We start from the raw sequence: 55,233 nt of genomic DNA, 5'->3' as shown, positions 1-55,233 counted from the left end.
GGCCGCGCCGCCGTGCCCTCGGGGGCCTCGACCGGCGCCCACGAGGCGGTGGAGCTGCGCGACGGCGACAAGGACCTGTGGGGCGGCAAGGGCGTGGCCAGGGCGGTGGACGCCGTCAACGGCGAGATTTTCGACGCCCTCAGCGGCATGGACGCCGAGGACCAGCGCCGCATCGACGAGGCCCTGATCGGGCTCGACGGCACGGCCAACAAGAGCCGGCTGGGCGCCAACGCCATCCTCGGCGTCAGCCTGGCCTGCGCCAAGGCCAGCGCCATCTCCTCGGGCCTGCCGCTGTACCGCTACCTCGGCGGGGTCTCGGCCCGCATCCTGCCGACGCCGATGATGAACATCATCAACGGCGGGGCCCATGCCGACAATCCGATCGACATCCAGGAGTTCATGATCCTGCCGACCGGGGCGGACAGCTTCTCGGAGGCCCTGCGCATGGGTGCCGAAATCTTCCACGCCCTGAGGAAGCAGCTCAAGGACGCCGGCCACAACACCAATGTCGGCGACGAGGGCGGCTTCGCCCCCAACCTGGCCTCGGCCGAGGAGGCGCTGAGCTTCATCACCCGCGCGGGGCAGGCGGCCGGCTATCTGGCCGGCGAGGACTTCCACCTCGGACTCGACGTCGCCGCGACCGAATTCTTCAAGGACGGCAAATATGTCATGGCCGGGGAGGGCAGGACGCTCGAGGCCGGGGCCATGGTCGGCTACCTCGCCGACCTGTGCGAACGCTTCCCGATCGTCTCGATCGAGGACGGCTGCGCCGAGGACGATTTCGACGGCTGGAAACTGCTGACCGACCGGCTGGGCGACCGGGTCCAGATCGTCGGCGACGACCTGTTCGTCACCAACCCGGCCCGACTGGCCGCCGGCATCGGCGAGGGGCTGGCCAACTCGATCCTGATCAAGGTCAATCAGATCGGGACCTTGTCGGAGACTCTTGACGCCGTGGATATGGCTCACCGGGCCGGGTACACCGCGGTGATGAGTCACCGTTCGGGCGAGACCGAGGACTCGACCATCGCCGACCTCGCCGTGGCCACCAACTGCGGACAGATCAAGACCGGCTCCCTGGCCCGCTCGGACCGCACCGCCAAATACAACCAGCTGCTCCGCATCGAGGAGATGCTGGGCGACCAGGGGGCCTATTACGGCGACGGCATGCTGCTGAAATAGACCCGGCCCGGCCTCGCCCCGCCGGTTGCGCGCGGGTCGCGGGTCCTACGGTCAAGCTACGGTTCATTAGGCATTTTCGGTCAGGACTCCTTGATCACGAGTTCACGCTCAGAAGGAGCGTCCGTCAGTGCCCGAGCGGATGAAGCCGTATTTCCCGTCAGCCATGCTGCTGCTGCTGGTCGTCTATCTGGGCGTTCAGGCCCTGACCGGAGAGCGCGGCCTGCTGAGCGGCGGCGAACGCGACGCCATGCTGCTGCGCCGCGAGGCCCAGCTGGCCCGTATTCTCGAACAGCGCCGGGACCTCGAGATCCGCGTCCGCTACCTGCGCGCCGACAGTCTGTCGCGCGATCTGCTGGAGGAAAGGGCGCGGGCCGTGCTCGGCTTCGCCGACCCCCGCGACTACGTCATCCGGGTCTCCGTGCCGGTCCGGGAAGCCGCCGCCGCGCCGCCCGCGTGAACTTTCGTTACAGCGTCGCCGGCGCGCTTTGCGTTTCGGGAACGAAGGCTGCTAAAGCCCCTTTCCGTAACGACAAGAGGTCTCGGAACCGGGGCCCAGCCGGGAGATGACGGATGGCGAAAGCCCCCGCCGCCAAAGCTGATTCCAGCAAGGCGACCAAACCGCCCAACACGCCTCCCAGGAACGGGAATGGGGCCTCGAAGCAGGACCTGCTGCGCTTCTATCGCGAGATGGTGCTGATCCGCCGTTTCGAGGAGCGCGCCGGCCAGCTGTACGGCATGGGCCTGATCGGCGGCTTCTGCCATCTCTACATCGGCCAGGAGGCCGTGGCCGTGGGCGTGCAGGAGAGCGTGCGCCAGGGCCATGACAAGATCATCACCGGCTACCGCGACCATGGCCATATGCTGGCCGCCGGCATGGACCCGAAGGCGGTCATGGCCGAGCTGACCGGCCGCATCGGCGGCTCGTCCAAGGGCAAGGGCGGCTCGATGCACATGTTCGACACCGCCACCGGCTTCTACGGCGGCCACGGCATCGTCGGGGCCCAGGTCGCCCTGGGCACCGGACTGGCCTTCGCCGGCTGGTACCGCGGCGACGACTCGGTCAGCTTCATCTATTTCGGCGACGGGGCGGCCAACCAGGGCCAGGTCTATGAGAGTTTCAACATGGCCCAGCTGTGGAAGCTGCCGGCCATCTACATCATCGAGAACAACCAGTACGCCATGGGCACGAGCATCGAACGCTCGTCGTCGACGACCGACCTGAGTCAGCGCGGGGCCAGTTTCGGCATCCCCGGCGAGCAGGTCGACGGCATGGACGTGCTGGCCGTGCGCGACGCCGTGGCGCGGGCGGTCAGGCGGGCGAGGGAAGGGGGCGGCCCCTTCATCCTTGAGGTGAAGACCTACCGCTACCGCGGTCATTCCATGAGCGATCCGGCCAAATACCGCACCAAGGAGGAGGTCGACGAGGTCAAGAAGACCCGCGATCCGATCGACCACATCAAGATGCTGCTGGATCAGGCCGGCGCGACCGAGGACGAGCTCAAGGCCATCGACAACGAGGTCAAGGCCATCGTCGCCGAGGCCGTGCAGTTCGCCCAGGAAAGCCCGGAGCCGGATCCGTCCGAACTCTACACTGACGTCTACGTGGAGGCCTGAACCGTGACCGACATCCTGATGCCGGCGCTGTCGCCCACGATGGAAGAGGGGACGCTGACCAGATGGCACATCAAGGCGGGAGACGCGGTGGCGGCCGGCCAGGTGATCGCCGAGATCGAGACCGACAAGGCCACGATGGAGGTCGAGGCCGTCGACGAGGGCGAGGTGCTGGAGATTCTCGTGGCGGAGGGGTCGGAGGGCGTGAAGGTCAATACGCCGATCGCGCGGTTGGCGGGTGAGGACGGCGCGGCGAATTCGACGACCCGATCCGGGGACACCGGAGACAGCGCGAAGACGACTTCGGGGACTTCGGGGACGAAGGCCGCGGCCGAGGGCAAGACCGGCGATCCGGAGAAGGCGTCGACCCAGACGGCCGGGCCGAAGGTCGAGCTGAAGGACCCGGAGATCCCCGCCGGGGCCAAACTGGTCAAGACCACCATCCGCGACGCCCTGCGCGACGCCATGGCCGAGGAGATGCGCCGCGACGACAAGGTCTTCCTGATCGGCGAGGAGGTCGCCCAGTACCAGGGGGCCTACAAGGTCAGCCGCGAACTGCTGCAGGAGTTCGGCGACAGGCGCGTCGTCGACACCCCGATCACCGAGCACGGCTTCGCCGGCCTCGGCGTCGGGGCGGCCATGGCCGGGCTCAAGCCGATCGTCGAATTCATGACGTTCAACTTCGCCATGCAGGCCATCGACCACATCATCAATTCGGCGGCCAAGACGCTGTACATGTCGGGCGGCCAGATCACCGCCAGTGTGGTGTTCCGCGGCCCCAACGGCGCGGCCAGCCGGGTCGGCGCCCAGCACAGCCAGGACTATTCCGCCTGGTACGCCAACGTCCCCGGCCTCAAGGTCATCGCCCCCTATGACGCCGCCGACGCCAAGGGCCTGCTGAAGGCGGCGATCCGCGATCCCAACCCGGTCGTCTTCCTCGAACACGAGATGATGTACGGGCTGGAGTTCGACGTGCCCGAGGTCGAGGACTACGTCCTGCCGATCGGCAAGGCCAGGGTCCGCCGTGAGGGCACCGACGTGACCATCACCGCCCACAGCCGCATGGTCGGCTTCGCCCTGCAGGCTGCGGAGAGGCTGGCGGAGGAGGGGATCAGCTGCGAGGTCGTCGACCTGCGCACCCTGCGCCCGCTCGACCACGAAACCGTCGTCGAGAGCGTCAGGAAGACCAGCCGTCTGGTCTCCGCGGAAGAGGGCTGGGGCCCGATGGGCGTCGGCGCCGAGGTCGTGGCCCGGGTCATCGAACACGCCTTCGACTGGCTCGACGCGCCGCCGTTGCGGGTCCACCAGGAAGACGTGCCGCTGCCCTACGCCGCCAACCTCGAGGCCCTGTCGCTGCCCGGCGCCGACAAGATCATCAAGGCCGTCAAACAGGTGATGGCATGACCGACATCCTGATGCCGGCCCTGTCGCCCACCATGGAGGAGGGCGTGCTGGCCAAATGGCACGTCAAGGTCGGCGACACGGTCAAGGCCGGCGACGTCATCGCCGAGATCGAGACCGACAAGGCGACCATGGAGGTCGAGGCCGTCGACGAGGGCGAGATCACCGACATCCTCGTGGCCGAAGGCTCCGAGGGGGTGAAGGTCAACACCCCGATCGCGCGGCTCAAGGACGAGGGCGGCGCGACCGCTCCGGCTCCGAAGGCCGAGGCGCCCGAGCCCGAGACCGCCAAGGCTGGGCCGGCGAAAGCCGAACCCGCCAGGGCCGAAACGCCGAAGCCCGAGCCCGCCGGGGCCGGGGCTCCGAAAGCCGGGCCGGCGAAGGGCGACGGTGAACGAATCTTCGCCTCGCCCCTGGCCCGTCGCCTTGCCGCGCAGGCGGGTCTCGACCTGAAGTCCATCAAGGGCACTGGTCCGCACGGCCGCATCGTCAAACGCGACGTCGAGGGCGCCGGCAAGGGCGGCGCCCGGCCGTCGGCCGCGGCGTCGCTTGCCGGGGAACCGCGCAAGGTCCTGTCGCTGGCCCAGATGGGCATCCCCGACGGCAGCTACGACCTCGTCCCGCTGGACGGCATGCGCAAGGCCATCGCCCGGCGCCTGACCGACAGTTTCCGCGACGTGCCGCATTTCCCCCTGACCATCGACTGCGAGATCGACGGCCTGCTGGCCGCCCGCGCCAAGGTCAACGCCCTGCTCGAGAAGGACGGGATCAAGGTCTCGGTCAATGACTTCGTCATCAAGGCCGGCGCCATGGCTCTGAAGGCGGTGCCGGAGGCCAATGCCAGCTATTCGCCCGAGGGCCTGGCGATGCACCACAACGCCGACGTGGCCATGGCCGTGGCCATCGACGGCGGCCTGATCACCCCGATCATCCGCAAGGCCGAGACCAAGACCCTGTCGCAGATCGCCACGGAGTCGAAGGACCTCGCCAAACGGGCCCGCGACCGCAAGCTGAAGCCCGAGGAATTCCAGGGCGGCACCTTCAGCGTGTCCAACCTCGGCATGTTCGGCATCCAGTCCTTCGCCTCGATCATCAACGAGCCCCAGGGGGCGATCATGAGCGTCGGGGCCGGGGAGCCGCGCCCCGTGGTCAAGGACGGCCAGCTGGCCGTGGCCACGGTGATGACCGTCACCCTGACCTGCGATCATCGCGTCGTCGACGGCGTGATCGGCGCGAGATTCCTGCAGGTCTTCAAGGCGATGATCGAGGATCCCGTGACGATGCTGGCGTAAGGAAGAGACCGTGGCTGAATTCGACCTCATCGTCATCGGCTCGGGACCGGGCGGCTATGTGGCGGCGATCCGCGCCAGCCAGCTGGGCCTGAAGACGGCCATCGTCGAGCGCGAGGCGCTGGGCGGCATCTGCCTGAACTGGGGCTGTATCCCGACCAAGGCCCTGCTGAAGTCGGGCGAGAAATACGAGAGCCTGTCGCACCTGAAGGACTACGGCCTGTCGGCCGAAAAGGTCGGCTTCGACTTCGACGCCATCATCCAGCGCTCGCGCGGGGTGGCCGCCCAGATGAACAAGGGCGTCGCCTTCCTGATGAAGAAGCACAAGGTCGAGGTGATCGAGGGCTCGGCCAAGCTGGAGAGGGGCAGGGACGCGCCGAAGGTGGTCGTCGCCCTGAAGGCCGGCGGTTCGCGCACCATCGAGGCGAAGACGGTCATGCTGGCCGTCGGCGCCCGCGCCAAGGCTCTCCCGCAGATCGGCCTCGAGGCCGACGGCGACCGCATCTGGGCCTATCGCGAGGCCATGGCGCCGAAGAAGCTGCCGGCCTCGATCGTGGTCATCGGCTCGGGCGCCATCGGCATTGAATTCGGCAGCTTCTACAGAGCCCTGGGCGTGGAAGTTACGATCGTGGAAGCGGTCGACCGGATCATGCCGGTCGAGGATGAAGAGGTCTCCAAGGCCGCGCAAAAAGCGTTCGAGAAGCGCGGCATGAAATTCCGCACCGGCTGCAAGGTCACCCAGGTCTCGAAAGGCGGGAAGGGCGTCCAGGTCGCCCTCGAGGCCGGCGGCAAGGCCGAGACGCTGGAGGCCGAGGTGTGCATCTCGGCGGTCGGCATCACCGCCAACACCGACGGCATCGGCCTGGAGGGGCTGGGCGTGGCCATGGACCGCGGCCACATCACCATCGACGGCCACTGCCGGACCAATCTGCCTGGTCTTTATGCCATCGGCGACTGCGCCGGCGCGCCCTGGCTGGCGCACAAGGCCTCGCACGAGGGCATCCACGCCGCCGAACACATCGCCGGCTACAAGACCCCCAACATCCATTCGCCGATCGCCGGCTGCACCTACGCCCAGCCGCAGGTGGCCTCGGTCGGGATCACCGAGCAGGGGGCCCGCGAGGCCAAACGCGAGGTCAGGGTCGGCCGCTTCCCGTTCCGGGTCAACGGCAAGGCCGTGGCCGCCGGCGAGATCGAGGGCTTCGTCAAGACCATCTTCGACGCCAGGACCGGGGCGCTGATCGGCGCCCATATGATCGGGGCCGAGGTCACCGAGATGATCCAGGGCTATGTCACCGCCATCGCCATGGAGGCGACGGAGGAGGAGATGCACGGCATCGTCTATCCGCACCCCACCATGTCCGAGGCCATGCACGAGGCCTCGCTGGACGCCTATCAGCGGGTGCTTCACCTCTGAGGGCGGGCCGCGGCCGACCTCAGCGCTTCTTGCCGAGTTCGGCGGCGATGTCCCTGACCATGCGGCCGGCCTTGCGGTGGGCGGCGACGATCTGGTCGCGGGTCACGCCCCAGCGCTTCATCCAGTATTCGACCGCCTGACGCTCTGACAGGTCGAGCCGGTCCTTGTCGATGAAGCCGCGCTTGTCCTTCAGGCCCGCCATGGTCGCTCCTATGCCCCGGAAGGGTAGCTGAACAGGCCGCCGTCGGCGAGAGGCTCCATGTCAGTATCGCGCCTAAGAGATATTATGCGCAATTAAAACCAGGGCAAGGCTCCGAAAGGTCTTTAGCGTATGGTCGATCTTCTTGTGACAAGACCCTAATATTACATACCTTGTCCCCGTAGGCGCCGACGCAGACGCCGCCGACCGCGTCCGGCTTCACAGTCCCGTCGCCTTCGGGCATTAACCGGTTAACGGCGTTACGGGAGGATGTCATGGGTTGGCTGTTCGGGCGTGGAAAGGCCAGGTCGGGTCCCCGGGAGATCGCGCCGACGCCGGAGCCGGAGCCGCCGGAGCCGCCAACGCCGGACCCGGCGCCGGAGCCGGACCTGACGGCGGAGCCCGCGGCCGAGGACGGCGGCCTCGTGGCGCCCCGGCCTTCGCCCGACGAGGCCCTGGCCATGTTGCGCGAGGGCAACGCCGCCTTCCTGCGCGGCGAGAGCAACCTGGGTCACGTGAAGGCCGACGATCTCGACCGCCTGCAAGGCGGCCAGCACCCGATCGCCACCATTGTCGGATGCGCCGACAGCCGGACCCCGCCGACCATCCTGTTCAACCAGGGTTTCGGCCGCCTGTTCAGCATCCGGGTGGCGGGCAATACGGTGGACCGGCGCGGCCTCGCCTCGATCGTCTATGCGGTCAAACACCTGCAGTGCCCGCTGGTGGTGGTGATGGGCCACACCGGCTGCGGCGCCGTGGCCGCCGCCGAGGCCATCGTCGACGGCAAGGCGACGCTCGATCCGTCGCTGGAGGAGATGATCGTGCCGATCATCCCCGCCGTGCTGGACGCCCGCCGCTCGGACGCCGCCGACATGGCCGTGCGCGCCGTCGAGGAGAACGCCCGCCGCGTCGCCGAAAAGCTGGCGGTGGCCGACGCCTCGCTGGCCGACGCGATCGCCGCCGGTGACCTGAAGGTGCTGGCCGCCGTCAAGCTCATGCACTCCGGAGAGGTGAGATTCCTCGGCGACGCCCGGCCCGCGGCGCCGGCGGCCGCGGCGGAACCCGCGCTGGAGCCGGCCTGAGCCGCTCAGGCGGTCCGGGCCGGTTTCCGCAGCCGGGCCGCGAGGCTGGAGGTGTCCCATCGGGATCCGCCCATCGCCTGGACCTCGGAATAGAACTGGTCGACCAGGGCGGTCAGCGCCAGATGGGCGCCGTTGGCGCGGGCCTCGTCCAGCACCAGCCCGAGGTCCTTGCGCATCCAGTCGACCGCGAAGCCGAAGTCGAACTGACCGGCCGCGGCGGTCTTCCAGCGATTGTCCATCTGCCAGGACTGGGCGGCGCCCTTGGAGATCGCCTCATAGACGGCCCCGGTGTCCAGCCCCGCCGCCTGGGCGAAATGGATCGCCTCGGCGAGACCCTGGACGACGCCGGCGATGGCGATCTGGTTGACCATCTTGGTCAACTGCCCCGAGCCGGCCGGGCCCATGTGTTTCACCGCCTTCGCATAGTGGGTGAGGACCGGTTCGACCCGCGCCAGCGCGGCGGCGTCGCCGCCGGCCATGACGCTGAGCTGGCCGTTCTCGGCCCCGGCCTGGCCGCCGGAGACCGGCGCATCAATGAAGAAGGCCCCCTGCCCCGAGGCCAGCTCCGCCATTTCGCGCGCCACCTTCGCCGAGGCGGTGGTGTGGTCGACAAGGACGGCCCCCTCCCCCAACGCCGGCAGGGCGGCCGCCACCGCCTCGCGCACGTCGTCGTCGTCGCCGACGCACAGGATGAACAGCTCGGCGCCGGTCCCGGCCTCTCCTGCGGTGGCGGCGAAGCGGCCGCCGGTCGCCTCGGCCCAGGCCCGCGCCTTGCCCGGCGACCGGTTGAAGCCGGCGACGTCATGGCCGGCCTCGACAAGGTGGCGCGCCATCGGCCCGCCCATGACGCCCAGGCCCGCAAAGCCGATCTTCATGCCCGTCGTCCCCTCAGTTGTCCGGTTCGATGGCGGCGCCGTAGCGGCCGCGGTAATAGGTCAGGGCGTCGCCGGGGCGGGTTTCGAACCGCTGGACCTCGCCGACGATGGTCAGGTGATCGCCCATGACGATGCGGTCGCCGGCGAGGCAGTCCAGCCGGGTCAGGGCGTTCTTGAGCCGGGGCGGCTCGGGGCTGGAGCTGTCGAATTCATCCGACGACAGCCGGCAGACGCCCCAGGCGAATCGATCCGACATGTCGCGGTCCTCGACCGGCAGCATATGGACGGCGAACCGGTCGGCGCGGGCGAAGGCGTCATGGCGCCAGGAGGTGCGGTCGAGGCACCAGAGGATCAGCGGCGGCCTCAGCGACACCGAGGTGAAGGAATTGACCGTGATGCCGAACGGCCCCTCATCGGTGTGGGCCGTGACGACGCAGACGCCGGTGGCGAAACCGCCGAGAGCCTGCCGGTAGGCCGCGATATCGAACTCGTCCGGGGTGTCGGGGGTCACCCGGAACGACTAGGCGAGGCCCGCCCCCCCGGCAAGGCCGGATTTCGCCGCCGGCCGACGTGGTGAGCGCGTATCGCAAACGACTTCTTAACGCCGAACCGGGACTGTGGCGCCAACGGGTTGGGAGTGCGAGTCTTGCGATGTCGGTGAGTGATCGGCCGATCCTGATCAAGAAGGTCAAGAAGGTCGCCGGCCATGCGCACCATGGCGGCGCCTGGAAGGTGGCCTATGCGGACTTCGTGACCGCGATGATGGCCTTCTTCCTGCTGATGTGGCTGATCAACACCACCGACCCGGAACAGAAGCGCGGCATCGCCGAATATTTCGCCCCGGCCAGCGTCTCGGCGACGACCTCCGGCTCGGGCGGCATCCTCGGCGGCACCTCTCTGGGCGACGACGGGGCCAAGGGCTCGGGCTCGCAGTCGCTGATCAGCCAGCTGGCCCCCGAGGCGCCGCCGGACGCGCCGCGCGAGGCCGGTCAGAGCCCGAACCTCGCGGCGGCCAGCGAAGCGGCGCTGCGCGACGAGATCGCCCGGCGCGAGGCGGCGGAATTCTCGTCGGCGGCCGAGTCGCTGCGCCAGGCCATGCAGTCGATGCCGGAACTGGCGGAACTGTCCAAACAGCTGATCATCGACCAGACCCCCGAGGGGCTCCGCATCCAGCTCGTCGACCAGGAGGGGCGGTCGATGTTCGAGACCAATTCGGCCCGGCCGAACCCCCGGGCCCAGCTGCTGCTGAGGGCCATCTCGCGCGTCATCAACCAGCTGCCCAACCGCATATCCGTCACCGGGCACACCTCGGCGGCGGCCGGTTCGAACCGGGCCAGCGGCCCCAACGACTGGACCCTGTCCTCGGCCCGGGCCAACGCCTCGCGGCTGATCCTTCAGACCGCCGGGGTCGACCCCGACCGGGTCTACCAGGTGTCGGGCAAGGCCGGGTCGGACCCGCTCTATCCGGACGATCCCACCCTGGCCGGCAACCGCCGCATCGCCATCGTCCTGTTGCGCGAGGCGCCGGTGCTGCCGACGGACACCAGCCTGTGACAGCCGGCCCGTCGCTCTGGCGTCGGGCGAAGGGCCTTGCGGCGCAGGCCGGCGCGAGGCCAAATCGGCGCATGCACAAGCGGGCGCCAAACTGTCGTCGGAATTGGGTGGGGAGCTGTCGCCCGTGACCCGGCTCGTACCCCAGCGCCAGTTGCGCTTCTACATGACCTCGGTGGCCCCCTGCCCCTACCTGCCGGGCCGGACCGAGCGGAAGGTGTTCGCCAACCTGCCGTTCAGCGAAGGCGCCCATGTCAACGACGAACTGACCCAGGCCGGCTTCCGGCGCAGCCAGAACATCGCCTACCGGCCCGCCTGCGAGGGCTGCGACGCCTGCGTCTCGGTGCGGCTGCCGGTGGCGGCGTTCCGCTTCTCGCGGTCCGAGCGCAGGGTGCTGAAGCGCAACGCCGACCTGACCCGCGACCTGGTCGAGGCCGAGGCCACCGTGGAGCAGTTCGACCTGCTGCGCCGCTATCTGCACGGGCGCCATCCGGGCGGCGGCATGAGCAGCATGGGCTGGCTCGACTATGTGGCCATGGTCGAGGACACGGCGGTGCGGACCCATCTGATCGAATACCGGCGCCCCTCCGACGACGGCGGGCCCGGCGACCTGGTCGGCGTCTGCCTGACCGACCTGCTCTCGGACGGGCTGTCGATGGTCTACAGCTTCTTCGACCCGGCGATGGAGGCCCGCAGCCTGGGCCGTTTCGCCATCCTCGACCATGTGCGGCAGGCGGCGACGGTCGGGCTGCCGTTCGTCTATCTGGGCTACTGGGTGCGGGGCTCGCGCAAGATGGACTACAAGGCCGACTTCCGGCCGCTCGAGCGCCTGACCCGGCTGGGCTGGGAGCGGCTGGCCTAGCCCGCCGCCGGAACCGAGGCGCCGTAGGCCGAGGGGGCCCCGCCCGCCCATGGCCCCGGGTCGCGCCCTCCCCCGAATTTCACCAGGGCGTCGACGCGTTTCTGGATCGGCGGATGGCTGGCGAACAGGCCCTCGAGGCCGACGCCGTCGGGCTGGTTGTCGAGAAACAGCTGCTGGACCTCGTCCGGCCCCTTGATCGAGGAGCGTCCCTCGATCTTGCGCAGGGCCGAGATCATCGCGTCGGGATTCCTGGTCAGCTCCACCGCCCCGGCGTCGGCGACGAACTCGCGGGTGCGCGACAGCATCATGCGGATGACGAAGGCGAGCACGAAGCCGATCACCGCAAAGGCCAGGCCGATCAGGATCAGCGGCCCGGCGTTCTTGTTGTCGCGCCGGCCGCCGCGCGAATAGACCAGGCCGCGGAAGACCAGCTCGGCGATGACGCTGATGATGCCGGCGAAGATCGAGGCGATCACCATGGTCCGCACATCCTTGTTGATGACGTGGGTCAGTTCGTGGGCCAGCACCGCCTCGAGCTCGTCGCGGGTCAGGGCGTTGACCAGGCCGCGGGTGACGGTGACGCTGTACTGGCCCTCGTGCAGGCCGGTGGCGAAGGCGTTGAGGCTGTCGGTCTCGATCATGCGCAGCGTCGGGGTGCGCAGCCCGCGCGAGATGGCGAGGTTCTCCAGCAGGTTGTAGAGTTCCGGCTCGGTGCGCCGCTCGACCTTGCGGGCGCCGGTGAAGGCGTCGATCATCGCCTGGTTGCCGAACCAGGCGATGGTGAACCAGAGGGCGGAGATGATCAGGGCCGTCGGCACGGTCCAGCCCAGCCACGAGGCGGCCAGGGCCATGTCGTCGCCCAGGCCGCGGCCCGTTCCGGGCAGGAAGCCGAAGCCCATCAGGATCAGCTGCGCGCCATAGAGGATGAGGACCACCAGCACGGGAAAGCCGGCGAGCAGCAGGATCGACCGCGTGTTGTTCGCCCAGATGTGGGTCTGGAGCCCGACCGCGCGCATGGATCAGGCCCGGAAATTCACCGTCGGCGGCGCGGCGCTCATCGCCGCCCGGTCAGCCTCGCCGAGGTCGAAGAAGGGCTTGTCCCGGCCGAAGCCGACCATGGCGGCGAACAGCACGGTCGGAAACTGGCGGCGCACGGCGTTGAACTCGCTGACGGCGTTGTTGAAGAAGCGGCGGGCGGCGGCGAGCTTGTTCTCGATGTCCGACAGCTCGGACTGGAGCTGCTGGAAATTGGTGTTGGCCTTGAGGTCCGGATAGGCCTCGGCGACGGCGAACAGCCGGCCCAGCGAGGCGGTCAGCATGTTCTCGGCCTGGACCTTGTCATTGACCGAGGCGGCCCCGGCGGCGGCGGCGCGGGCGGCGGTGACGGCGTCGAGCGTGCCGCGCTCGTGCGTGGCGTAGCCCTTCACCGTCTCGACCAGATTGGGGATCAGATCCTGGCGCTGTTTCAGCTGGACGTCGATGTCGGCGAACGACTGGTCGGCGCGCTGGTCCAGCGCGACCAGCCGGTTGTAGGCCCCGACGACGACGAACAGCACCACGGCGACGATGACGGCGATGACGATCAGGGTGGTCAGCATGGCGGTCTCCAGTCCCGGCCGAGGGCCGGCCGTCCGTGATTATCGGGCGCCGTCGCGACACCCGATAGTGAAATCGGCGTCACCTGAATTTGCGCAGCCCCCGCGGCCCCTGCCGTCCGGCCCCGGCGCGCTTGCCGAGCCAGTCCTTCCAGTCGGGCCAGTTGCGCCGCCGGCCGCCGCCGTCGACCCATTCGGGGCCGCGGGCGCCGTCGAACACGGTCACGTCGGCCAGGCCGCCCTGTCTGTAGGACTGCAGCCTGACCCCCTTGCCGCGCGCCATCTCGGGCAGGTCGGCGAGCGGGAAGATCAGGGCCTTGAGGTTGTCGCCGATCGTGGCGACATGGTCGCCGGCGACGCGGATGGCGGCGCGCATCTCGCCGTTCAGCACCTGTTTGCCGCCGCGCTTCTGGGCCAGCAGCCCGTCCTCGGGGGCGATGAAGCCATAGCCGGCCTTGGACGCCACCAGCAGCCGGCCGCCCGGCTGATGGGCCAGCAGGTTGACGATCCCGGCCCCCTCGTCGAGCCCGATCATCAGCCGCACGGGCTCGCCGTGGCCGCGTCCGGAGGCCAGCCTGTCGGCGCCGATGGTGAAGATGCGGCCGTCCGAGGCCGCCAGCAGCAGCTTGTCGGTGGTGAAGGCGGGCACGAGGAAGGCGAGGCTGTCGCCCTCCTTGAACTTCAGTTCCGACGGGTCGTCGACCTTGCCCCTGGCGGCGCGGATCCAGCCCCGCCCGGACAGGATCACCGTGATCGCCTCGCGCGGGATGAAGGCCTCGGCCGGGGCCAGCGCCGAACTGTCCACCGCCTCGGAGATGGTGGTGCGGCGGGGCGAGACCAGCGCCTTGCGGACCGCCTCGAGGTCCTTGCCGATCTGCCTCCACTGTTTCGCCGGCGACGACGACAGCGATTTCAGAGTTTCAAGTTCATTCGACAATGCCTTGTATTCGTTCTCGATCGTCATCTCCTCGATCCGCGCCAGCTGGCGCAGGCGGGTGTCGAGGATGAAGTCGGCCTGGGCCTCGGTCAGGCCGAAGCGGGCGATCAGCACCGCCTTGGGCTGTTCCTCCTCGCGGACGATGCGGATCACCTCGTCAAGGTTGAGGAAGACGATCCTCAAGCCCTCCAGCAGGTGGAGCCGCTTCTCGACCCGGTCGATGCGCCAGCCGGCCCGGCGCACCAGCACCTCGCGGCGGTGATCGAGGAAGGCCTGCAGGCAGGCCTTCAGCCCCATCACCCGCGGCGTGCCCGCGGCGTCCAGCACGTTCATATTGACCGGGAAGCGGACCTCGAGATCGGAGAGCTTGAACAGGCTCTCCATCAGCACCCCGGGCTCGATGGCGCGGGATTTCGGCTCCAGCACCAGGCGGATGTCCTCGGCCGACTCGTCGCGCACGTCGCCCAGCAGCGGGGCCTTCCTGGTCTCGATCAGGTCGGCGAGGTCGGCGATCAGCTTCGACTTCTGCACCTGGTAGGGCATTTCGGTGACGACGATGCGCCAGACGCCGCGGCCGAGCTCCTCGGTCTCCCAGCGGGCGCGCAGCCGCACCCCGCCCCGGCCGGTCTCATAGGCCTCGAGGATGGCGGCGTGGCCCTCGACCGCCACCCCGCCGGTCGGGAAGTCCGGGCCCGGCACGATCCGGGCCAGGTCCTCCATGCTCGCCTCGGGCCGTTCGAGCAGCAGGCCGCAGGCGTCGATCAGTTCGCCGACATTGTGCGGCGGGATCGAGGTGGCCATGCCGACGGCGATGCCCGACGAGCCGTTGGCCAGCAGATTGGGGAAGCCGGCGGGCAGGACGACCGGCTCCTCGTCCTGGTCGTCATAGGTGGGCCGGAAGTCCACCGGGTCCTGGTCGATGCCCTCCATCAGCAGGACCGCGGCGGGCGTCAGCTTGCACTCGGTGTAGCGCATGGCCGCGGCGTTATCGCCGTCGATATTGCCGAAATTGCCCTGGCCGTCGACCAGCGGATAGCGCTGCGAGAAGTCCTGCGCCAACCGCACCAGGGCGTCATAGATCGAGGCGTCGCCGTGCGGGTGATAGCCGCCCATGACCTCGCCGACGACCTTGGCGCATTTGCGCGCCGCCGCCTGCGGGTTCAGCCGCATCTGGTGCATGGCGTACATGATGCGCCGGTGCACCGGCTTGAAGCCGTCGCGCACGTCCGGCAGGGCCCGGTTGGTGATGGTCGACAGGGCGTAGGCGAGATAGCGCCGCGACAGCGCCTCGCTCATCGGCTCGTCGATTATGCGTCCGCCCTCGGGCGGCGGGGTGTGAACGGTCATGGGGGTGTGAATCGGGCGAATCGATCTGCCAGTCCAGCCCTTCGACCGCCCCGCAGTGGACGGATCAGACCGTCAGATCGCCGACCCGGATCGCCTGCTGCAGCCGGACCGCGCCGTTGACGTCGCGAATCTCGGCCAGGACCGTCGGACTCCCGTCGCCCCAGCCGAGCGTCAGCAGGCCGAAATTCTGCTCCCGGTAGACCTCGCCGACCCGCAGCGCATTGGGCGGCGTCACCGGCCAGACCTCGGTCAGGCCCGAAGAGGTGATGTCCCACAGCGGATAGGGGGTATTGACGTCCAGCCGCGAGATTTCGCCGTAGTGGGTGTCGCCCGACAGGCAGATCAGGCCGTTGGCCCGGTTGTCGCGGATGGCGGCGATCAGGCGCTGGTGATCGTGGGCGAAATTGATCCACCCCTCCCAGCCGGCGAAATCGGCCACCACCTGCAGGCTGGAGCCGAGCACCCTGACGTCGGCCGGAACCGACAGCTGTTCCTCCAGCCAGCGCCACTGCACCTCGCCCAGCTGGGTGGCCGTGGTCTCGGGGTTCCTCATATAGGGGCCGGGGGTCGGCTCGCCGGCCTCGGCCCGCTTCTCGATCCAGGCCTCATAGTCCTGACCGCCCAGTTCCAGCGGCACCAGCGGCGTGCGGTTCCAGCGCAGGTCGGGCAGGATGATCTGCACCCGCCGCCCGGCCGGGCCGAACACATGGGCGGTGTAGATGCCGTCGCGGGTCCGGCGCGGACTGTCGGCGGGCTCGCCGAAGAAGTCGAGGAACTGGCGGCGGCTCTCCTCCTTCATCGGATAGTCGACGCCGGCGTCGTCCTCGCCGAAATCGTGGTCGTCCCAGATGGCCAGGATCGGCACGGTCGCCTTCAGCCGCTGGAAACCGGGCTGGGCCGCCAGCTCGGCGTATTTGCGGCGCATCACCGCCGGGTTGCGGGTGTCCAGATAGACGTTGTCGCCGAGGAAGATGAACAGGTCCGGCCGGGCGGCCAGCACCGCGTCCCAGATCGGCTGCGGCTTGTCGCTGCGGGCGCAGGAGCCGAAGGCGATGCGGGTCAGGGCGCGCTCCGACAGCGGATGCGGGTCGGACCGGGCCGCCCGGGCCGCGCCCGCGACCAGGCCGGCCGTCGCGGTTCCGGCCACGAGGCCGCGTCTGGAAATTCCGGTCATCGGAGGCTCCTTGGGGGTGAAACACCAGAACGGGGCGTCCGCGACCGGACGCCCCGTCCCGGGCAGGCGGACTAGAAGTGACGGCGCAGGGTGACGAAGGCCTGACGCGGGGCGCCGGGCAGGAAGGTCTGGCGTCCGGCGGTGTTCTGGAAACCGCCCGAGCCCACGGTCGAGATATGGTCCTCGTCGGTCAGATTGGTGACGTTCAGCTGGATCTCCGTGCCGTTCATCCAGCCTGACGCCTCGTCGAAACGATAGCCCGCCGTCAGCTCCGCCACGGTGTAGCCGTCGACGCTCTCGTCGTTCAGATAGCTGGAGAACCGCTCGCCGGTATAGGCGGCGGCCAGGGTGGCGAACAGCGAGCCGTCGTCATAGGCCAGTTCCGCCCGGAACAGGGTCTGCGGGACATTGATCACGCTCTTGCCGCCCGTGGCGGCGACGAGGGCGCCGGCGCCGTCGCGAACGTCGTCCTCATAGGTCGAGTCATTGTAGCTGTAGGAGGCGAAGGCCGACCAGGCGGGCGTGAAGGTCCAGAGCGCGGCGGCCTCGAAGCCCTGGCTCTTGACCGAGCCGACGTTCTGGATGCCGCTGCCGAGGCCGAGGATCGAGGCGCCGAGGGCGACGCCGAGCAGACGGTTCTCGAACAGCACGTCATAGGCCGCGACCGAACCCTGGAGCTGGTCGAAACGGAAACGCCAGCCCAGTTCGTAGGTTCTGGAGGTTTCCGGCTCCAGATCGTCCCTCAGCGCCGCGAAGCCCGCCGCCGACGCCGAGAAGGGGCCCTGGAAGTTGGACGATGAGAAGGCCCGCAGGTTTTCGGTGTAGGAGCCGAAGACCTGATGGTCGGGGTTGATGTCGAAGGCGAAGCCGACCTGGGGCAGGAAGCTGTCGTCGGCCTCGATCGTGCCGGTCTTGTATTCGCCGGAGATCGTGTCGACGGCGTTCTCGACCTTCAGCGCCTTGAACCCGGCGTTGACGGTCAGGGCTTCGGTGACCGACCAGGTGTCCTGGATGTAGAGGTGGCGGGTCTGGGTGTCGTATTCATAGGCCCACTGGGTGAAGAAGGGATTGTCCTGGAACGCCCGCGAATCGCGGTTGTGGGCCGGCCGCGCCAGGCCGTAGAAGCGCCGCGCCAGGACGAAGTCGTTGTCCTCCAGCCAGAAGCCCCCCTCCACGACATGGGCGCCGATCTCCAGCGTGGCCGAGGCGATGACGCCGCGGCGATCGATGTCGTATTCGCTCGAGCGGATCGAGATCGGGCTGGGATCGGCGATGGCCGTTCCGCTCGCGTCCGGCGCGCCGGCCGGCGTGGGGACATAGGGGGTCCACCACAGGCCGTGGCCCTCGTTCTTGTGGCCATAGCCGGTCACCGAAATCCTGAACATGTCCGTGATCGGATAGTTCAGCGTCAGGGCGCCGAGGGTGTCGTCGCGCAGGCCCGAGGCGTTGAAATAGGCGTCGTCGACGCACTGCGCCCCGCCGGGATAGCTGTTGGTCCCCGCGCCGCCGTGTTGCGAACAGTCGCCGCCGGGGTTGGCCTGATAGACATCGGCGATCCCGACCGCCAGGGCATAGTCGCCGGTGAGGTTGTCCCAGTTCCGGCCCAGGCGCCGGATCTGCTCCAGCGACATGTCCTGATAGTCTTCCTCCTGCCGTTCGGAGCGGTTGACGAAGCCGGTGATCTCGCCGCGGCCGACGGGCTGGAGGAAGCTGAAATTGAGCTGCTGCTGGTTCTGTTCGCCGTCGCCCTTCCACTTCTCGCTCCGGTGATCGACATAGGACAGGGACAGCCGGGTGTCGGCGGGGCCGAAGGCGCCGCTGTCCAGGCGGACGAAGCCGCGCATCGTCTCTTCGCTGCCGTAGGTGCCGGCCAGGTCCAGGCCGAACGTCTCGGCCGGGCGGCGGCTCACGAACTGGATGGTGCCGCCGAGGTTGCCGCTCGAGGCGGTGCCCAGGGCGCCCGAGCCCTGGGCCACGTCGACGCGGGCCACATTCTCCGAGATGATCGCGCGCGAGATGTGCAGGCCGTTGTGGTTGCCGTAGCTCATGTCGCCCAGCGGCACGCCGTCCAGGGTGAAGCCCAGCAGGCTCTGGTTGAAGCCGCGCAGGCTGATGCGCGCCGACCATTCATAGTTGCCGAAGGGGTCGGCGGACTGGAAGCTGACGCCGGGCAGGCGCTCGATGGCCTTCAGCGGGCTGGTGCCGGGAACCTCCGCCGCGATGGCGGCCTCGGTGATCGAGGCCTGCTGACGGCTTTCGCCGCGGCCGAAGACGACGATGTCGTCAAGGTTCGACGGCTCCTCCGGCCCGGCGGCGACGGCTTGGGCCGCAGCGGCGTTCGGCATCATCATGCCGCCCGCCAAGGTGATGGCGAGCAGTGACGCTCCGGCCAGGAAACGGTGATCGGTCAATTTAGCCCCCATTTGGATCGAGACGCGATGGCGCGGCTCACGGGCTATTCCCGGCCCAAGACGCGGCGGTGAACGATGTTCATCAATTTCGTGACGAGGGGCGGCGATCACGAATTTGGGGTCCGCCGTAGCAATATGGCTACGCTTGATCCGCCCACCGCTCATCCTCCAGCCTGTCGATCATCCACACCCGCGCCGGCGGGATCGGCCGGTTCTGGGGGTGGAAGACGAACTGCTCGAGGAAATGGCCGGTCAGCGCCAGACCGTCCCTGACGTCGCCCGCGTTCAGCCCGGCCTGGGCGCCGAGCATGAAGGGCGGCAGTTTCAGCAGCTTGTCGGCGAAGGGCGCGCCCGCGTCCGAACTGACGGCGCGGCCGGTGCGCGGGCTGACCCAGACCAGGTCGTCCAGGGTTCCGGTGACGGCGCAGCGCGACAGGTCGAGGCCGAAGCCGAGTTCCTCCAGCAGGCCGGCCTCGAACCGCACGAAGACGGCGGGCCAGACCTCCGGCACGGCGAAGGCCGCCATCAGGGCCTCGAAGGCGTGGAAGACCCCGGGGTGCGGCTCGCGCTCGGGCAGCGCCCCCTGCGCCACCGCGGCGGCGGCGGCCAGGCCGGTCAGGGCCAGCGCATCGTCGAACAGGGCGGATGGCCCCTCCCCCACCGGCTCCAGCCGGGCCGAGCCGAGATGGTCCGGGGTGCGGGCGCGATAGTCGGCCACGACCCGGGCGCCGGCCTGCAGGAAGGGCTTCATCCGCCGCGACGCGCCGCCGGCGACATAGGCGGCGCGGCGGCCATGTCCGGCCGTCAGCAGTTCGACCACCACGCCGGTGTCGCCGTGGGCGCGGGCCGAGAGGACGAAGGCGTCGTCGGTGAAATCCATCGCCTCCGTTAGCCCGGACGGCGGGAGTTGGCCATACGTTCCGCTTTCCGGGCCGCCTACTCCGTCCCGCGGATCGCCTCGACCACGGCGGCCGCCTTGTCGTTGGGGACGGCGAAGCTGAGCACATACTGCTCGATCCTCCAGCCCGCGCGGGTCTTGCGCAGCACGCCGGAGCCGCGGGTCACGCCGTAGCGGTCGTTCTCCAGCACCTCGTCGAACCAGGCGACGCACAGGCAGGAGATCGGCGCGAGGGTCACGGTTCGCTCGACCGGGGTGTAGGTCCAGCCCCGCCCGCGCGCGAAATGGGGCTCGGCATAGGCGCGGAACTCCGCCAGCGTCCAGCGCTCGGCGGCGTCAGTGCCGATGAAGCGGGCGTCCGGGGTGAACAGGTCGAAATAGGCCGCGCCGTCCGCGCTGGCGGCGGCGGCGTGCAGGGCGTCGAGGGCGGCGGCGACCTCGGCCTCCGGCGTCGGGGCCGGTGCGGCGGACAGGGCCAGGGCGGCGACGAGTGCGAGCATGGCGGTTTCCCCGACGGTTGCGGTCGGCCCAGTCTAGCCCCGGCCGGGGGCGTTTGTCCGATCCGTTCGCGGCGGCGCGCCCGCGGCCAGGGCCGGCGCTCAGCGCGCCAGGGCGGTCGGAAACGGCCGCCCGAGGGCCTCGGCCATGCCCTGCTGCGACAACAGGAAGACCGCCTCGCGCTGGTGGTAGTTGTTGGACAGCACGATCACCGTCACGTCCCCGTCCGGCTGGTGGGCGACCAGGTTGCGGAACCCGGACCAGCTGCCGGTGTGGTAGATTTGCCGGTCGAGGAAATCGGGGCGGACCCGCCGGCCCAGGCTGTTGGCGAACAGGCCGTAGCCCCAGTCGCGACGCGGTCGGCCGCGCTCGTCGGGGGTGTCGGCGGGGGCGTGATCGGCGATCATCCGCCGGTAGCTGTCCGGGCCCAGCAGCCCGCCGCCGTGCAGGGCGCGGTTCCAGACCAGCAGGTCGTCGAGAGTCGAATACAGGGCGCCGGCGCCGAAGAGGATGCTGACGTTGTGGTTCGGCTGCGGGGTCGGCCCGCCGGCGAGGTTGGCGTAGCCCATGACCACGCCGGAGGCGTCGTCCTCGAAGCCGGTGTCGGCCATGCCGAGGGGGACGAAGAAGGCCTCGCGCAGATAGTCCCGCAGCGGCAGGCCGCTGGCCTTCTGCACCACATGGCCCAGCAGATTGTAGCCGGCGTTGTCGTAGCGGACCCTGGTCCCCGGCGGGAACTGAAGGCCGTAGCGGGCGGAATCCTCGGTCAATTCCTCCGGAGTCGCGGCGGTGACGCGACGGAGGCCCCAGCCCGGCCGGGCCATCAGGTCGGGAATGCCCGAGGTGTGCGACAGCAGATGATGCAGCCGTACCGGGCCCCAGGCGGGAGGACACGGATCCACCCAGCGGCACACCGGATCGTCGACCGACAGCACGCCTTCGTCGTCGAGGCGCAGGATGGCCGCGGCGGTGAACTGCTTGCTGACCGAGGCCAGCCGGAAGCGCGAGTCGAGCGCCAGCGGCTTGCCGAGGCCGCGGTCGGCGTAGCCGTAGACCTGGCGGAACAGGACCCGGTCGCCCCTGGCCACCAGCACCCCGCCGGTGAAGGCCCCCGAGCCGCCCCAGCGCTCCAGCTGTTCGCCCAGTTGCGGCAGGTCCTCGACCACGACCAGCGGCGGCCGCGGCGGCAGGGGCTCGGGAGCCGGCGCCTCCGGCAGCGGCCGCACCGTGGCCCAGGCGATCAGCCCGGCGGCGAGCACGAACAGGGCGGCGAGGACGGCCATCGCCAGCCGCCGACGACCACCGCTCTGTCGGGGAAGGCGGGCCACCGGGCTAGACGTCGTAGTCCAGCCCGAACTGCGCATAGAGCGCGCGGCTGTCCTGCCATTTCGGGTCGACCTTGACGGTGAGGAACAGGTGCACCGGCCGGTCCAGCAGCACGGTCAGCTCCTCGCGGGCCTTCTGGCCGATCCATTTCAGGGTCTGGCCGCCCTTGCCCAGCACGATCGGCCGCTGGCTGTCGCGCTCGACATAGATGGTCTGCTCGATGCGGGCCGAGCCGTCGGGCCGGTCCTCGAAGGCCGTGGTCTCGACCGCGGCCGAATAGGGCAGTTCCTCATGGACCCGCAGATAGACCTTCTCGCGGGTGATCTCGGCCGCCAGCACGCGCATCGGCACGTCGGCGGACTGATCCTCGGGATAGAGCCACGGCCCCGGCGGCATGGCGCGAGCCAGCCGCGCCTTGAGATCGTCGACGCCGTCGCCGCCGAGGGCGGAGATCATATAGACCTCGGAATAGACGCCGGTGTCGAACATCTGCTGCGACAGGGCCAGCAGGGTGTCGCGGCGCATGCCGTCGATCTTGTTCAGGGCCAGGATGACCTGTTTCCCCGCCGCCTTGAGGGCGGCGATGATGGTTTCGGTGTCCTCGGCCGAGCGGCGGTCGGCGGCCTGGCCTTCCCGGCCCGCGGCGGCGATGTGCGAGGCGGCGTCGACCAGGTGCACGACCACGTCGGCGTCGTCGGCGCCGCCCCAGGCCGAGGCGACCATGGCCCGGTCCAGCCGGCGGCGCGGGGTGAAGATGCCGGGCGTGTCGACCAGCACGATCTGGGCCTCGCCCTCCATGGCGATGCCGCGCACCGGAAAGCGGGTGGTCTGGACCTTCTGGGTGACGATCGAGACCTTGGTCCCGGTCAGGCGATTGACCAGGGTGGACTTGCCGGCGTTGGGCGCGCCGATGATGGCCGCAAAGCCTGCCCGCGGGTTTTCCGGCTCGGTCAAATCACGCCTTCACGCTGCAGCAGGCCGATGGCGGCCGCCTTCTCCGCGTCCTGACGCGAACGACCCTGCGCGGTCAAGGGCGGATATCCGGCCACGCTGGCCTCGACGGTGAAGGTCGGGGCGTGGTCCGAGCCGGCGCGCCCGAGGACGCGGTAGGTCGGCAGCGGCCGCCCCTGTCCCAGCGCCCATTCCTGCAGGGCCGATTTCGGATTGGTCAGCGACCTGCGCGGCGGGGCGGCCAGCTCGGCGGCCCAGGCCCGTTCGAACACGGCCCGGGCCGCGTCCATGCCGCCGTCCAGCCAGACCGCGGCGAGGACGGCCTCCATGGCGTCGCCGAGCATGCCCTCGCGGCGGCGGCCGCCCTGCCTGGCCTCGCCGGGCGACAGGCGCAGGGCGTCGCCGGCGCCGAGCGCCTCCGCCACCCGGGCGCAGGTGGCCTTGTCGACGAGGGCGTGCAGGCGGGACGACATCTCGCCCTCGTCGGCGTCCGGAAGATCGCGCATCAGCCGGTCGGCGACCAGCAGGCCGAGCACCCGGTCGCCGAGGAACTCGAGCCGCTGGTTGTCGAGGAACGGCCGGCCGCGGGCGTCGCGCGCGGCCCCCTCGCCGACGCTGGCGTGGGTCAGGGCCTGGTCGAGCAGGGACGGGTCCCGGAAGTCGTGGCCGAGCCTGCGCGCCAGCGCCGCGACCGCCTCGGCGCGCCGGTCGCCCATCAGTCGAGGACGGTGAAGAACCGGCTCGGCTGCACCTTCGAGAACCAGCTGATCGGATTCCACAGCGAGGCGCCGGGCTTCCACGAGAACAGGATGATCTCGGCCTTGCCGATCAGGTTCTCGGCCGGCACCAGGCCGACGCCGTCGGCGCTCTGGTCGTAGCGGCTGTCGATCGAGTTGTCGCGGTTGTCGCCCATCATGAAATAATAGCCTTGCGGCACCTCGAACACCCGGGTGTCGTCGGCCTCGTTGCCGGGCCCGTAGTCCTGGATCATGAAGGTCTTGCCGTCGGGCAGGGTCTCGCGCGCCCTGATGACGGGCATGCCGTACATATTGGCGGCGTCGCGCTCGCTGACGACCACGTCGCGGGCCGGCTCGCCGTTGATGTGCAGCACGTTGTCGATCATCTGGATCCGGTCGCCGGGCAGGCCGATCAGCCGTTTGACGTAGTCGGTGCGGTTGTCGCGCGGCAGCTTGAAGACGACGATGTCGCCGCGCCTCGGCTCCCGGGCGAACAGGCGGCCCTCGAACACCGGCGGGCTGAACGGGATGGCGTGCTTCGAATAGCCGTAGCTCCACTTGGAGACGACGATGTAGTCGCCCTCATAGAGGTTGGGCTCCATCGAGGCCGACGGAATCGTGAAGGGCTGGAACAGCAGCACCCGCAGCACGAGGGCGATGAGCAGGGCGAAGAAGATGGTCTTGGCGATCTCGAAGGTCTCGCTGCCGCCCGACTTCACCTTCTTGCGGCCCTTCTTGCCGCGCGCATAGACGGGGGTGGCGTCGACGTCCTCGAAGGGCGCGTCGCCGGCGTCGCTCCACACCGGCGGCCTGGAGGCGGCGGCGGCGGTCGCCTCGGTCGGCGTCACGGCGGGGGCGTCGGGCGCCGGCTGGGCGGGAGCCTCGTGTTCGTGACCGGCAGGATCGGGGGCGTGGGCGTCCGCGGCCGGATGGGCGTCGGGCGCGGCCTCCTCGTGGCCATGATCGTCATCGCCGTGCGCCTCGGCGGGGGGGGGCGAGGCGGCCGGTTCGGCCTGGGCCCCGTCCCCCTCGGCGGGACCGTGGCCGTCGTCGTGGCCGTGAGTCTCGGCGGGAGGGGGCGCGGCCTCGTCGTGACCGGGCCCGGCCGGCGCGTGTTCAGCTTGGCCGTGGCCGTCGTCATGGTCGTGAGCCTCGACGGGAGGGGCTCCGGCCTCGTCATGGCCGTGCGCGGCGTCGTGCGGCTTGTTCTCGTCGCTCATGTGACCCTGTCCCCCAGCCGCTGCCCGCGGTCTTTCAGCGGCAGAACCGGTATAACGTGATTAAGCCATCGGCAAGGCTTCGATCACCACGAAGGCGAGTGCATAGGGGTGTTCGTCGCTGAGGGTCAGATGTATCCGCGCTTCGTGACCATCCGGCGTCAGCCGCGCCAGGTGGTCGGCGGCGTGGCCCGTCAGGCGCAGGGTCGGCTGGCCCGTGGGCAGGTTGGCCACCCCCATGTCCCGCCAGTAGACATCCCGCCGCATGCCGGTGCCCAGGGCCTTGGCGCAGGCCTCCTTGGCCGCGAACCGCTTGGCGTAGCTGCCCGCCGGGTCCGGCTTGCGGTCCGACCGGGCCCGCTCGAGATCCGTGAAGCAGCGCTGCTTGAAGCGCTCGCCGAAGCGGTCGATCGAGGCCTGGATGCGGCGGATGTCGCACAGGTCGGCGCCGACGCCGACGATCACGAGGCCGCGTCCATGGCGGCGCGCATCCGGTGGATGGCGTGGGTCAGGCCGACGAACACCGCCTCGCCGACCAGGAAATGGCCGATGTTGAGCTCGCGGACCTCGGGGATGGCCACCATGTCGGCCGCCGTTTCATAGTCGAGCCCGTGCCCGGCATGGACCTCGAGGCCGAGATCGGCGGCGTGGGCGGCGGCGGCCTGCAGGCGGGCGAATTCGACGGCCCGGTCGGCCCCGGACAGATGACAGTAGCGGCCGGTGTGGAGTTCGACCACCTGGGCGCCGGCGGCGTGGGCGGCCGCGACCTGCTCCAGGGCCGGTTCGATGAACAGGGAGACCCGCACGCCAGCCTCGGCCAGGGCCCGGACCGCCGGGACGATGCGCGCCTCATGACCGGCGACCGCCAGACCGCCCTCGGTGGTCACCTCCTCGCGGCGCTCGGGCACCAGGCAGGCGGCGTGGGGACGGTGGCGCAGGGCGATGGCCAGCATCTCGTCCGTCACGGCCATTTCGAGGTTCAGCGGCCGGCCGGCGACGGCGCACAGTTCGCTGAGCGCCTCGATGTCGGCGTCGGTGATGTGGCGCCGGTCCTCGCGCAGGTGGGCGGTGATGCCGTCGGCGCCGGCGGCGAGCGCCTCGCGGGCGGCGCGGACCGGATCGGGATGGCCGCCGCCGCGGGCGTTCCGCACGGTCGCCACATGGTCAATGTTGATCCCCAGCCGGACATGCGCGGTCACCGGCCTATCCCCTGCCCGCCAGCCGCCGGCTGCCCGGATCCTCGACCGGCAGGGCGGCCAGGTCCGGCGGCAGGGCGTCGGCGGGGTATGCGGGGACGTCCAGGGTCGCCAGCGCCACCAGCGGCACGCCGACGTCGGCGCGTCCGCCCGACCGGTCGACGATGCAGGCGGCGGCGACCACGTCTCCGCCGGCCGCCCGGATCGCCGCGATGCATTCGCGCGAGCTCAGGCCGGTGGTGACGATGTCCTCGATCATGACCACGCGGCGGCCCGGTTCGAGATGAAAGCCGCGGCGCAGCCTGAACTCGCCGCCCTCGCGCTCGACGTACATCGACGGGACGCCCAGCCAGCGGGCGGTCTCGTAACCCGGAATGATGCCGCCCACGGCCGGCGAGACGACCGCCTCGACGGGCCCGACGGCGGCGGTGATCCGTTCGGCCAGCGCCCGGCACAGCCGGGCGCAGCGGGCCGCGTCCATGAACACCAGATTCTTCTGCAGGAAGACTGGGCTGTGCAGGCCGGACGAGAGCACGAAATGGCCTTCGCGCAGGGCCCCGGCGTCGCGGAATTCTTCGAGCACGTCTTCGGAGGTCATGACGGGCTGTCTAGCGCAGCCGCAGGCGCGAAAGAAGACGTCCCGGCCTCATTCGGCGCCCATGGGCTCGGCGCCGCCGCCGGCCGCCGGCGATCACCCCCGCGCCCGCTCGACGGTGTCGACGGAGGGGTTGGTGCGCAGGGCCGCCATGATGGACGTGGCGTGTTTGGCGTCCTCGACCTCCAGGTCGATGTCGACGTCGAAGAAGTCCTGCTGGCGGTGGCTCATCACCAGGTTGAGGATGTTGCCGCCGGCCTCGCCGATGATCGTCGCCACCTGGCCCAGCACCCCCGGCGCGTTCTTGATGGTGGCGCGGATGCGGGCCGCGGCCACCGCCCCCTGCTCGGCCTGCGGCGTCCACTGCAGGTCTCGCCAGACCGAATCGTCGTCGGCGTAGTCCTCGAGCCGCTGGCAGTCGATGGTGTGCACCGTCAGCCCGGCCTCGGGCCCGAGGATGCCGACGATCCGGTCTCCGGGCACCGGCGAGCAGCAGTGGCCGAAATGCACGCTGACCCCCGGGGTCAGGCCGCCGCCGCGCACGAACAGCCGCGCCTGCTCGTCGCCGATCCGCCTGCGGTCCGGCCCGGCCTTGAGGCGGCCCTTGAGGCCCGGGAACAGGATTTCCGCGACCCGGGCCGCCGATACCTGTCCGCGGCCGACGGCCTCGTAGAGATCGTCGTCATTGGCGAAGCCCAGCTGTTCGAGGACCGGCCGCAGGGTGACCGCGGCCCCGGCCTTGCCGGCCCGGGTCAGGGTCTGGTCCAGGGTGGCCCGGCCCAGCTTCTGGAATTCGCCGCGCTCCGAGGTGCGGATATGGCGGCGGATCGCCGAGCGGGCCCGGCCGGTCACGGTCAGCGAGCGCCAGTCGACCGGAATCTCGCGCCTGGAGCCGCGGATGATCTCGACCACGTCGCCGTTCTGCAGCTGGGTCCGCATCGGCTTCAGCTCGCCGTTGATCTTGGCCCCGACCGCCGTGTCGCCGACCTCCGTATGCACCGCATAGGCGAAGTCCAGCGGCATGCCGCCGCGCGGCAGGGTGATCAGGGCGCCCTTGGGCGTGAACACGAACACCTGGTCGAGATACATCTCGAGCTTGGCGTGTTCGACCCAGTCCTCGCCGCCCTCGCCGTGTTCGATGACCTGGACGAGGTGGCGCAGGTTCTGCAGCGGGTCGCGCCCGCCCTGGGCGGCCATGGCCTCGCGATCGAAGCCGTAGGCGTGGTTCTTGTAGGCCCAGTGCGCCGCCACCCCGTCCTCGGCCACCCGGTCCATGGCGTCGGTGCGGATCTGCATCTCGATGCGCAGGCCCGAGGGCCCGACCACGGTGGTGTGCAGCGAGCGGTAGTTGTTCGACTTGGGCGTCGAGATGAAGTCCTTGAACCGCTCGGGCACCATCGGCCAGGCGCGGTGGATCACGCCCAGGGCGCGGTAGCAGTCGTCCTCGGCCTCGACGATGACGCGAAAGCCGTAGATGTCCGACAGGGACGAGAAGCCCACCGACTTGCGCTGCAGCTTGCGCCAGATCGAATAGGGCGTCTTCTGCCGGCCGAAGACCCGGGCGTGGACCCCTGCCTCCTCGAGCACCCGCTCGACCTCGCGGGAGACTCCGTCGATGGCCCGGCCATGCTCCAGCTTCAGCGCCTCCAGCCGCCGTTCGATGGCGGTGCGGGCGGTCGGGTTCAGGTGCTCGAAGGCCAGCTCCTCCAGTTCGGAGGCGATCGAATGGATGCCGATCGAGCGGCCCAGCGGCGCATAGACCTCCAGCGTCTCGCGGCTGATCCGCTCGCGCTTCTCGGGCCTGACATGCCGCAGCGTGCGCATATTGTGCAGCCGGTCGGCCAGCTTGACCAGCAGGACGCGGACGTCCTTCGAGATGGCGAGGATGAATTTGCGCAGGTTCTCGGCCTGGCGCGTATGCTCGGCCTGGAGCTCCAGCCGCGACAGCTTGGTGACCCCCTCGACGAGGGAGGCGATCTCCTCTCCGAACATGCCGGCGATGTCGTCGCGGGTGGCCGAAGTATCCTCGACCACGTCATGCAGCAGGGCGGTGACGATGGTGGCGGTGTCGAGCCGGTAGTCGGTCAGGATGCCGGCCACCTGGATCGGATGGGCGAAATAGGGGTCGCCCGAGGCCCGCAGCTGCGAGCCGTGCATCTTCATCGCATAGACGTAGGCGCGGTTCAGCAGGCCCTCGTCGGCGGTCGGATCATAGGCGCGGACCGCCTCGACCAGTTCGAACTGCCGCAGCACCCGGGCCCTTGCGGGTTCGGGGGCGGGCTCGGGGGCGGCGGCCGGACGGTCGCCCTCGGGATCGTTGAGATTGGCAGCTTTCAGAGGCGGCGCGGGCGGCGAGGTCCGCGCCGGCAGGATGGTGATGCCGTTGGCGGGCCCGGCCGTCAGTACCGCTCCTCCTGGCCGCCGTCGCGGTCGCTCTGCAGCGCGCGGATCAGCTCGGCTTCGGCCATGTTCATGTGCTGCGGCTCGGCCAGCAGGGCGACGGTCTCGGCCTCGTCCTCGGCTTCGCTGCGTTCGTCGACCCGCTGCAGGGTGACGATGATGTTCTCCTGCAGCTCGTCCGGGCTGACGGTGGCGTCGGCCAGTTCGCGCAGGGCCACGACGGGGTTCTTGTCATTGTCGCGATCGACCGTCAGCGGCGCGCCGTTGGCGATGGAGCGGGCCCGGTGCCCGGCCAGCAGGACCAGACCAAAACGGTTCGGCACCTTCTCGATGCAGTCTTCGACAGTGACGCGGGCCATGAAATTCCTCGAGCGCGGGAGAGAACCGCACAAAATATAGGGTCGGAGGCCATTGTGCAACGCCGCATCGGCGGGAATGAGGCGATCAGCGCGCCGGGGCGGCGTCCTTGCCGACCGGCGCCGCATCGGCCAGATCGACCGCCCGGCCGCCGCCCGGATGCTCCCACTCCGGAGCGATCTCCGCCAGAGGCCCCATCACGAACCGGCGTTCCGCCGCCCGGGGATGCGGCAGGATCAGGCCGTCGAGGTCGCCGCTCAGCCGGCCGTAGGCGATCAGGTCGAGGTCGAGGGTCCGCGGCGCGTTGCGCAGGCCGCGCCGCCGGCCGAAGGCCTCCTCGATCCGCCCCAGGGCGGCCATCAGGGCGTGCGGATCGTGGGCCGTGCGGACGATGACCACCCCGTTCAGGAACGGCGGGTCGTCGGGATCGGGCCAGGCCGCCGAACGCCACCACGACGAGCGCCTGAGCACGTCGATCCCCTCGGCGCGGAAGCGGGCCAGGGCCGCCTCCAGGGCCTCGCGGCAATCGCGCCAGGCCCCCTTGTCATTGCAGCCCAGCGCGACGATGACGGCGTCGTCCGGATCGAGGGCGTCGTCCATGTCGACGGCGACCGGCACGTCCATGTTTGCGGAACCGATTTCCATGACGCCTTTTCCGACCGAGCGCATCGCCCTGTTCATCGACGGGGCCAATCTCTATTCCGCCGCCAGGGCGCTGAACGCCGACCTCGACTTCAGCAGGCTGCTGGAGATGTATCGCGCGAAAGGCGTTCTGGTTCGCGCCCATTATTACACCGCCGTGATCGAGGGCGAGGAATTCTCGCCGATCCGGCCGCTGGTCGACTGGCTCGACTACAATGGCTTCAGCGTGGTGACCAAGCCGGTCAAGCGCTTCACCGACGCCCAGGGCCAGTCGCGCACCAAGGGCAATATGGACATCGAGATCGCCGTCGACATGCTGGAGCTGGCGCCGCGCGTGGACCAGATGGTGCTGTTCAGCGGCGACGGCGACTTCCGGCGGCTGGTCCAGGCGGTGCAGGCCAAGGGGGTGCGGGTGACGGTGGTCTCGACCCTGAGGAGTCAGCCGCCCCAGATCGCCGACGAGCTGCGTCGCCAGGCCGACGCCTTCGTCGAGCTGCAGGACCTGCTGCCGGAGATCGGCCGGCCGCGGGCGGGCTGACGGCCTCGTCCCTCGCCTACCCCAACCCTCCGCCGTCATCCTCGGGCTCGACCCGAGGATCAGAGGGGGCCTCAGGCTGTGCGTTTGTGGCGGCCCTGATAGCGTGGACCAGCTATGCACCGCGCACCGGATGGTCTGATCCTCGGGTCAAGCCCGAGGATGACGACCGGAATGGGATGGCTTTCGCGGCGACGAACAGAACGGTAGAGCCCGACCATGACCCCCCCCTACCCCCCCGAGGCGCCGCGCGACTGCCCGCTCTGTCCCCGGCTGGTCGAATACCGGCTCGAGAACGCCCGCCAGAACCCCGGCTGGTGGAACGGCGCCGCCCCCTCGTTCGGCGACCCGCGGGCGCGGCTGCTGGTCGCGGGCCTCGCCCCGGGCCGGACCGGGGCCAACCGCACCGGCCGGCCGTTCACCGGCGACCACGCCGGCCGGCTGCTCTACGACACCCTGCTGAAGACGGGTTTCGCGCGCGGGACCTATGACCCGAACGGCGACGACGATCTCGAACTGGTCGACTGCATGATCACCAATGCGGTGCGTTGCGCCCCGCCCGGCAACAAGCCCCTGCCGGTCGAGGAGGCGGCCTGCCGGCCGTTCCTGCGGTCGCGCCTGGCCGCCCTGCCCCGGCTCAGGGTCATCCTCACCCTCGGCGACGTGTCGCGCCGCAATGTGCTGAAGGCGCTGGGGCGGCCGGCCGGCGCCATGGCGGCGGGCCACGGGGCCCAGGCCGAGATCGGACCCTATGTGCTGCTCAACAGCTACCACTGCTCGCGGCTGAACACGAACACCGGCCGGCTGACGGCGGCGATGTTCGAGGAGGTCTTCCGGCGGGCGCGGGCGATCATCGAAGCGTGATCGAACATCGGTCGCCCGGGAGGCGACCGTGTTTCCCGCGCCACACGAATCATGGGTCCGCGGGTGTAGACTGTTTCCCAGGAACGGCGTCGCCGACCCCGCGTTGATCGGGCGGGACCTGGGAGGTTGTCATGCATAGCGCACAGCGGGAGGCGTTCACCCGCGAGGAACGGCGGGCGGCGGTGTGGGCGCTGCTGATCGCCGCCCTGATCGCGATTCTGGCCATGGTCGTCCAGCAATGGACCCCGCCGTCGCTCGGGCCCTGGGGCGCGGAGCAGGCCGCGGCGTCGACGCCGGGCATCCTCGACGCCCAGCCGGTCGCCTAACCCCGCTCCTTCATCAGCCGCGCCTTGTCGCGCTGCCAGTCGCGCTGGGCCGTGGCCTCGCGCTTGTCGTGCAGCTTCTTGCCCTTGGCCAGGGCGATCTCCAGCTTGGCCTTGCCCGCCAACACGGGCCTGCCGAAGACGGCGATGTCCGAAGAGGTTTTCAAGTGGACGTGGGCGGCGACGGGAGTCTTATTGCGTCGAGGTCAACTCGCGGGACGGGCGTTCGACCGACGATTGGCGCTCGATGAGCGCCCGAATCCCCTCCTGTACTTCCCGCCGGTCCTCGGCCTCAAAGACCCGAATTCGGGTGCCATCTATCGCTGCGGCCGAGGTTATCTGTTCCTCGGTCGCGAAGATGAAGTGCCCGTTGTAGGCTCCCGATGTCGGGCGTCCCTCCATCATTCGCGCACCCTCCAGTTGGGCCGCACAGCTTTCGAGGTTGGGAACATCGCGGGCGATGATCTCGAACCGGGGCTGTTGTTCAGCGACTTCGAACATTCGCCAGCAGAGGCCTGCGCCCGACGGCGCGGGTGCCTGCGATGAACAGGCCGCCGCCATACCCGTCAGAAAGATCGCGCCAATCCGTTTCAAGAGGTCGACTCTCCGCTCTCCGTCCCGGAGCGAGCCCTCTCCACCACGTCCCTGACTGCATCGATCACGGCCTGCGGCTGCTCGAACTGGATCACATGCGAGGCTTCTGGAACCATGCGCTGTTCACCTCGACTCGATGACGCTGCGATCATCGCACCAGCCTCTGACCAAGCTCGCCGCAAGGGCTGGGTTTCGGCCGGTGCGGCACCTTCATTGGCCCCGAACTTGTTCTCCGCCGTCAAGACAATGAGGGATACGTCGCCCAGCGAGCCTTGGGCTCTCTGTCTTTCATCGATCCCTGCCGAATCCGGCTCATTCTCCGACAGAACGGCGGCGGCCATCTCGCGGCTTGCCAGAGGACCGTCCGTGGGCGGAGAGCCGCATTCGACGTAGATGGGGTTGCCCGGCCTCATTTCGCCAGCCGCCGTGGCCCGAATACACTTGAGCGCGGCGGACTGTCCCGCGGCGTATGCGGCTGCCCAGACCGGTCCGATGGTTTTCAACCTCTCCAGGTCGGCGCCCGGGTCGACAAGGATCAACCCGGCTATGAGGTCCGGTCGCCGTTCAGTGACGATGCGCGCTGTGAGCTCTGCCGCCGAATGGGCCACAAGCACAAAGGGTCCATTCTCCACGGTGGCCTCGAGCATTCCCAACAGATCACTCGCGCGGTGCGCAGAATCGCGAGGCAGCGGTCCTGGATCGCTTTGGCCATAGCCGGCCCGATCATAGGCGCAGGTCCGGGTTATTTCGGCGAGCTCCGGCTGAACTCGCGTCCACACCGAGGAATCCAGCCCTAGCCCCGCGTCCAGGATGACCGTTGGCTCGCCTGTCCCACTGCATTTCAGATGAAGCCTCCGGCCGTCGGGAAGCACGACCATGGCTTCACCCCTGGCGGCTTCATCAGGGCTTACAGCGGTCTGCGGCTCCTGTCTGGAGATGGTCGGTTCAGCGGAGACAGTCAGAATGGCCAAGCCGAGCATGCCTGAGGCCCATGGTCGGTTAGGCTGTTGCGAGAACATGGAGACCCTTCAGACCCATACCTGGATGGCAAGAGGGGGTGAAACGCTCCGGTTAGTCAACGCGCCGCTCTCGAAAGGCCTACCCCCGCTCCTTCATCAGCCGCGCCTTGTCGCGCTGCCAGTCGCGCTGGGCCGTGGCCTCGCGCTTGTCGTGCAGCTTCTTGCCCTTGGCCAGGGCGATCTCCAGCTTGGCCTTGCCCGCCTCGTTCAGATAGAGCCGGATCGGGATGATGGTCTGGCCGTCGCGCTGGACGGCGCCGATCAACCGGTCGATCTGCTTGCGGTGCAGCAGCAGCTTCCGCGGCCGGCGCGGCTCGTGGTTGAAGCGGTTGGCCTGTTTGTAGGGCGGGATGTCGGCGTTGATCAGCACGATCTCGCGCCCCTCCACCGCCGCATAGGATTCGGCGATATTGGCCCGGCCGTCGCGCAGCGCCTTGATCTCGGTGCCCAGCAGCTGGATCCCGGCCTCGGTATGGTCCTCGAGGAAATAGTCGAATTTCGCCCGGCGGTTCTCGGCGATGACCTTGGTCCTGGGTTTCTCGGCGGCCATTCCGGCCCTCCTACACGCTCCATCGGCGCTCGCGAAGCCGTCGCCTCCGGCCTACGTCCGATTCTGACGCAGGCCCGGTTTATGCTGCGCCCATGGCCCGACCGACTTCCAGAGACAGAACACCTTCCAGCTTCGGCGACGCGCGGCGAGTCGGATTTGCCGACTCTGCCGACTCTGACACACCGAATTTTCGCGGACCGGGCGCCGACTCTGCCGACTCTGACACACCGTTTTTTCTAGACTCCCGCTTCCGCCATGGCCCGGTCGATCGCCGGCTTCACGGCGTCGGCGGTCGGGGCCAGCGGCAGGCGGACCTCCTCGGTGCACAGGCCCAGCCGGGCCAGGGCGTATTTGGCCGGCGACGGGGAGTTGTCGAGGAACAGGGCCCTGTGCAGGCCGATCAGCCGGTCCTGCCACTCCCGGGCCGCGGCGTAGTCGCCGCGTGCGGCGGCCTCGTGCAGCGCCACCATGGCCTCGGGGGCGACGTTGGAGGTCACCGAGATCACCCCGACCCCGCCGTGGGCGTGATGGCCGAGGTAGCTGGAATCGTCACCCGAGATCAGGTCGAACTGCTGGTCGATGATGTGGGCCCGCATCCAGCTGACCCGGGCCAGGTCGCCGGTGGCGTCCTTGATGCCGACGATGTTCGGGTGCGAGGCCAGCCGGGCCACGGTCTCGTCGGCCAGGTCGACCCCGGTGCGGCCCGGCACGTTGTAGAGCAGAACCGGCAGCTGGACGGCCTCGGCGACGGCCTCGAAATGGGCGGCCATGCCGGCCTGCGACGGCCGGTTGTAGTAGGGGGTCACCACCAGCGCGCCGTCCGCGCCGACCGTCTTGGCGTGGCGGACCAGGTCGATCGACTTGTCGGTGGCCGAGGCGCCCGCGCCGGCGATCACGCGCAGGCGGCCGGCGGCGACCTCGACGCACAGCTCCACGACCCGCTTGTGCTCGTCGAGATGCAGGGAGGCGCTCTCGCCCGTGGTGCCCATCGGCACCACCCCGTGAACCCCGGCCGCGATCTGGCGTTCCAGCAGCGTCCGGAAGGCGGCTTCGTCCACCTTTCCGTCACGAAGAGGTGTGATCAGGGCGGTGATCACGCCCTTGAACAAGGGGGCGGTCATTGAAACGATGATCCTGCGTGGAAATGGGCGACGCCCGAGGCGAAGCGTGGGAGGTTAGGTTGCCGGCGGCGGCGCCGCAACCGTGATGCAATGGGGATCGGACACGGCATGATCGCAACCAGTCTGGCGGCCGCCCTGGCTCTGTTCGCCCCCGCGCCCGATTCGCTGGTCACGCAGGAGACGCCGTATTCGGCCGTGGCGCCGCAGGGCGCGCAGGCGCGGCAGCTGAACGACCGGGACGCCGCCCTTTTCCGCGAGGGCCTGGCCCGGGCCCGGGCCCGCGACGTCCTCGGGGCCCGCTCGACGGCGGCGCAGATTGGCGACCCGGTCGCCCGCAAGCTGGTGGAGTGGGCCCTGCTCGACACCTCCGCCGAGCAACTGCCCTACGGCGACCTCGCCGAGGCGCAGACGCGCTTCGCCGGCTGGCCCCGGAGCGAGAGCCGGCGCGCCGCGGCCGAGCGGGCCCTGGACCTCGCCTATGCGGGCCCGGACGCGGCCCTGTCGATGTTCGCCCGGACTCCGCCGACCACGGCCGAGGGCGCCGTCGCCCTGGCCGACGCGCTCGAGCAGCGCGGCCGGGCCGACGAGGCCCGCCGGCTGATCACCGACTGGTGGCGCCGCCGCTCGTTCGACGAGGCGGTGCAGACCCGCATCCTGACCCGCTGGGGCGGCTGGCTGACCCAGGCCGACCACGCGGCGCGGCTGGACATGCTGCTGCCGGGCCCCCACGGCCCGGCCACGCGGGCCATGATCCAGCTGGTCTCGCCGGAGCGCCGCGCCGTGGCCGAAGCCGCGATGGCGCTGCGCTCGGCCTACAGCCCGGACGCCGTGGTCGCGGGACTGACCCCGGCCCAGGCGATGGATCCGGCCGTCGCGCTGGAGCGGGTGCGCATCCTGCGTTCCCAGAGCCGCCAGGCCGAAGGCTTTCCGCTGCTCGCCGCCCTGCCCCCCGCGCCCAGCCACACGGACGGTCAGAACACCCTGTGGACGGAGCGCCGCAACTACTTCCTCGACGCGCTGGAGCGGCGCAACTGGCAGGCCGCCTACGACGCCATGGCCGGGCACGGCTTCCCTTCGGGGGAGCGCAAGGTCGACGCCGAATTCTTCGCCGGATGGGTGGCCCTGACCAAGCTGAACGACCCGGACCGGGCCGCCACCCATTTCGAAATCCTGCGGCAGTCGTCGTCGACGCCGATCACCCAGGGACGGGCCATGTACTGGCTCGGGCGCGCGGCGGAAGCCCGGGGCAATACCCCGGCCGCGATCGAATTCTATCGCAACGGCGCGCAGCACATCCAGACCTTCTACGGGCAGCTCGCCGCCGAGAAGGCCGGGGTGACCACCCTCGCCCTGCCCGGCGATCCGGCTCCGACCGAGGCCCAGCGGGCGGCCTTCGAGGCCAGTGAAGTGGTCCGCGCCCTGCGCGTCCTCGGCGAGACCGGCGAGGCCAGCCTGTTCCGGGTGTTCGCCTATCAGCTGGACGACGACCTGCCGGGCGCCCCCGAACTGGCCCTGCTGATGGATCTGTCGCGCGTCTACGGCCAGGATTTCACGGCCATGATGGTGGGCCGGGCCGCCAGCCAGCGCGGCTTCCTGATGCCCGAACGCCAGTACCCGATCCGCATTCCGCCCCAGGTTCCGGGCGCCGCGCCGCTGGCCTTCACCCTCGCCATCACCCGCCAGGAATCCAGTTTCGACCCCCGCGCCCGCTCCAGCGCCGACGCGCGGGGGATGATGCAGTTCCTGCCCTCCACCGGGGCCCTGGTGGCCCGCCAGCTGGGCATGCCGTTCTCGGCGGAGCGGCTGTGGGACCCGGACTACAACATGACGCTGGGCAGCTATCATCTCGGCGACCTGATGAACCGCTTCGGCGGCTCGATGCTGCTGAGCACGGTGGGCTACAACGCCGGTCCGGCGCGACCGTCGCAGTGGGTGGCGCGGTGCGGCGACCCGCGCGGCGGCCAGGTCGACCCGGTCGACTTCATCGAATGCACGCCGTTCACCGAGACCCGCAACTACATGATGCGGGTGATGGAGAACATGTCGGTCTACAAGGCCCGGCTGAACGGCGGCTCGGCCCCTCTGACCCTGTCGGACGACCTGCGCCGGGGCGCGCCGGCGGGCCCTCGGCCCTATACGCCCTGAGGCGGCTGGCGACCGGCGGACAGCAGCGGCCCGTCGGGCCCGTCGACCCACCGCGCCGACAGGCCGAACACGCGCTGCAGGATTTCGGGCGTCAGCGCCGACATCGGGGCCGCATCCGCCGCCACCGAGCCATGGTCCAGCACCGCCGCCCGGTCGGCGAACCGCGCGGCCAGCGGCAGGTCGTGCAGGCTGGCCAGCACCGCCTGACCCGCGTCGGCCCGCGCCCTGAGCCGTTCCAGCACCATCAGCTGGGCCTCGGGGTCGAGGCCGGCGATCGGCTCGTCGACGAGCAGGGCCGCCGCCGGGCTGGCCAGCACCCGGGCCAGCAGCACCCGCGCCCGTTCGCCGCCGGACATCTCGGCCACGCCGCGCCCGGCGAGATGGCCGGCCTCGACCGCCTCGAGCGCCTCCCGGGCCCGCCCGAGCGCGTCGACGGCCGACAGGAACGGAGCCCCGAGCGCCGCCACCTCGACGGCCGGCAGGTTCCAGGCGATGCGCCGCTCCTGCGGCAGGTAGGCGGCCCGTTCCGCCCGGGCGCGCGGCCCGAGGGCGGCGACCTCGGTCCCTCCCAGCTTCGCCCGGCCGCCGGCCAGAGGCAGCAGTCCGGCCAGGGCGCGGATCACGCTGGACTTGCCCGCTCCGTTGGGCCCCACCAGGGCGACAAATTCGCCCGCCTCCACCTGCAGGGACACCCGGTCGAGCACCGTCCGTCCGCCCAGCCGGGCCGTCGCCGCCTCCAGCTCCAGCTCCAGCCCGCTCACAGCCGCCACTCCCGCGCCGCCCGCCAGGCGATCACGGCGAACAGGGGCGCGCCGACCAGGGCGGTGAACACGCCCAGTTTGAGCTCCTGGTCGGTCGGCGTCAGCCGCGCCAGCAGATCGGCCAGCACCAGCATCAGCCCGCCGGCGAGGGCGGCCGGCAGCAGCAGCCGGGCCGGATCCCCGCGCACCGCGGACCTGACCAGATGCGGCGCAGCCAGGCCGACGAAGCCGATCACGCCCGCCACCGCGACCGCCGCCCCGGTGGCCAGCGCCGCCGCCAGCAGGGCCAGCAGCCGGAGCCGCCCCATCGGCAGGCCCGAGGTCCGCGCCGCCTCCTCGCCCAGGCTGAGCATGCGCAGGCCGGGCGCCGCGAGGCCGGCCAGCCCCGCCGCCGCCAGGGCGGCCGGCGTGACCCACGCCACGTCGACCCAGCTGCGGTTCTGCACCGATCCGAGCAGCCAGTTCATCAGCTCGGCCGCGGCGATCGGCGACGGCGACAGGTTGAAGATCAGGGCGGTGGCCGCGCCGGCGAAGCTGGACAGGGCCACGCCGAACAGGATCAGGGCCTCGGGCGAGCGCACCCGCGCCGAAAACAGCACGAGCAGCCCTCCGGCCAGGCCCGCCCCCGCCAGGGCCGCGGTCTCGACCGCGCCGGGCAGCGCCGCCCAGCCCAGCACGATGGCCGCGGCCGCCCCCAGGGCGGCCAGAGCCGACACGCCCAGCACCCCGGGGTCGGCCAGCGGGTTTCTCAACAGCCCCTGCATCACCGCGCCGGACAGGCCGAGCGCCGCCCCGACCATCAGGGCGGTGGCGGCGCGGGGGGCGCGCACCGACCACAGCACCTCGGCCGGGCCCGAGGACAGGTCGGTGAACGCCCTCGCCAGCTCCGCCATGCCGAGGGCGCTTTCGCCGAACAGCACGGCCAGCCCCATCGCCAGGACGATGGCCGCGGCCAGGACGGCGGCGAGACGACCGGCGCCGCGGTTCATCCGGCGGCCTTCAGCAGGGCGGCGGCGTCGGCGGCGAACCAGGCGGGGCAGGTCAGGCTGGCCGCCGGCAGACGGGCCAGGATCCGGTCCCTCGCCGCCGCGCGCACGGCCGGATGCCGTCCGGGCCCGCGCCAGTCGGCGCGCGACTGGTCGAAGAAGGCGAGCACGAACCGGGCCGGACGCCACAGCACGACGCGCTCGACGCTGACCGGGGCGAAGCCCGGCGCGCGGACCAGGTTGACCAGACCCGCGGCCGTCAGGATGGCGTCGACCAGGGTGCCGGCGCCGGCGGTGAACCCGCCGGCGGTCAGATACAGGGCCGGCCGCCCGGGGGTCCCCGGCGCCGGCGCGGCGTCGCGCAGGCGGGCGTCCATGCGCGCGATCAGCGCCGCTCCCCGCGCCGGGGCCCCGAGCGCCTGCGCCGCCGAGCGGATGTTGTCGCGCACGCCGGCGAAGTCGGCGGCGTCCGCGATGGTCACCACCCGGACGCCGCGCGCCTCGAGACGGGCCAGCAGGCGGGCGTCGCCGCCCCAGTAGCGAACCACGACATCGGGCCGGAAGGCGATCGCCGCCTCCAGCGTCGGCCGGATGCGGGCACGGCCCCTGGCCCCCTCGCGGAGCCACGAATCGGGATCGTCGGCGCGCGGCGACAGGGCCAGTTCCGCCCCCGGGGCGAGGGCCAGGGCGTACTGGTCGCCGCACTGGTCGAGCGACATCACCCGCAGCGGCCGGGCAGCGGCGGCGTGCGCCGGGCCGCCGGCGACAGCCAGGGCCAGGGTCAGGGCCAGCCCGGCCGCGCCGCGACTCACGGCTTCATCAGGCCTGCGAACAGCCCGTCCAGAAGGGTGGTGACCAGGGCGTCGCGCCCGACCCAGTCGAAATAGGGCTTGGTGATCATCAGCGACACCAGGCCGTGGCAACCGGCCCACAGGGCCTGGGCGGTGGTGCGCGCGTCGCCCCGCAGCCGCCCGCCGGCGCCGGCGTCCTCGACCACCTGCTCGAACGAGCGGTACAGGGTGGCGCCCATCTCCTGGGCGGCCGACTGGGCCCCGTGCCGGAGCTCGGCCGGGCGGGTCATGTAGATCAGCCGGTAGGCGTTCGGATTGGCGAAGCCGAAGTCGATATAGGCCCGCAGCATGCGCCGCAGCCGGTGTTCGGGACCGCCGGGCTCGGCCATCACGGCCGTGTTCAGCTCGAGCAGGTCGGCGAAGGCCTGGCGGCAGATCTCGTGGAGGATCTCGCCCTTCTCGGCGAAATGCATATAGAGGGCCGTCGACGACAGGCCGACCTCGTCGGCGATCTTGCGGATGGTCGCGCCCTCGTAGCCGTGCTCGACGAAGATGCGCTCGGCGGCGGCCAGAATCTCGGCGCGCCGCGCATGACCCTCGCCCTTGGGCTTGCGCTGCGATCGCGGATTGAGGGAGGCGGGGGCGGTCACTTGGGCGGGACTCCGATCGGCGGCCCCTGAATAGCGGCAATCCCGCGCCCGCGCCAACCGCTTGCCGACGACCAGGAGGCGCGTTAACCCTTCGCCATGGGACGGGCGGGGATCAGCGATCTGGATGATCGCGGGCGCGACGCCGCGCACTATGGACCGCCCCGGGCGAGCAGCGCGGGGTGGCGCGGGCTGTCCGGCTGCCAGGGGATCGGCCTGGCCGTCGCGGTGCTGGCGGCGGGCGTCCTGCTGCGGCTGCGCCCGGACGCGGTCGCGCCGCTCCTGGTGGCGGCCGGGGCGGCGGCCTTCCTGACCGTTTCCGCATGGAAGGTGCTGCTGGTGATGGTCAGCGCCGCCCCGGACGGGCGGAGAATCGAACACGCCGACGATCTCCCGTCCTACACTGTTCTGGTCCCCCTTCACGACGAGGCCGAGATCGTCGACCAGCTGGTCGACCGGCTGGCGCGCATCGACTATCCGGCCGCGCGCCTGCAGGGTCTGCTGGTCCTCGAGCCGCAGGATGACGCGACCCTCGCCGCGGCGATGGCGGCGCGACGGCCGCCGTGGCTGGAGGTCGTGGTCGCGCCGCCGGGCCGGCCCCAGACCAAGCCGCGCGCCCTGAACTGCGCCCTTTCGAGGGTCACCGGCGAGCTGCTGACCGTCTATGACGCGGAGGACGAGCCCGATCCGCTGCAGCTGCGCGAGGCGGCCGCCCGGTTCGCCGACGACGGCGGCGGACGTCTGGCCTGCCTGCAGGCGCCGCTGCGCATCCGGCGGCGCCACGGCGCGGGCGCGTCTCCATTCGTCGATCGTCAATTCGCCGCCGAATACGCCAGCCTGTTCGAGACCGCCCTGCCCGGCCTGGCGCGGCTCGGCCTGCCCTTCCCGCTGGGCGGCACCAGCAACCATTTCCGCGCCGACGCGCTGCGCGAGGTCGGCGGCTGGGACCCGTTCAACGTCACCGAGGACGCCGACCTCGGTTTCCGCCTGTGGACCCATGGCTGGCGGCTGGGGGTGCTCGGGCGGCCGACCTGGGAGACGCCGCCCGGGGATCTCTCGGACTGGCTGCCGCAGAGAACGCGATGGCTGAAGGGCTATATGCAGACCTGGGGCGTGCATACGCGGCGGCCGTGGCGGCTCGGCGCGCGCGGGGCCTTCGCCCTGCTGATGACGGTGGGGGTCGGCATCGTGTCGGCCTCGGTCAACGGACCGTCGCTCGCCTGGGTCGTGGCCACCGTCCTGGTGGCGGCCATGGCCGGCCTGCCGCCCGCAACCCCGGCCCTGGCCCTCGGCGTGCTGGTCCTCGGGGCGGTCTCGGCCTGGCTGTCCTGCGCCATCGGGGCGCGGCGGGCCGGCGTGCCCTATGGACCCGTGGACATGATCACCGCGCCGGCCTACTGGGCGCTGCAGAGCCTCGCCGCCTTTCACGCCGGGTGGCGGCTGGTGATCGAGCCCTTCGCCTGGGACAAGACCCGGCACCGCTGCGACACCGCCCTGCCGGCCACGACGCCGGCGACGACCGCGCTGGACGAGACGGCGCCGAACCGCCTATCTGCGGCCCATGCCGCCGCGCCTCAATCCGTCGCCTGAGACCCTCGTCACCCGCGCCTGGCCGGACTACGCCCTGCTCGACAGCGGCGACGGCCGCAAGCTGGAGCGTTACGGCCGCCACACCGTGGTCCGGCCGGAGCCCCAGTGCTTCTGGTCGCCACGCGATTCGGCCGCCTTCGACGCCGCCGACGCCGTGTTCGATCCGACCGACGAGGACGAGTCCGGTCGCTGGCGCTTCGCCGGCGAGCCGATCGACAGCTTTCCGCTGGCCTGGCGCGATGTGCGCTTCACCAGCCGGTTCACCCCGTTCCGTCACCTGGCCTTCTTCCCCGAGCAGGCGGCGAACTGGGACTGGCTGGACGGGCGGGTGCGCCGGCTGCGCCAGCCGCGCATCCTGAACCTGTTCGGCTATACGGGGGTGGCCAGCCTGGCCTGCGCGGCGGCGGGGGCCGAGGTCACTCATGTCGACGCCTCCAAGAAGTCGGTGGCCTGGGCGCGGGAGAATGCGGAGCTGTCCGGCTTGGCGGACCGGCCGATCCGCTGGATCGTCGAGGACGCGCGCAAATATGCGGCCCGGGAGGTTCGGCGGGGGTCGAAATACGACGGGATCATCCTCGACCCGCCCAAATACGGGCGCGGGCCGACCGGCGAGGTCTGGCGGCTGTTCGAGGACCTGCCGGGGCTGCTCAAGGACTGTGCGGCCCTGCTGTCGGACGAGGCCTCCTTCCTGTTGCTGAACGCATATGCGGCGCGAATTTCGGGGCTGTCGCTGGCGCATCTGACGGCCGAGGCGACGCACGGCCGGGGCGGGGTCATCGACTGGGGCGAACTGGCCCTGGCCGAGGACGGGCCGGACGGGCGGGCCATCGGGCTGAGCTTCTTCGCGCGGTGGAGCGCCTGATGGCGGATCGGCTGATCACCTCCCTGACCAATGAGACGGTCAAGGCCGTGCGCGCCCTGCACATGCGCAAGGAACGCGAGGCGACCGGGCGCTTCCTGGCTGAGGGGCTGAAATTCATCGGCGAGGCGCTGGATCAGGGACGGGCGCCGAAGCTGCTGATGGTCGGCGAGGAGGCGCGGCCGCATCCGCTGCTGGAGCGGGCGCGGGCAGCGACGCGGGCGGCGGGGGGCGAGGTGGTGGCGGTGACCCACGCCATCCTCGAGAAGATCAGCCGGCGCGACAATCCGCAGACGGTGCTGGGGGTGTTCGACCAGGTCTATACGCCGCTGTCGGCCATCGTGCCGGAGTCGGCGCCCTGCTGGGTGGCGCTGGAGCAGGTGCGCGATCCGGGCAATCTCGGGACCATCATCCGCACGGCGGACGCGGCCGGTTGCGGCGGGGTGGTGCTGATCGGCGACTGCGTCGACCCCTATTCGGTCGAGGCGGTCAGGGCGACCATGGGCTCGGTCTTCGCGGTGGCCATCGCCCGGGCCTCGGCGGCGGAGTTCCTGGCCTGGCGGCAGAGCTGGCCCGGCAGCGTGATCGGGACCCGGCTGAACGCCTCGGTCGGCTATCGCGAGGCGGCCCTCCAGCGCCCGGCCCTGATCCTGATGGGCAATGAGCAGGCCGGGCTGACCGACGTCCTGGCCGCCGCCTGCGACGTCAATGTCAAAATCCCCATGCGCGGCCGGGCCGACAGCCTGAACCTGGCCGTGGCCACGGGGATCATGGTCTATGCGGTGACGGACCAGGGCTAGAAGCTTCTCCCGTCGACGCGCTCTGCGGTCCAGCTCCAGGGTTCGATGTCGGTCAGGGTGCGGACGTTGACGGCGACCATCTCCGAGCCGTCGGGGGCGACGCCGCGGGCGAAGGACTGGACCCCGCAGGTGTCGCAGAACAGGTGGCGGATCTTGTGGGTGTTGAAGGTGTAGGCGGTCTGCGGCCCGTCCTTGAGCAGGCGGAAGTCGTCCGGCTGGACGAAGGCGAGGACGAAGCCCTTGCGGTAGCAATGGGAGCAGTTGCACTCGACCAGCTTGTCCAGACCGGTGTCGACCTCATAGGCCACGGCCCCGCAGGCGCAGCTTCCGGCATGGGTTTTCATATCCGCCATCACGCATCCTCCAGCAGCACCACCCCGGGCGCCGATTTCAACGCGCCGCGCAGGGCGCCGTCAAGACGGTAGCGGCCCGGCAGTTTCAGCTCCACCTCGCGGCGGCCGTCGAGGGAGGCGACCAGCGACACCTCCCCGCCCTTGCCGTCGGCCTTCGCCCGGTCGAGGCGGGTCTTGAGGGCGACGGGGTCGGCGGCCCTGGACGAGACGTGGATGCGCAGGCCCATCTGGCCGTCGTCGATCAGGGCGTCGAGCCGGCTGGCGTCGTCGCCGAAGAAGCGCACCTCGCCGTCGGAGGACTTGGCCCGGACCCGGACCATGACGGAGGCCCCGACCTCCAGCGTCTCGCGGCATTTGCGCAGCTGTTCGGGCGGGAACAGGCATTCGAACTCGCCGGTCGGGTCGGAGAAGGCGACGAAGGCGAATTTCTCGCCCGTCCTGGCGCTGGCCCGCTCCTGGCGGCGGCGGACGACGCCGGCCATCAGGAAGGCCTCATGGCCGCTCTCGGCCAGGGCGGTGGCCTCGGCGACGAAGGTGACGCGCTTGCGCTTCAAAGCCGGGGCCATGTCTTCCAGCGGGTGGCCGGACAGGTAGAAGCCGACCGCGGCCAGTTCCTGATCCAGCTTTTCGGGCCCGACCCAGGGCTCGACCGGCTTGAGCCGCGGCCGCGCGGCCCCGGCCTGGTCGCCCCCGAACAACGACACCTGGGACGAGGCGCGTTCGGCCGCCACGCTCTGGCAATAGGCCATCAGGGTGTCGGCCTGTTCGACCAGCTGGCGGCGGTTCGAGTGAAAACTGTCGAAGGCCCCGGCGCGGGCCAGGTTCTCCAGCGCCCGCTTGTTGACGCTGCGGGGATCGACGCGTTCGAGGAAGTCGAAGATGTCGGTGAACCGTCCGCCCGTCTCGCGCACCTCGACCAGATGCTTCATCGCCTCCAGCCCGACGTTGCGGATGGCGCCGAGCGCATACAGAACCGCCCCCACGCCGCCTTCGTAGGCCACGTCGAAATCGGCCGAGGAGCGGTTCACGTCCGGGGCCTTCACCGCCACCCCGAAGCGACGGCAATCCTGATAGAAAACCGCCAGTTTATCTGTATTGCTGAGATCGAGACTCATGGATGCGGCCATGAATTCGACGGGGTGGTTGGCCTTCAGCCAGCCGGTCTGGAAGGAGATCAGGGCGTAGGCGGCGGCGTGCGACTTGTTGAAGCCGTAGCCGGCGAATTTGGCGACCAGGTCGAAGATGCCGCCGGACTGCCCTTCCGGCACCCCCTTTTCCGAGGCGCCCTTGATGAAGCGCGCCCGCTGGAAATCCATCTCCTCCTGCTTCTTCTTGCCCATGGCCCGGCGCAGGAGGTCGGCCTCGCCGAGGCTGTAGCCCGCCAGGACCTGGGCGATCTTCATCACCTGCTCCTGGTAGATGATGACGCCATAGGTTTCGGTCAGCACCTCGACCAGCGAGGGATGCAGGCAGTCGACCGCCTGCCGCCCGAATTTCCGGTCGATATAGGTGTCGATCATCTCCATCGGCCCGGGCCGGTAGAGGGAGATCAGGGCGGTGATCTCCTCGATCGAGCCGCAGCGCATCTTGCGCAGGGTGTCGCGCATGCCCTGGGATTCCAGCTGGAACACGCCGACGGTCTGGCCCGAGGCCATCAGTTCGTAGGTGCGCGGGTCATCGAGCGGCAGGCCGTTCCAGTCCGGGGCGGCGCCGCGCCGCTCCAGATACCGGCGGGCGCGATCCAGCACGGTCAGGGTCTTGAGGCCGAGGAAGTCGAACTTCACCAGGCCGGCGGCCTCGACCCATTTCATGTTGAACTGGCTGGCCGGGATGGACGAGCGCGGGTCCTGGTAGAGGGGGGCGAGCTCGATCAGCGGGCGGTCGCCGATGACGATGCCGGCGGCGTGGGTCGAGGCGTTGCGGTACAGGCCCTCCAGCTCCAGCGCCGTCTCCAGCAGGGCGGCGACGTTGGCGTCGGAGTCGCGCGCCTCCCTGAGCCGCGGCTCCAGCTCGACGGCCTGGGCCAGGGTGACGGGATTGGCGGGGTTGGCCGGGACCATCTTGGCGAGACGGTCGACCTGGCCGAGCGGCATCTGCAGCACCCGGCCGACGTCGCGCAGCACGGCGCGGGCCTGCAGGGTGCCGAAGGTGATGATCTGGGCCACCCGGTCCTTGCCGTAGCGGGCCTGGACATAGTCGATCACCTCCTCGCGCCGCTCCTGGCAGAAGTCGATGTCGAAATCGGGCATGGAGACCCGCTCGGGATTGAGGAAGCGCTCGAACAGCAGGCCGAAGCGCAAGGGGTCGAGGTCGGTGATGGTCAGGGCCCAGGCGACCAGCGACCCGGCCCCGGAGCCGCGTCCCGGGCCCACGGGGATGCCGTGGGTCTTGGCCCATTTGATGAAGTCCGACACGATCAGGAAATAGCCGGGGAAGCCCATCTGCCGGATGACGCCGACCTCCCATTCGAGGCGGCTCCAGTACTCCTCCTCCGGCGCGGCCGGGGTGACCTGTTTGAGCCGCTCCTTCAGGCCCTCGCGGGCCTGGTGCATCAGCTCGTCGGGCTCGGAGCGGCCGGCCCCGGCGTCGAAGCGCGGCAGGATCGGGGCGCGGGTCGGGGCGATGAAGGCGCAGCGGCGGGCGATGTCCAGCGTGGCGTCGCAGGCCTCGGGCAGGTCGGCGAACAGTTCGCGCATGGCGGCGGCGGTCTTGAACCAGTGTTCGCCGGTGATACGGCGGCGGTCCTCCTGGCCGGTGAAGGCGCCGTCAGCGATGCACAGCAGGGCGTCGTGGGATTTGGCCTGGGCGGCCCGGGCGTAGTGGACGTCGTTGGTGGCCGCGAGGGGGACGTCGTGGGCATAGGCCCAGTCGACCAGACCGCGCTCGGCCTGTTGCTCGGAGGCGAGGCCGTGGCGCTGCAGCTCGACGTAGAACCGGTCGCCGAAGGCGGCCCGCATGGCCGCCAGCGCGGCGCCGGCCTCGGCCGGCCGGCCCTGGACGAACAGCGGATCGACCGGACCGTCGGGACCGCCGGACAGCAGGATCAGGCCTTCGGACCGGGCCGCCACCCTCTCCCAGGGCACGCTGGGCTCGTCCATCGCCCCGGCGTCGAGAAAGGCCGAGGACGACAGGGCCGAGAGGTTGAGCCAGCCGGCCTCGTTCTGGACCAGCAGGACCACGGTCGGCGTCTTCGCCCAGCGCTCGGCGATCCTGCCGCCGATGCCGGTGACCGGCAGGGCGCAGCCGATCAGCGGCTGGACCCCCGCCCCCTTCGCCGCCTCGCTGAACTCCAGGGCCCCGAACAGATTGGCCCGGTCGGCGACCCCGACCGCCGGCATGCCGGCGTCGGCGGCCAGCAGCGGGACCCTGCCGGCCTTGATCGCGCCCTCGAGCAGCGAATAGGCCGAGCGGACCCGCAGGTGGATGAAGCCCTGGCTGTTCAGCGTCTCGGTCAAACCGGGTCCTTCGTCGGCGGCGCGCCTGTCATGAACCGAGTCTCACATCGCGGGCGACCGGGACACCCGAAAGCGGCGGACGGGGCGGCGCGACGGGGGACCGGCTGTGGATTAGCCGGCGGGCGCCGAAAAAACGCAGTGGCGGAGTCGGCAGGGTCGGCGCCGGAATTCGGTGTGGCGGAGTCGGCAGGGTCGACATGGGCGCGCGGGCAATGGCCTCGGGTCCAGCGACCTGCAGCTCCCCGATCCACATCAGGCCGCTGTGGCCAGCAGGGCCGCCTGCCACATCACCCAGACGAAGCCGCCGCACGACGCCAGCGACAATCCATCCCGAACCCAACGCGCCATGACGGCCTCCTCCTCGCGTGTTCCGGTAATGTTCTATGTTCTTGTTGTGTTCCCGTCAAGACCATTCGCCGCCCGGCGCGCGGGTCTGTTATGCTGTCGGCAGCCGACGCCGCCAGACATCCGCCCTTCCGGCGGGCCGGCGTCGCGGGATGACGGTCATGGCCAAGGGTCAAGCGCGCAGCAACAAGGAAATCCGCAAGCCGAAGGCGGAGAAGCCGAAGCCGGCGGTGTCGGTGGGGACCTCGCCCTTCACCCAGGTTCCGGGAAAGAAATAGGGGTCTCCTCCACCGCTCCACCGCTTCGCGGTCCCCCTCCCCGTTCGCTTTGCCGACAGGGAGGAGACAGGCCGCCGGCGTCAGTATTCGTGGCTCTTGGCCGGGCGTTCCTCCAGATGGCCGTCCTTGAGGGCGAAGACGCGGTCCATGTGGCCGGCCAGCTCCATGTTGTGGGTGGCGATCAGGGCGGCGACGCCGGTCTGTTTGACCAGGTCGTGCAGGGCCTCGAACACGGTCTGGCTGGTGGCGGGGTCGAGGTTGCCGGTCGGCTCGTCGGCCAGCAGCAGGCGCGGGCGGTTGGCCAGGGCGCGGGCGACGGCGACGCGCTGCTGCTCGCCACCCGACATCTGGGCCGGCTGGTGGCTCAGCCGCTCGCCGAGGCCGAGGGCGGTCAGCACCTCGGCGGCGCGGGCGCGGGCCTCGGCCTGTTTCACCCCGGCGATGCGCAGCGGCAGGGCGACGTTGTCGCGGGCGTCGAACTCGGCCAGCAGATGGTGGAACTGGTAGACGAAGCCGATGCTGGCCAGGCGGATGTGGGTGCGGGCCCGCTCGGGCAGGTCGCCGACGTCGCGGCCGTCGATGCGGATCTCGCCCGAGCTGGGCCGCTCCAGCAGGCCGGCGGCGTGCAGCAGGGACGACTTGCCGGAGCCGGACGGGCCGATCAGGCCGACGACCTCGCCGGGCATGACGTCGAGGTCGACGCCCTTGAGCACGGTCAGGGGGCCGGCGGCGGAGTCATAGGTGCGGGTGACGCCGCGGACCGAGAGGACGGGCTGGGCGCTATTCATAGCGCAGGGCCTCCACCGGATCCATCCGGGCGGCCCGCCACGAGGGCAGCAGGCTGGCCACGCAGGACATGAACACCGACCACAGGGTGACCCAGACGACGTCCCACGGGTCGACCTCGGCCGGGATGGCCTCGAGCATATAGACATCGGCGTCGAACAGCCGGACCTGGAACAGCCATTCGAGGAAATGCTGGATGGCGGCGATGTTCAGGCAGAACACCAGGCCGAGGACCAGGCCGGTGACGGTGCCGGCCACGCCGATGGCCGCGCCGGCGATGAAGAAGATGCGCAGCATCGACGACTGGCTGGCCCCGACGGTGCGCAGGATGGCGATGTCGCGGGTCTTGTTCTTCACCAGCATGACGATGCCGGAGATGATGTTGAGCGCGGCGATGGCCACCACGAGGCCGAGGATGATGCTCATCGCCACCCGCTCGACCTTGAGCGCGCCCCAGAAGGCGGCCAGCCGGTCGCGCCAGTCGCTGACGACGGCGCCGGGCCCCGCCGCCTCGCGGACCGGGAGCAGCAGGTCGCCGACGCGGTCCGGCTCGGCCACCTTGAGCTCGACGACGTCCCAGACGCCCTCCTTGGCGAAGAACAGCTGGGCCTGCTCCAGCGGCATGAAGATGTAGGCGCGGTCGAAATCGGCGGCGCCGGAGCTGAACAGGCCGCCGACCCGGTAGGTCTTCTCGAGCCCCCCGAGGTTGCCGATGGCGCTGCCGGCGCCGGTCGGCGAATAGAGGGTGACCGGATCGCCGACGCGCAGCCCCATGCCGTCGGCGAGGGCCTTGCCGATCAGGACGTCGTCGCCCCCGTACGGGCCCTGGCCGAAGCTGCGCCGGGCCTCTCCGGCGAGGCTGTCGTTGACGTACCGCATCGAGCCGAGGTCCTGCGGGCGGATGCCGCGGACCAGGGCCCCGGTGGTGACGCCGGCGGCGCGGACGATGCTCTGGCTCTCGACCAGGGGGGTGACGCTGACCACCCCGGGGACGGCGGCGATGCGCGCGAGGGCGGCGTCGCGGTCGGGATCGACGAGGATCCGGCCCTCGACGTACATGTGGCCGTTGAAGGACAGCATCCGGTCGAGCAGCTCGTTGCGGAAGCCGGCCATGATGCTCATCACCACGATCAGGGCCATCACCGCCAGGGCGATGGCGACATAGGAGATGACGGCGATCAGGGCGATGCCGCCCTCGCGCCGCCGGGCCCGCAGATAGCGCAGGGCGAGGCCGAACTCCCAGGCCGAAAAGGGCCCGGCCGGTTTGACCGGTTTCACAGGCGCCGTCGCGTCCGTCATGCGGTCAGCCTCGCCAGGGCCACGTCGAGGGGGATGGAGACCTTCTCGCCGGTGGCGCGGCGCTTGAGCTCGACGACGCCGTCGGCGAGGCCCCGGGGCCCGATGGTCAGCTGCCACGGCACGCCGATCAGGTCGGCGGTGGCGAATTTGCCGCCCGGACGCTCGTCGGTGTCGTCGTAGAGCACGTCCTTGCCGGCGGCCTCGAGCCGGGCCACGGCGTCCTCGCAGGCGGCCGAGCAGGCCTGGTCGTTGGCGCGCAGGTTGATGACGACGACGTCGAAGGGGGCGACGGCGTCGGGCCAGACGATGCCGCCCTCGTCGTGGCTGGCCTCGATGATGGCGCCCAGCAGGCGCGACACGCCGACGCCGTAGCTGCCCATGTGGACCGGGACGTCGCGGCCGTCGGGGCCGGCGACCAGGGCCTTCATCGGCTCCGAGTATCTGGTCCCGAAATAGAAGATGTGGCCGACCTCGATGCCGCGGGCCGAGAGACGGTCGCCCTCGGCCGTCTCGGCGTGGAAGCGGGCCTCGTCGTGCATCTCCTCGGTGGCGGCGTAGGGCGAGGTTCGCTGATCAACGATTGACTGCAGGTCGTCCCAGTCGACGTCGGCGCCGGGGGCGGGCAGCTCGACCAGCTTGTGGTCGCAGAAGACGGCGCTCTCGCCGGTGTCGGCGAGGACGATGAACTCGTGGGAGAGGTCGCCGCCGATCGGGCCGGTGTCGGCGCGCATCGGCACGGCCTTCAGCCCCATGCGGGCGAAGGTGTTGAGGTAGGCCACGAACATGCGGTTGTAGGCGCGGCGGGCCGAGGCCTCGTCGATGTCGAAGCTGTAGGCGTCCTTCATCAGGAATTCGCGGCCGCGCATGACGCCGAAGCGGGGGCGGCGCTCGTCGCGGAATTTCCACTGGATGTGGAAGAGGTTGAGCGGCAGCGCCTTGTAGCTCTTGACGAAGCCGCGGAAGATGTCGGTGATCATCTCCTCATTGGTCGGGCCGTAGAGCAGTTCGCGCTCGTGGCGGTCGGTGATGCGCAGCATCTCGGGGCCGTAGGCGTCGTAGCGGCCCGACTCGCGCCACAGGTCGGCGAGCTGGAGGGTCGGCATCAGCAGTTCGACGGCCCCCGCCCGCTCCTGCTCCTCGCGCACGATCCGCTCGATCTTCTTCAGCACCCGCAGCCCCAGCGGCAGCCAGGCGTAGATGCCGGCGGCCTCCTGCCTGATCAGGCCGGCGCGCAGCATCAGCTGGTGCGAGACGATCTGGGCGTCGGAGGGCGCTTCTTTCAGGGTGGGGAGGAAGTAGCGCGACAGGCGCATGGGCGGAATCCGGCGTGGGAGGCGTGGGGGGACGAGCTTTAGCCGGGACGGCGGGGCGAAAGCTAGGCCGAGAAAGGGAATAGGGGCTAGGGGCTAGGGGCTAGGGGCTAGGGGGCTAGGGTCAGGAGGCAGGGTTGGCGCTTGAGACAGGCCAAGGCGGACTGGGTCGCATGCGGCTGCCAGCTTCGGCGGATCCCTAGACCCTAGCCCCCAGACCCTAGCCCCTGCTCACGGATGCGGCCTTCCGACGCCGTAACGGGCGGCGAGGTGGGGGACGACGGCGCGGGCCTGGAGGAACAGGCGATCGGTCACGGCCTGACCCCGGCCGGCGGGGCCAGGTCGGGCAGCGGCATCCAGCCGATCAGGATCAGCCCCATGACCACCGCCCAGACGATCAGCGACACCCAGCTGGTGGTGAGGAATTTTCGCTTCAGCCGCGGGTCGGCCGGGGCGCCCCACTGGGCCCCGTCGGTGGGACGGTCCTGGGCGCCCTGGGACATGCCCAGCGGCAGGACGGCGAACAGCACCACCCACCAGCAGACGATGTAGATGGCCAGCATGGTGACCGGACCGATGGGCATGTCCATCAGTGGGCTCCGTCCTTGGGCGTTTCCATCAGCTCGACCAGCACCCCGCCCATGTCCTTCGGATGGACGAAGAGGACCGGCGTGCCGTGGGCGCCGATGCGCGGCTCGCCCGTGCCGAGGATGGTCGCCCCCTTCGCCCGCAAGTCGTCGCGGGCGGCGAGGATATCCTCGACCTCGAAACAGACGTGATGCTGGCCGCCCTTCGGATTCTTGGCGAGGAAGCCGTGGATCGGACTGTCGTCGCCGAGCGGCTCGATCAGCTCGATCTGGGCGTTGGGCAGGTCGATGAAGCAGACCCGCACGCCCTGGGCCGGCAGGTCGAACGGCGCCTGCGCCCGGGTCGCCCCGAGCAGGTCGCGGTACAGGGCGACGCTGGCCTCGATGGACGGGGTGGCGACGCCGACGTGGTTCAGTCTTCCGATCATGGGGAGGACTTAGCCGGTCCGGCGGCGCGGGAGAAGGCCGGTTCGCTGCGGCCTTCCGGCCCGGTCGCCGTCGATGTCGCCGGCGGCGGCGACCCGCCCGGCCCGCGAAAAAGGGGCCGGCGACCCGGGCCGCCCGCCCCTTCGATCAACCGTCGCCGGAGCGGAGACGGGCCTATTTTCCTTCGGTCATCGAGGCGACTTCGGCGGCGAAGTCGGGGCCCTCGACCTTCTCGACGCCCTCGCCCAGCGCCAGGCGGACGAAGCCGGCCAGGTGCAGGCCGGGCGCGCCCAATTCCTTGCCGGTGTCGGCGACCAGCTGCTCGATGGTCACGTCCGGGTTCATCACGAACGGCTGTTTGGTCAGCACCACGTCCTTCTGGAATTTGGCGATCTGACCCGAGACGATCTTGTCGATCATGTTCTCGGGGCGGCCGTCTTCCCTGGCCTTTTCGGTCAGGACCTGGCGTTCCTTCTCGATGGTCGCCGGGTCGAGGTCGTCGGTGTTCAGCGACAGCGGCGCCGTGGCGGCCACGTGCATGGCGATCTTGCGGCCCAGCTCGCGCAGGGCGGCCTTGTCGCCGCCGCCATGCAGGGCGACCAGCACGCCGATGCGGCCGAGGCCCGGCGACACGGCGTTGTGGACATAGGAGGCGACCACCCCCTCGTCGACCGACAGGCGGGCGGCGCGGCGCAGCTGCATGTTCTCGCCGACGGTGGCGATCAGCTGGGTGACCTCGTCCTGGACCGTCTTGCCGGCTTCCAGTTCGGCGCCGTGCAGGCCCTCGACGGTGGCGTGCTCGAGGCCCAGCTCGGCGAATTTCCGGGCGGCGTTCTGGAACAGCTCGTTGCGGGCGACGAAGTCGGTCTCGGCGTTGAACTCGACGGCGGCGCCGATCTCGCCGGCCCCGGCTTCCTTCGAGGCCACGGCGACCAGACCCTCGGCGGCGACGCGGTCGGCCTTCTTGGCGGCCTTGGACAGGCCCTTGGCGCGCAGCCAGTCGATCGCGGCGTCGAGGTCGCCGCCGGTCTCCTGCAGGGCCTTCTTGCAGTCCATCATGCCGACGCCGGACCTGGCGCGCAGTTCCATCACGAGGGCGGCGGTGATCTCGGCCATGGTAGTCTCCTGGAGTGTGCGTATGCGGGAACGGCCGGGCCCCGCCGGGCCCGGCCGCGTATTCAGTTCGCCGTCGGGCGGACGAGGCCGATCAGACCTGGGCCGGCTCCGTTTCGACGGCGTCGTTGGCGTCCGAGGTCGCTTCCTGGGCGGCCTCGTCGGCGACCGGGGGCTGTTCCGCGGCGGCCTCCAGCTCGGCGGCGACGCCTTCGGCGCCGGCCGGGACGGCCTCATCGGCCGGGGCGGCCTTCGGCGCCCTGGCCTCGCGCAGCATCGGCTCTTCCGGATTGACCGAGGCCCCCAGGTCCACGCCCGAGGAGGCGGCGCCGGCGGCCAGGCCGTCGAGGACGGCGTCGGCGATCAGGTCGCAATAGGTCTGGATGGCGCGGGCGGCGTCGTCGTTGCCCGGGATCGGATAGGTGATGCCGTCCGGATCCGAATTGGTGTCGAGAATGGCGATGATCGGGATGTTCAGCTTGCGGGCCTCGAGGATGGCGATGGCCTCCTTGTTGGTGTCGATCACGAACATGATGTCGGGGATGCCGCCCATGTCCTTGATGCCGCCCAGCGACAGCTCGAGCTTTTCCTTCTCGCGCTGCAGGTTGAGCAGCTCCTTCTTGACCCGGCCCTCGCCGCCGGCTTCCAGCAGGCCTTCCAGCTCGCGCAGGCGGGCGATCGAGCCCGAGACGGTGCGCCAGTTGGTCAGGGTGCCGCCGAGCCAGCGGTTGTTCATATAGTACTGGGCGCAGCGCTGGGCGGCCTCGGCCACCGGGTCGGCGGCCTGGCGCTTGGTGCCGACGAACAGGACGCGACCGCCCTTGGCGGCGACCTCGCGCACGGCGACCAGGGCCTGGTGCAGCAGCGGGATGGACTGCGACAGGTCGATGATGTGGATGTTCGAGCGCGATCCGAAGATGTAGCGCTCCATCTTCGGGTTCCACCGGTGGGTCTGGTGGCCGAAATGCGCGCCGGCCTCGAGCAGCGAACGCATGGAGAAATCTGGCAGGGCCATGAGGGGTCGTCCTTTATCCGATTGATCCGCCGCAGGCGCTGTAAAGGCCGGAGCCCTCGGAATGGAGCGAACAGGATTTCTCCCTGACCGCGCCACGCCTGCGTGTGAAGTGGGCGGGCATGTAGGCCGGATGGGGGGAAAAGGCAAGCGGCGCGGCGTCCATCTCGCCAGCGTCGCATAACGGCGCTATGGTGAAGCTCGGGAGGGAGTTCACCATGAGCATCCGGAATTGGGCCCTGGCCGGGGGCGCGATCGCCGCCGCCGCCGTGGCGGGCGTCGCCACCTCGCAGCAGCCGCCGCCCTCGCCGGTCGCGGCCACCCGGGTGGCCCTGACCCCCAGCCGGGCGGACAACGCGGCGCTGGCGCAGGCCCGGGAGGACCCCGTGGCGGCGCGGCTGCGCGGGGTGCTGGCGCAGGGCAAGAGCCCGGACTTCATGCGGCGGGTCAACGCCTCGGCCGTGCCGGTGCTGGCCCCCGCCGACCCGGCCCTGCTGGCCTCGGCCGAGTTCGACGGCGGCGACGGCTTCTACATGCTGACGGTGCAGCGCGGCGAGCAGATCATCGAGATCTACGGGGCGACCATGGCCTTCCAGTCGCCGCTGGGCGCGCCAGCTCGGCCGACCGCCCCGGCGGCGCCGGTCACGGCGGCCCCGGGCCCCCGGATCGCCGCCGCCCAGGTTCCCGACGCCGCCGGGCGGGCGCTGGCGCAGGCCCGGGCCCGGGGCCTGACCAACATCCGCACGGAGCGGACCGAATACGGGGTCGATGTGACCTTCAGCCGGTTCGGGGCCGCCTATAATGTCACCTTCATCTGCGAGGGGGCGCCGGACTGCGCCGAGGCGGACGCCATCCTGTTCGCCGCCGGGCTGCGGCTGATCGGCGGGGGCGGGTCGTGAGGCGGCTGGCGCTGGCGGGGCTGCTGCTGACGCTG

General features: G+C 70.5%; 55 protein-coding genes and 1 pseudogene (1 of these 56 only partly in view). 18 read left to right on the top strand and 38 right to left on the bottom strand.

All coding sequences use genetic code 11. From position 1 onward, the window contains the following. The 6 genes from eno to lpdA form a co-directional block, all read left to right on the top strand. On the top strand, positions 1 to 1,182 hold the 3' portion of the coding sequence (eno, locus tag Q0588_RS05190; RefSeq protein ID WP_298744364.1) for a phosphopyruvate hydratase. 96 nt of this gene lie to the left of the window's left edge; the window shows 1,182 of its 1,278 coding nt (coding positions 97-1,278); the start codon falls outside the window, past its left edge; the stop codon is at positions 1,180 to 1,182. Between the two features lie 127 nt (positions 1,183 to 1,309). Next, positions 1,310 to 1,639, top strand: a complete 330-nt coding sequence (locus Q0588_RS05185; protein WP_298744362.1) for a septum formation initiator family protein — start codon at positions 1,310 to 1,312, stop codon at positions 1,637 to 1,639. A 113-nt stretch (positions 1,640 to 1,752) separates the two neighbouring features. Next, complete coding sequence (pdhA, locus tag Q0588_RS05180; protein ID WP_298744360.1) at positions 1,753 to 2,796, top strand: pyruvate dehydrogenase (acetyl-transferring) E1 component subunit alpha; 1,044 nt, start codon at positions 1,753 to 1,755, stop codon at positions 2,794 to 2,796. 3 nt (positions 2,797 to 2,799) lie between these two features. Continuing rightward, entirely contained in the window at positions 2,800 to 4,197 is a 1,398-nt protein-coding gene (locus Q0588_RS05175) for a pyruvate dehydrogenase complex E1 component subunit beta (RefSeq protein WP_298744358.1), read from the top strand. Next, positions 4,194 to 5,486 carry a pyruvate dehydrogenase complex dihydrolipoamide acetyltransferase gene (locus Q0588_RS05170; RefSeq protein ID WP_298744356.1) on the top strand — a complete coding sequence of 431 codons (1,293 nt, stop codon included), beginning with the start codon at positions 4,194 to 4,196 and terminating at the stop codon, positions 5,484 to 5,486. The genes Q0588_RS05175 and Q0588_RS05170 overlap by 4 nt, the downstream gene beginning before the upstream one ends. A gap of 10 nt (positions 5,487 to 5,496) precedes the next feature. Next, entirely contained in the window at positions 5,497 to 6,900 is a 1,404-nt protein-coding gene (gene lpdA / locus Q0588_RS05165) for a dihydrolipoyl dehydrogenase (protein WP_298744354.1), read from the top strand. Between the two features lie 19 nt (positions 6,901 to 6,919). Here lpdA and Q0588_RS05160 read toward each other — a convergent pair whose 3' ends face one another. Then, positions 6,920 to 7,102, bottom strand: coding sequence for a DUF3606 domain-containing protein (locus Q0588_RS05160; protein WP_298744352.1), 183 nt, complete (start codon positions 7,100 to 7,102; stop codon positions 6,920 to 6,922). A gap of 272 nt (positions 7,103 to 7,374) precedes the next feature. Between Q0588_RS05160 and Q0588_RS05155 the strand changes: the two genes are divergently transcribed. Next, entirely contained in the window at positions 7,375 to 8,181 is an 807-nt protein-coding gene (locus Q0588_RS05155; RefSeq protein WP_298744351.1) for a carbonic anhydrase, read from the top strand. Positions 8,182 to 8,186: 5 nt separating this feature from the next. Here Q0588_RS05155 and Q0588_RS05150 read toward each other — a convergent pair whose 3' ends face one another. Both Q0588_RS05150 and Q0588_RS05145 read right to left on the bottom strand, forming a co-directional pair. Continuing rightward, positions 8,187 to 9,056 carry an NAD(P)-dependent oxidoreductase gene (locus Q0588_RS05150; protein WP_298744349.1) on the bottom strand — a complete coding sequence of 290 codons (870 nt, stop codon included), beginning with the start codon at positions 9,054 to 9,056 and terminating at the stop codon, positions 8,187 to 8,189. A 13-nt stretch (positions 9,057 to 9,069) separates the two neighbouring features. Further along, on the bottom strand, positions 9,070 to 9,567 hold the full coding sequence (locus tag Q0588_RS05145) for a flavin reductase family protein (protein ID WP_298744347.1): 498 nt from the start codon (positions 9,565 to 9,567) through the stop codon (positions 9,070 to 9,072). Positions 9,568 to 9,707: 140 nt separating this feature from the next. Between Q0588_RS05145 and Q0588_RS05140 the strand changes: the two genes are divergently transcribed. Next, positions 9,708 to 10,610, top strand: a complete 903-nt coding sequence (locus Q0588_RS05140) for a flagellar motor protein MotB (protein ID WP_298744344.1) — start codon at positions 9,708 to 9,710, stop codon at positions 10,608 to 10,610. A gap of 124 nt (positions 10,611 to 10,734) precedes the next feature. Continuing rightward, entirely contained in the window at positions 10,735 to 11,469 is a 735-nt protein-coding gene (locus Q0588_RS05135; RefSeq protein WP_298744342.1) for an arginyltransferase, read from the top strand. Here Q0588_RS05135 and Q0588_RS05130 read toward each other — a convergent pair. From Q0588_RS05130 to folK, 17 genes are all read right to left on the bottom strand, one after another. Then, positions 11,466 to 12,485 carry a M48 family metallopeptidase gene (locus Q0588_RS05130; protein WP_298744340.1) on the bottom strand — a complete coding sequence of 340 codons (1,020 nt, stop codon included), beginning with the start codon at positions 12,483 to 12,485 and terminating at the stop codon, positions 11,466 to 11,468. The genes Q0588_RS05135 and Q0588_RS05130 overlap by 4 nt on opposite strands. Positions 12,486 to 12,488: 3 nt before the next feature. After that, positions 12,489 to 13,067 (bottom strand): LemA family protein, encoded by a 579-nt coding sequence (locus Q0588_RS05125; RefSeq protein WP_298744338.1) that lies wholly within the window; start codon positions 13,065 to 13,067, stop codon positions 12,489 to 12,491. Between the two features lie 79 nt (positions 13,068 to 13,146). After that, a complete protein-coding gene (gene parC / locus Q0588_RS05120) occupies positions 13,147 to 15,348 on the bottom strand; it encodes a DNA topoisomerase IV subunit A (protein WP_298744336.1) in 2,202 nt (733 codons plus the stop codon). Between the two features lie 64 nt (positions 15,349 to 15,412). Next, a complete protein-coding gene (locus tag Q0588_RS05115) occupies positions 15,413 to 16,522 on the bottom strand; it encodes an alkaline phosphatase D family protein (protein ID WP_298744335.1) in 1,110 nt (369 codons plus the stop codon). 71 nt (positions 16,523 to 16,593) lie between these two features. After that, entirely contained in the window at positions 16,594 to 18,933 is a 2,340-nt protein-coding gene (locus Q0588_RS05110) for a TonB-dependent receptor (RefSeq protein ID WP_298744331.1), read from the bottom strand. A 139-nt stretch (positions 18,934 to 19,072) separates the two neighbouring features. Further along, positions 19,073 to 19,813: a DNA repair protein RecO gene (gene recO, locus Q0588_RS05105; RefSeq protein ID WP_298744329.1), complete on the bottom strand. Its 741-nt coding sequence runs from the start codon at positions 19,811 to 19,813 to the stop codon at positions 19,073 to 19,075. Positions 19,814 to 19,869: 56 nt separating this feature from the next. Further along, the gene (locus Q0588_RS05100; protein WP_298744327.1) at positions 19,870 to 20,331 is read right to left on the bottom strand and encodes a nuclear transport factor 2 family protein; all 462 of its coding nucleotides are present in this window, start codon (positions 20,329 to 20,331) and stop codon (positions 19,870 to 19,872) included. A gap of 99 nt (positions 20,332 to 20,430) precedes the next feature. Continuing rightward, positions 20,431 to 21,612 (bottom strand): serine hydrolase domain-containing protein, encoded by a 1,182-nt coding sequence (locus Q0588_RS05095; RefSeq protein WP_298744326.1) that lies wholly within the window; start codon positions 21,610 to 21,612, stop codon positions 20,431 to 20,433. Between the two features lie 49 nt (positions 21,613 to 21,661). Next, positions 21,662 to 22,609, bottom strand: a complete 948-nt coding sequence (era, locus tag Q0588_RS05090; RefSeq protein ID WP_298744324.1) for a GTPase Era — start codon at positions 22,607 to 22,609, stop codon at positions 21,662 to 21,664. Next, the gene (gene rnc, locus Q0588_RS05085; protein WP_298744322.1) at positions 22,606 to 23,322 is read right to left on the bottom strand and encodes a ribonuclease III; all 717 of its coding nucleotides are present in this window, start codon (positions 23,320 to 23,322) and stop codon (positions 22,606 to 22,608) included. The genes era and rnc overlap by 4 nt, the downstream gene beginning before the upstream one ends. After that, entirely contained in the window at positions 23,322 to 24,062 is a 741-nt protein-coding gene (gene lepB / locus Q0588_RS05080; RefSeq protein WP_298744395.1) for a signal peptidase I, read from the bottom strand. The genes rnc and lepB overlap by 1 nt, the downstream gene beginning before the upstream one ends. A 561-nt stretch (positions 24,063 to 24,623) precedes the next feature. Further along, positions 24,624 to 25,025, bottom strand: coding sequence for a holo-ACP synthase (acpS, locus tag Q0588_RS05075; RefSeq protein WP_298744320.1), 402 nt, complete (start codon positions 25,023 to 25,025; stop codon positions 24,624 to 24,626). After that, a complete protein-coding gene (locus tag Q0588_RS05070; protein WP_298744318.1) occupies positions 25,022 to 25,759 on the bottom strand; it encodes a pyridoxine 5'-phosphate synthase in 738 nt (245 codons plus the stop codon). The genes acpS and Q0588_RS05070 overlap by 4 nt, the downstream gene beginning before the upstream one ends. A 4-nt stretch (positions 25,760 to 25,763) precedes the next feature. Then, positions 25,764 to 26,354, bottom strand: a complete 591-nt coding sequence (gene pyrE, locus Q0588_RS05065; RefSeq protein WP_298744316.1) for an orotate phosphoribosyltransferase — start codon at positions 26,352 to 26,354, stop codon at positions 25,764 to 25,766. A gap of 93 nt (positions 26,355 to 26,447) precedes the next feature. After that, positions 26,448 to 28,604, bottom strand: coding sequence for a bifunctional (p)ppGpp synthetase/guanosine-3',5'-bis(diphosphate) 3'-pyrophosphohydrolase (locus Q0588_RS05060; RefSeq protein WP_298744315.1), 2,157 nt, complete (start codon positions 28,602 to 28,604; stop codon positions 26,448 to 26,450). A gap of 146 nt (positions 28,605 to 28,750) precedes the next feature. Continuing rightward, positions 28,751 to 29,110 (bottom strand): DNA-directed RNA polymerase subunit omega, encoded by a 360-nt coding sequence (gene rpoZ / locus Q0588_RS05055; RefSeq protein WP_298744313.1) that lies wholly within the window; start codon positions 29,108 to 29,110, stop codon positions 28,751 to 28,753. 85 nt (positions 29,111 to 29,195) lie between these two features. Further along, positions 29,196 to 29,753 (bottom strand): 2-amino-4-hydroxy-6-hydroxymethyldihydropteridine diphosphokinase, encoded by a 558-nt coding sequence (gene folK / locus Q0588_RS05050; protein ID WP_298744311.1) that lies wholly within the window; start codon positions 29,751 to 29,753, stop codon positions 29,196 to 29,198. Between folK and Q0588_RS05045 the strand changes: the two genes are divergently transcribed. From Q0588_RS05045 to Q0588_RS05035, 3 genes are all read left to right on the top strand, one after another. After that, on the top strand, positions 29,752 to 30,288 hold the full coding sequence (locus tag Q0588_RS05045) for an NYN domain-containing protein (RefSeq protein ID WP_298744309.1): 537 nt from the start codon (positions 29,752 to 29,754) through the stop codon (positions 30,286 to 30,288). The genes folK and Q0588_RS05045 overlap by 2 nt on opposite strands. Before the next feature lie 216 nt (positions 30,289 to 30,504). Continuing rightward, a complete protein-coding gene (locus tag Q0588_RS05040) occupies positions 30,505 to 31,149 on the top strand; it encodes a uracil-DNA glycosylase (protein ID WP_298744306.1) in 645 nt (214 codons plus the stop codon). 131 nt (positions 31,150 to 31,280) lie between these two features. After that, entirely contained in the window at positions 31,281 to 31,475 is a 195-nt protein-coding gene (locus tag Q0588_RS05035; protein WP_298744304.1) for a hypothetical protein, read from the top strand. Here Q0588_RS05035 and Q0588_RS05030 read toward each other — a convergent pair. The 5 genes and pseudogenes from Q0588_RS05030 to dapA all read right to left on the bottom strand — a co-directional run. Beyond that, positions 31,472 to 31,591 (bottom strand): annotated as a pseudogene (locus Q0588_RS05030) (SsrA-binding protein); the annotation flags it as partial. The gene Q0588_RS05035 and the pseudogene Q0588_RS05030 sit on opposite strands and share 4 nt — an antisense overlap. Before the next feature lie 73 nt (positions 31,592 to 31,664). After that, entirely contained in the window at positions 31,665 to 32,066 is a 402-nt protein-coding gene (locus Q0588_RS05025; protein ID WP_298744302.1) for a hypothetical protein, read from the bottom strand. Beyond that, complete coding sequence (locus Q0588_RS05020; RefSeq protein WP_298744300.1) at positions 32,063 to 33,037, bottom strand: alpha/beta hydrolase; 975 nt, start codon at positions 33,035 to 33,037, stop codon at positions 32,063 to 32,065. The genes Q0588_RS05025 and Q0588_RS05020 overlap by 4 nt, the downstream gene beginning before the upstream one ends. Before the next feature lie 127 nt (positions 33,038 to 33,164). Then, on the bottom strand, positions 33,165 to 33,635 hold the full coding sequence (gene smpB / locus Q0588_RS05015) for an SsrA-binding protein SmpB (protein WP_298744298.1): 471 nt from the start codon (positions 33,633 to 33,635) through the stop codon (positions 33,165 to 33,167). 236 nt (positions 33,636 to 33,871) lie between these two features. Continuing rightward, entirely contained in the window at positions 33,872 to 34,756 is an 885-nt protein-coding gene (gene dapA, locus Q0588_RS05010) for a 4-hydroxy-tetrahydrodipicolinate synthase (RefSeq protein ID WP_298744296.1), read from the bottom strand. A gap of 108 nt (positions 34,757 to 34,864) precedes the next feature. Here dapA and Q0588_RS05005 point away from each other — a divergent pair, with 108 nt between their 5' ends. Further along, the gene (locus Q0588_RS05005; RefSeq protein ID WP_298744294.1) at positions 34,865 to 36,901 is read left to right on the top strand and encodes a lytic transglycosylase domain-containing protein; all 2,037 of its coding nucleotides are present in this window, start codon (positions 34,865 to 34,867) and stop codon (positions 36,899 to 36,901) included. Here Q0588_RS05005 and Q0588_RS05000 read toward each other — a convergent pair. The 4 genes from Q0588_RS05000 to Q0588_RS04985 are packed head-to-tail and all read right to left on the bottom strand — an operon-like array spanning position 36,889 to position 40,089. After that, complete coding sequence (locus tag Q0588_RS05000) at positions 36,889 to 37,671, bottom strand: ABC transporter ATP-binding protein (protein WP_298744292.1); 783 nt, start codon at positions 37,669 to 37,671, stop codon at positions 36,889 to 36,891. The two genes, Q0588_RS05005 and Q0588_RS05000, sit on opposite strands and share 13 nt — an antisense overlap. Continuing rightward, positions 37,659 to 38,651, bottom strand: coding sequence for an iron ABC transporter permease (locus tag Q0588_RS04995; RefSeq protein WP_298744290.1), 993 nt, complete (start codon positions 38,649 to 38,651; stop codon positions 37,659 to 37,661). Before Q0588_RS04995 ends, Q0588_RS05000 begins: the two co-directional genes overlap by 13 nt. Further along, positions 38,648 to 39,460, bottom strand: a complete 813-nt coding sequence (locus Q0588_RS04990; RefSeq protein ID WP_298744289.1) for an ABC transporter substrate-binding protein — start codon at positions 39,458 to 39,460, stop codon at positions 38,648 to 38,650. The genes Q0588_RS04995 and Q0588_RS04990 overlap by 4 nt, the downstream gene beginning before the upstream one ends. Then, positions 39,457 to 40,089, bottom strand: coding sequence for a TetR/AcrR family transcriptional regulator (locus Q0588_RS04985; RefSeq protein ID WP_298744288.1), 633 nt, complete (start codon positions 40,087 to 40,089; stop codon positions 39,457 to 39,459). Before Q0588_RS04985 ends, Q0588_RS04990 begins: the two co-directional genes overlap by 4 nt. Before the next feature lie 96 nt (positions 40,090 to 40,185). Between Q0588_RS04985 and Q0588_RS04980 the strand changes: the two genes are divergently transcribed. From Q0588_RS04980 to Q0588_RS04970, 3 genes are read left to right on the top strand one after another with little or no spacing between them, the layout of a single operon-like run. Then, positions 40,186 to 41,676, top strand: coding sequence for a glycosyltransferase family 2 protein (locus Q0588_RS04980; protein WP_298744287.1), 1,491 nt, complete (start codon positions 40,186 to 40,188; stop codon positions 41,674 to 41,676). Then, positions 41,648 to 42,538, top strand: a complete 891-nt coding sequence (locus Q0588_RS04975; RefSeq protein ID WP_298744286.1) for a class I SAM-dependent methyltransferase — start codon at positions 41,648 to 41,650, stop codon at positions 42,536 to 42,538. The genes Q0588_RS04980 and Q0588_RS04975 overlap by 29 nt, the downstream gene beginning before the upstream one ends. Then, the gene (locus Q0588_RS04970; protein WP_298744284.1) at positions 42,538 to 43,335 is read left to right on the top strand and encodes an RNA methyltransferase; all 798 of its coding nucleotides are present in this window, start codon (positions 42,538 to 42,540) and stop codon (positions 43,333 to 43,335) included. Before Q0588_RS04975 ends, Q0588_RS04970 begins: the two co-directional genes overlap by 1 nt. Here Q0588_RS04970 and Q0588_RS04965 read toward each other — a convergent pair. Then, positions 43,332 to 43,688 (bottom strand): GFA family protein, encoded by a 357-nt coding sequence (locus Q0588_RS04965; RefSeq protein WP_298744282.1) that lies wholly within the window; start codon positions 43,686 to 43,688, stop codon positions 43,332 to 43,334. The two genes, Q0588_RS04970 and Q0588_RS04965, sit on opposite strands and share 4 nt — an antisense overlap. After that, positions 43,688 to 47,143: a DNA polymerase III subunit alpha gene (gene dnaE, locus Q0588_RS04960; RefSeq protein ID WP_298744280.1), complete on the bottom strand. Its 3,456-nt coding sequence runs from the start codon at positions 47,141 to 47,143 to the stop codon at positions 43,688 to 43,690. The genes Q0588_RS04965 and dnaE overlap by 1 nt, the downstream gene beginning before the upstream one ends. Before the next feature lie 506 nt (positions 47,144 to 47,649). Here dnaE and Q0588_RS04955 point away from each other — a divergent pair. Continuing rightward, a complete protein-coding gene (locus Q0588_RS04955) occupies positions 47,650 to 47,766 on the top strand; it encodes a hypothetical protein (protein WP_298744394.1) in 117 nt (38 codons plus the stop codon). An 80-nt stretch (positions 47,767 to 47,846) separates the two neighbouring features. Here Q0588_RS04955 and Q0588_RS04950 read toward each other — a convergent pair whose 3' ends face one another. The 7 genes from Q0588_RS04950 to rpsB all read right to left on the bottom strand — a co-directional run bounded on the left by Q0588_RS04950 (position 47,847) and on the right by rpsB (position 54,302). Next, the gene (locus tag Q0588_RS04950; RefSeq protein ID WP_298744279.1) at positions 47,847 to 48,554 is read right to left on the bottom strand and encodes an ABC transporter ATP-binding protein; all 708 of its coding nucleotides are present in this window, start codon (positions 48,552 to 48,554) and stop codon (positions 47,847 to 47,849) included. Continuing rightward, positions 48,547 to 49,851, bottom strand: a complete 1,305-nt coding sequence (locus Q0588_RS04945) for a lipoprotein-releasing ABC transporter permease subunit (RefSeq protein ID WP_298744277.1) — start codon at positions 49,849 to 49,851, stop codon at positions 48,547 to 48,549. Before Q0588_RS04945 ends, Q0588_RS04950 begins: the two co-directional genes overlap by 8 nt. Further along, a complete protein-coding gene (proS, locus tag Q0588_RS04940) occupies positions 49,848 to 51,164 on the bottom strand; it encodes a proline--tRNA ligase (RefSeq protein WP_298744275.1) in 1,317 nt (438 codons plus the stop codon). The genes Q0588_RS04945 and proS overlap by 4 nt, the downstream gene beginning before the upstream one ends. Positions 51,165 to 51,472: 308 nt before the next feature. Then, positions 51,473 to 51,751, bottom strand: a complete 279-nt coding sequence (locus tag Q0588_RS04935; RefSeq protein WP_366872619.1) for a DUF1467 family protein — start codon at positions 51,749 to 51,751, stop codon at positions 51,473 to 51,475. Further along, a complete protein-coding gene (mce, locus tag Q0588_RS04930; protein WP_298744273.1) occupies positions 51,751 to 52,176 on the bottom strand; it encodes a methylmalonyl-CoA epimerase in 426 nt (141 codons plus the stop codon). The genes Q0588_RS04935 and mce overlap by 1 nt, the downstream gene beginning before the upstream one ends. Before the next feature lie 172 nt (positions 52,177 to 52,348). Further along, complete coding sequence (gene tsf / locus Q0588_RS04925; protein WP_298744271.1) at positions 52,349 to 53,290, bottom strand: translation elongation factor Ts; 942 nt, start codon at positions 53,288 to 53,290, stop codon at positions 52,349 to 52,351. A 91-nt stretch (positions 53,291 to 53,381) separates the two neighbouring features. Continuing rightward, positions 53,382 to 54,302 carry a 30S ribosomal protein S2 gene (rpsB, locus tag Q0588_RS04920; protein WP_298744269.1) on the bottom strand — a complete coding sequence of 307 codons (921 nt, stop codon included), beginning with the start codon at positions 54,300 to 54,302 and terminating at the stop codon, positions 53,382 to 53,384. A 215-nt stretch (positions 54,303 to 54,517) separates the two neighbouring features. Here rpsB and Q0588_RS04915 point away from each other — a divergent pair, with 215 nt between their 5' ends. Next, entirely contained in the window at positions 54,518 to 55,198 is a 681-nt protein-coding gene (locus tag Q0588_RS04915; RefSeq protein ID WP_298744267.1) for a hypothetical protein, read from the top strand. Positions 55,199 to 55,233: the final 35 nt, after the last annotated feature.

Origin of the sequence: uncultured Brevundimonas sp., from assembly GCF_937870815.1 — a bacterium.
Classification (GTDB): Bacteria; Pseudomonadota; Alphaproteobacteria; order Caulobacterales; family Caulobacteraceae; genus Brevundimonas.
The sequence above is the reverse complement of the archived record's forward strand: the minus strand, read 5'-3'. Positions and strand labels throughout refer to the sequence as shown.

What these genes read in the sequence shown, in the direction of transcription:
- pyrE (WP_298744316.1), bottom strand. Translation starts at nt 26,354, where the DNA reads ATGACCTCCGAAGACGTGCTCGAAGAATTCCGCGACGCCGGGGCCCTG.
- smpB (WP_298744298.1), bottom strand. Translation starts at nt 33,635, where the DNA reads ATGGCCGCCGAGAAACCCAGGACCAAGGTCATCGCCGAGAACCGCCGG.
- Q0588_RS04915 (WP_298744267.1), top strand. Translation starts at nt 54,518, where the DNA reads ATGAGCATCCGGAATTGGGCCCTGGCCGGGGGCGCGATCGCCGCCGCC.
- Q0588_RS04965 (WP_298744282.1), bottom strand. Translation starts at nt 43,688, where the DNA reads ATGGCGGATATGAAAACCCATGCCGGAAGCTGCGCCTGCGGGGCCGTG.
- Q0588_RS05100 (WP_298744327.1), bottom strand. Translation starts at nt 20,331, where the DNA reads ATGCTCGCACTCGTCGCCGCCCTGGCCCTGTCCGCCGCACCGGCCCCG.
- Q0588_RS04975 (WP_298744286.1), top strand. Translation starts at nt 41,648, where the DNA reads ATGCCGCCGCGCCTCAATCCGTCGCCTGAGACCCTCGTCACCCGCGCC.
- Q0588_RS05095 (WP_298744326.1), bottom strand. Translation starts at nt 21,612, where the DNA reads ATGGCCGTCCTCGCCGCCCTGTTCGTGCTCGCCGCCGGGCTGATCGCC.
- Q0588_RS04995 (WP_298744290.1), bottom strand. Translation starts at nt 38,651, where the DNA reads ATGAACCGCGGCGCCGGTCGTCTCGCCGCCGTCCTGGCCGCGGCCATC.
- folK (WP_298744311.1), bottom strand. Translation starts at nt 29,753, where the DNA reads ATGGAAATCGGTTCCGCAAACATGGACGTGCCGGTCGCCGTCGACATG.
- parC (WP_298744336.1), bottom strand. Translation starts at nt 15,348, where the DNA reads ATGACCGTTCACACCCCGCCGCCCGAGGGCGGACGCATAATCGACGAG.
- rpsB (WP_298744269.1), bottom strand. Translation starts at nt 54,302, where the DNA reads ATGGCCCTGCCAGATTTCTCCATGCGTTCGCTGCTCGAGGCCGGCGCG.
- recO (WP_298744329.1), bottom strand. Translation starts at nt 19,813, where the DNA reads ATGGATTTCACCGACGACGCCTTCGTCCTCTCGGCCCGCGCCCACGGC.
- tsf (WP_298744271.1), bottom strand. Translation starts at nt 53,290, where the DNA reads ATGGCCGAGATCACCGCCGCCCTCGTGATGGAACTGCGCGCCAGGTCC.
- Q0588_RS05045 (WP_298744309.1), top strand. Translation starts at nt 29,752, where the DNA reads ATGACGCCTTTTCCGACCGAGCGCATCGCCCTGTTCATCGACGGGGCC.
- Q0588_RS04980 (WP_298744287.1), top strand. Translation starts at nt 40,186, where the DNA reads ATGGGACGGGCGGGGATCAGCGATCTGGATGATCGCGGGCGCGACGCC.
- Q0588_RS05160 (WP_298744352.1), bottom strand. Translation starts at nt 7,102, where the DNA reads ATGGCGGGCCTGAAGGACAAGCGCGGCTTCATCGACAAGGACCGGCTC.
- dapA (WP_298744296.1), bottom strand. Translation starts at nt 34,756, where the DNA reads ATGACCGCCCCCTTGTTCAAGGGCGTGATCACCGCCCTGATCACACCT.
- Q0588_RS05005 (WP_298744294.1), top strand. Translation starts at nt 34,865, where the DNA reads ATGATCGCAACCAGTCTGGCGGCCGCCCTGGCTCTGTTCGCCCCCGCG.
- proS (WP_298744275.1), bottom strand. Translation starts at nt 51,164, where the DNA reads ATGCGCCTGTCGCGCTACTTCCTCCCCACCCTGAAAGAAGCGCCCTCC.
- Q0588_RS04950 (WP_298744279.1), bottom strand. Translation starts at nt 48,554, where the DNA reads ATGAATAGCGCCCAGCCCGTCCTCTCGGTCCGCGGCGTCACCCGCACC.
- rpoZ (WP_298744313.1), bottom strand. Translation starts at nt 29,110, where the DNA reads ATGGCCCGCGTCACTGTCGAAGACTGCATCGAGAAGGTGCCGAACCGT.
- Q0588_RS04935 (WP_366872619.1), bottom strand. Translation starts at nt 51,751, where the DNA reads ATGGACATGCCCATCGGTCCGGTCACCATGCTGGCCATCTACATCGTC.
- mce (WP_298744273.1), bottom strand. Translation starts at nt 52,176, where the DNA reads ATGATCGGAAGACTGAACCACGTCGGCGTCGCCACCCCGTCCATCGAG.
- Q0588_RS05170 (WP_298744356.1), top strand. Translation starts at nt 4,194, where the DNA reads ATGACCGACATCCTGATGCCGGCCCTGTCGCCCACCATGGAGGAGGGC.
- Q0588_RS05035 (WP_298744304.1), top strand. Translation starts at nt 31,281, where the DNA reads ATGCATAGCGCACAGCGGGAGGCGTTCACCCGCGAGGAACGGCGGGCG.
- Q0588_RS05155 (WP_298744351.1), top strand. Translation starts at nt 7,375, where the DNA reads ATGGGTTGGCTGTTCGGGCGTGGAAAGGCCAGGTCGGGTCCCCGGGAG.
- Q0588_RS05150 (WP_298744349.1), bottom strand. Translation starts at nt 9,056, where the DNA reads ATGAAGATCGGCTTTGCGGGCCTGGGCGTCATGGGCGGGCCGATGGCG.
- Q0588_RS05140 (WP_298744344.1), top strand. Translation starts at nt 9,708, where the DNA reads ATGTCGGTGAGTGATCGGCCGATCCTGATCAAGAAGGTCAAGAAGGTC.
- Q0588_RS05115 (WP_298744335.1), bottom strand. Translation starts at nt 16,522, where the DNA reads ATGACCGGAATTTCCAGACGCGGCCTCGTGGCCGGAACCGCGACGGCC.
- Q0588_RS05040 (WP_298744306.1), top strand. Translation starts at nt 30,505, where the DNA reads ATGACCCCCCCCTACCCCCCCGAGGCGCCGCGCGACTGCCCGCTCTGT.
- Q0588_RS05130 (WP_298744340.1), bottom strand. Translation starts at nt 12,485, where the DNA reads ATGCGCGCGGTCGGGCTCCAGACCCACATCTGGGCGAACAACACGCGG.
- Q0588_RS04945 (WP_298744277.1), bottom strand. Translation starts at nt 49,851, where the DNA reads ATGACGGACGCGACGGCGCCTGTGAAACCGGTCAAACCGGCCGGGCCC.
- pdhA (WP_298744360.1), top strand. Translation starts at nt 1,753, where the DNA reads ATGGCGAAAGCCCCCGCCGCCAAAGCTGATTCCAGCAAGGCGACCAAA.
- Q0588_RS04970 (WP_298744284.1), top strand. Translation starts at nt 42,538, where the DNA reads ATGGCGGATCGGCTGATCACCTCCCTGACCAATGAGACGGTCAAGGCC.
- Q0588_RS04955 (WP_298744394.1), top strand. Translation starts at nt 47,650, where the DNA reads ATGGCCAAGGGTCAAGCGCGCAGCAACAAGGAAATCCGCAAGCCGAAG.
- Q0588_RS05125 (WP_298744338.1), bottom strand. Translation starts at nt 13,067, where the DNA reads ATGCTGACCACCCTGATCGTCATCGCCGTCATCGTCGCCGTGGTGCTG.
- rnc (WP_298744322.1), bottom strand. Translation starts at nt 23,322, where the DNA reads ATGGGCGACCGGCGCGCCGAGGCGGTCGCGGCGCTGGCGCGCAGGCTC.